The organism is Paraburkholderia elongata, from assembly GCF_013177735.1.
GTDB lineage: Bacteria > Pseudomonadota > Gammaproteobacteria > Burkholderiales > Burkholderiaceae > Paraburkholderia > Paraburkholderia elongata.
This window is the reverse complement of the sequence record NZ_WOEZ01000042.1, coordinates 1-53,898: the sequence shown is the minus strand read 5'-3', so window position 1 is coordinate 53,898 and position 53,898 is coordinate 1. Positions and strand designations below refer to the sequence as shown.

Annotated in this window: 45 protein-coding genes, 1 tRNA gene and 1 pseudogene; 21 read left to right on the top strand and 26 right to left on the bottom strand. The window is 62.1% G+C overall.

Annotation, left to right across the window (positions count from 1 at the left end; translation table 11 throughout):
* Together GNZ13_RS08485 and GNZ13_RS08480 are read right to left on the bottom strand one after the other, a co-directional pair.
* Nucleotides 1–1,118 (bottom strand): efflux RND transporter periplasmic adaptor subunit (locus tag GNZ13_RS08485; RefSeq protein ID WP_172162263.1); only part of this gene is annotated, 1,118 nt, incomplete at its 3' end.
* Between the two features lie 85 nt (nt 1,119–1,203).
* Nucleotides 1,204–4,386: an efflux RND transporter permease subunit gene (locus tag GNZ13_RS08480; RefSeq protein ID WP_172162262.1), complete on the bottom strand. Its 3,183-nt coding sequence runs from the start codon at nt 4,384–4,386 to the stop codon at nt 1,204–1,206.
* 415 nt (nt 4,387–4,801) lie between these two features.
* Between GNZ13_RS08480 and GNZ13_RS08475 the strand changes: the two genes are divergently transcribed.
* Together GNZ13_RS08475 and GNZ13_RS08470 are read left to right on the top strand one after the other, a co-directional pair.
* Nucleotides 4,802–5,014: a hypothetical protein gene (locus GNZ13_RS08475; protein ID WP_035554043.1), complete on the top strand. Its 213-nt coding sequence runs from the start codon at nt 4,802–4,804 to the stop codon at nt 5,012–5,014.
* Between the two features lie 99 nt (nt 5,015–5,113).
* Nucleotides 5,114–6,142 carry a serine/threonine protein kinase gene (locus GNZ13_RS08470; protein WP_172162260.1) on the top strand — a complete coding sequence of 343 codons (1,029 nt, stop codon included), beginning with the start codon at nt 5,114–5,116 and terminating at the stop codon, nt 6,140–6,142.
* A gap of 104 nt (nt 6,143–6,246) precedes the next feature.
* Here the strand turns inward: GNZ13_RS08470 and GNZ13_RS08465 are convergent, their stop codons facing one another.
* Nucleotides 6,247–8,148, bottom strand: coding sequence for a DUF3857 domain-containing transglutaminase family protein (locus GNZ13_RS08465; protein WP_172162258.1), 1,902 nt, complete (start codon nt 8,146–8,148; stop codon nt 6,247–6,249).
* 338 nt (nt 8,149–8,486) lie between these two features.
* On the opposite strand from GNZ13_RS08465, the gene GNZ13_RS08460 reads away from it, so the two are divergent.
* Nucleotides 8,487–9,227 (top strand): PepSY-associated TM helix domain-containing protein, encoded by a 741-nt coding sequence (locus GNZ13_RS08460; RefSeq protein WP_172162256.1) that lies wholly within the window; start codon nt 8,487–8,489, stop codon nt 9,225–9,227.
* Between the two features lie 748 nt (nt 9,228–9,975).
* On the opposite strand, the gene GNZ13_RS08455 is transcribed toward GNZ13_RS08460, so the two are convergent.
* The 13 genes from GNZ13_RS08455 to GNZ13_RS08395 form a co-directional block, all read right to left on the bottom strand.
* Nucleotides 9,976–10,998, bottom strand: coding sequence for an XdhC family protein (locus GNZ13_RS08455; RefSeq protein ID WP_172162254.1), 1,023 nt, complete (start codon nt 10,996–10,998; stop codon nt 9,976–9,978).
* A complete protein-coding gene (locus GNZ13_RS08450; RefSeq protein WP_172162252.1) occupies nt 10,971–11,567 on the bottom strand; it encodes a CoxG family protein in 597 nt (198 codons plus the stop codon). The genes GNZ13_RS08455 and GNZ13_RS08450 overlap by 28 nt, the downstream gene beginning before the upstream one ends.
* Nucleotides 11,558–12,820, bottom strand: coding sequence for a vWA domain-containing protein (locus tag GNZ13_RS08445; RefSeq protein ID WP_172162250.1), 1,263 nt, complete (start codon nt 12,818–12,820; stop codon nt 11,558–11,560). Before GNZ13_RS08445 ends, GNZ13_RS08450 begins: the two co-directional genes overlap by 10 nt.
* A 5-nt stretch (nt 12,821–12,825) precedes the next feature.
* Nucleotides 12,826–13,713 (bottom strand): AAA family ATPase, encoded by an 888-nt coding sequence (locus tag GNZ13_RS08440; protein ID WP_172162248.1) that lies wholly within the window; start codon nt 13,711–13,713, stop codon nt 12,826–12,828.
* A 162-nt stretch (nt 13,714–13,875) separates the two neighbouring features.
* Nucleotides 13,876–14,673 carry an FAD binding domain-containing protein gene (locus GNZ13_RS08435; RefSeq protein ID WP_172162246.1) on the bottom strand — a complete coding sequence of 266 codons (798 nt, stop codon included), beginning with the start codon at nt 14,671–14,673 and terminating at the stop codon, nt 13,876–13,878.
* Between the two features lie 22 nt (nt 14,674–14,695).
* Entirely contained in the window at nt 14,696–17,077 is a 2,382-nt protein-coding gene (locus GNZ13_RS08430; RefSeq protein WP_172162244.1) for a xanthine dehydrogenase family protein molybdopterin-binding subunit, read from the bottom strand.
* A 10-nt stretch (nt 17,078–17,087) separates the two neighbouring features.
* Nucleotides 17,088–17,606, bottom strand: coding sequence for a (2Fe-2S)-binding protein (locus GNZ13_RS08425; protein ID WP_172162242.1), 519 nt, complete (start codon nt 17,604–17,606; stop codon nt 17,088–17,090).
* Between the two features lie 986 nt (nt 17,607–18,592).
* Entirely contained in the window at nt 18,593–19,984 is a 1,392-nt protein-coding gene (locus GNZ13_RS08420) for an amino acid permease (protein ID WP_172162240.1), read from the bottom strand.
* 283 nt (nt 19,985–20,267) lie between these two features.
* Nucleotides 20,268–20,924, bottom strand: a complete 657-nt coding sequence (gene rqpR / locus GNZ13_RS08415) for a response regulator transcription factor RqpR (protein WP_172162238.1) — start codon at nt 20,922–20,924, stop codon at nt 20,268–20,270.
* Nucleotides 20,925–20,934: 10 nt separating this feature from the next.
* Nucleotides 20,935–21,771: a sensor histidine kinase gene (locus GNZ13_RS08410; RefSeq protein ID WP_172162236.1), complete on the bottom strand. Its 837-nt coding sequence runs from the start codon at nt 21,769–21,771 to the stop codon at nt 20,935–20,937.
* Between the two features lie 432 nt (nt 21,772–22,203).
* Nucleotides 22,204–22,974: a ferredoxin--NADP reductase gene (locus tag GNZ13_RS08405; protein ID WP_153134273.1), complete on the bottom strand. Its 771-nt coding sequence runs from the start codon at nt 22,972–22,974 to the stop codon at nt 22,204–22,206.
* Nucleotides 22,975–23,451: 477 nt separating this feature from the next.
* Nucleotides 23,452–24,249, bottom strand: coding sequence for an endonuclease/exonuclease/phosphatase family protein (locus GNZ13_RS08400; protein WP_172162234.1), 798 nt, complete (start codon nt 24,247–24,249; stop codon nt 23,452–23,454).
* Nucleotides 24,250–24,332: 83 nt separating this feature from the next.
* Nucleotides 24,333–24,836, bottom strand: a complete 504-nt coding sequence (locus GNZ13_RS08395) for a hypothetical protein (RefSeq protein WP_172162233.1) — start codon at nt 24,834–24,836, stop codon at nt 24,333–24,335.
* A gap of 293 nt (nt 24,837–25,129) precedes the next feature.
* On the opposite strand from GNZ13_RS08395, the gene GNZ13_RS08390 reads away from it, so the two are divergent.
* Together GNZ13_RS08390 and GNZ13_RS08385 are read left to right on the top strand one after the other, a co-directional pair.
* On the top strand, nt 25,130–26,107 hold the full coding sequence (locus GNZ13_RS08390; protein ID WP_172162231.1) for an AAA family ATPase: 978 nt from the start codon (nt 25,130–25,132) through the stop codon (nt 26,105–26,107).
* 439 nt (nt 26,108–26,546) lie between these two features.
* Complete coding sequence (locus GNZ13_RS08385) at nt 26,547–27,653, top strand: NAD(P)/FAD-dependent oxidoreductase (protein WP_172162229.1); 1,107 nt, start codon at nt 26,547–26,549, stop codon at nt 27,651–27,653.
* Between the two features lie 30 nt (nt 27,654–27,683).
* On the opposite strand, the gene GNZ13_RS08380 is transcribed toward GNZ13_RS08385, so the two are convergent.
* Entirely contained in the window at nt 27,684–27,854 is a 171-nt protein-coding gene (locus GNZ13_RS08380; RefSeq protein WP_172162227.1) for a hypothetical protein, read from the bottom strand.
* Between GNZ13_RS08380 and GNZ13_RS08375 the strand changes: the two genes are divergently transcribed.
* Nucleotides 27,853–28,164 (top strand): high-potential iron-sulfur protein, encoded by a 312-nt coding sequence (locus GNZ13_RS08375; RefSeq protein WP_172162225.1) that lies wholly within the window; start codon nt 27,853–27,855, stop codon nt 28,162–28,164. The genes GNZ13_RS08380 and GNZ13_RS08375 overlap by 2 nt on opposite strands.
* Before the next feature lie 193 nt (nt 28,165–28,357).
* On the opposite strand, the gene GNZ13_RS08370 is transcribed toward GNZ13_RS08375, so the two are convergent.
* Both GNZ13_RS08370 and GNZ13_RS08365 read right to left on the bottom strand, forming a co-directional pair.
* Nucleotides 28,358–29,917 (bottom strand): amidase, encoded by a 1,560-nt coding sequence (locus GNZ13_RS08370; protein ID WP_216674759.1) that lies wholly within the window; start codon nt 29,915–29,917, stop codon nt 28,358–28,360.
* Nucleotides 29,918–30,032: 115 nt separating this feature from the next.
* A complete protein-coding gene (locus tag GNZ13_RS08365) occupies nt 30,033–30,731 on the bottom strand; it encodes a dienelactone hydrolase family protein (RefSeq protein WP_172162223.1) in 699 nt (232 codons plus the stop codon).
* A 273-nt stretch (nt 30,732–31,004) separates the two neighbouring features.
* Between GNZ13_RS08365 and GNZ13_RS08360 the strand changes: the two genes are divergently transcribed.
* The 3 genes from GNZ13_RS08360 to GNZ13_RS08350 all read left to right on the top strand — a co-directional run bounded on the left by GNZ13_RS08360 (nt 31,005) and on the right by GNZ13_RS08350 (nt 34,857).
* Nucleotides 31,005–32,108: an NAD(P)H-dependent flavin oxidoreductase gene (locus tag GNZ13_RS08360; protein ID WP_172162221.1), complete on the top strand. Its 1,104-nt coding sequence runs from the start codon at nt 31,005–31,007 to the stop codon at nt 32,106–32,108.
* Between the two features lie 445 nt (nt 32,109–32,553).
* Complete coding sequence (locus GNZ13_RS08355; RefSeq protein WP_172162219.1) at nt 32,554–33,699, top strand: branched-chain amino acid ABC transporter substrate-binding protein; 1,146 nt, start codon at nt 32,554–32,556, stop codon at nt 33,697–33,699.
* A gap of 141 nt (nt 33,700–33,840) precedes the next feature.
* Nucleotides 33,841–34,857: a cupin-like domain-containing protein gene (locus tag GNZ13_RS08350; RefSeq protein WP_172162217.1), complete on the top strand. Its 1,017-nt coding sequence runs from the start codon at nt 33,841–33,843 to the stop codon at nt 34,855–34,857.
* Nucleotides 34,858–34,950: 93 nt separating this feature from the next.
* On the opposite strand, the gene GNZ13_RS08345 is transcribed toward GNZ13_RS08350, so the two are convergent.
* Together GNZ13_RS08345 and GNZ13_RS08340 are read right to left on the bottom strand one after the other, a co-directional pair.
* A complete protein-coding gene (locus GNZ13_RS08345; protein ID WP_172162215.1) occupies nt 34,951–36,636 on the bottom strand; it encodes a collagen-like triple helix repeat-containing protein in 1,686 nt (561 codons plus the stop codon).
* 257 nt (nt 36,637–36,893) lie between these two features.
* Nucleotides 36,894–38,105: an MFS transporter gene (locus tag GNZ13_RS08340; RefSeq protein ID WP_172162213.1), complete on the bottom strand. Its 1,212-nt coding sequence runs from the start codon at nt 38,103–38,105 to the stop codon at nt 36,894–36,896.
* 123 nt (nt 38,106–38,228) lie between these two features.
* Here GNZ13_RS08340 and GNZ13_RS08335 point away from each other — a divergent pair, with 123 nt between their 5' ends.
* From GNZ13_RS08335 to GNZ13_RS08325, 3 genes are all read left to right on the top strand, one after another.
* A complete protein-coding gene (locus GNZ13_RS08335; protein ID WP_172162211.1) occupies nt 38,229–38,891 on the top strand; it encodes a HugZ family pyridoxamine 5'-phosphate oxidase in 663 nt (220 codons plus the stop codon).
* Nucleotides 38,892–39,286: 395 nt separating this feature from the next.
* Nucleotides 39,287–39,589 (top strand): H-NS histone family protein, encoded by a 303-nt coding sequence (locus GNZ13_RS08330; RefSeq protein WP_054037926.1) that lies wholly within the window; start codon nt 39,287–39,289, stop codon nt 39,587–39,589.
* Between the two features lie 257 nt (nt 39,590–39,846).
* Nucleotides 39,847–41,091 (top strand): cation diffusion facilitator family transporter, encoded by a 1,245-nt coding sequence (locus tag GNZ13_RS08325; RefSeq protein WP_172162209.1) that lies wholly within the window; start codon nt 39,847–39,849, stop codon nt 41,089–41,091.
* Nucleotides 41,092–41,146: 55 nt separating this feature from the next.
* Here GNZ13_RS08325 and GNZ13_RS08320 read toward each other — a convergent pair whose 3' ends face one another.
* The 3 genes from GNZ13_RS08320 to GNZ13_RS08310 all read right to left on the bottom strand — a co-directional run bounded on the left by GNZ13_RS08320 (nt 41,147) and on the right by GNZ13_RS08310 (nt 42,966).
* The gene (locus GNZ13_RS08320) at nt 41,147–41,605 is read right to left on the bottom strand and encodes an Lrp/AsnC family transcriptional regulator (protein ID WP_012431468.1); all 459 of its coding nucleotides are present in this window, start codon (nt 41,603–41,605) and stop codon (nt 41,147–41,149) included.
* Between the two features lie 90 nt (nt 41,606–41,695).
* Nucleotides 41,696–42,325: a 3'-5' exonuclease family protein gene (locus tag GNZ13_RS08315; protein WP_172162207.1), complete on the bottom strand. Its 630-nt coding sequence runs from the start codon at nt 42,323–42,325 to the stop codon at nt 41,696–41,698.
* A complete protein-coding gene (locus GNZ13_RS08310) occupies nt 42,322–42,966 on the bottom strand; it encodes an MBL fold metallo-hydrolase (protein WP_172162205.1) in 645 nt (214 codons plus the stop codon). Before GNZ13_RS08310 ends, GNZ13_RS08315 begins: the two co-directional genes overlap by 4 nt.
* A gap of 638 nt (nt 42,967–43,604) precedes the next feature.
* Here GNZ13_RS08310 and GNZ13_RS08305 point away from each other — a divergent pair.
* Nucleotides 43,605–44,210, top strand: a complete 606-nt coding sequence (locus GNZ13_RS08305; RefSeq protein ID WP_407945614.1) for a septal ring lytic transglycosylase RlpA family protein — start codon at nt 43,605–43,607, stop codon at nt 44,208–44,210.
* Nucleotides 44,211–44,416: 206 nt separating this feature from the next.
* Here GNZ13_RS08305 and rsmI read toward each other — a convergent pair whose 3' ends face one another.
* Nucleotides 44,417–45,295: a 16S rRNA (cytidine(1402)-2'-O)-methyltransferase gene (rsmI, locus tag GNZ13_RS08300; protein WP_172162203.1), complete on the bottom strand. Its 879-nt coding sequence runs from the start codon at nt 45,293–45,295 to the stop codon at nt 44,417–44,419.
* Here rsmI and GNZ13_RS08295 point away from each other — a divergent pair.
* From GNZ13_RS08295 to GNZ13_RS08260, 8 genes and pseudogenes are all read left to right on the top strand, one after another.
* Nucleotides 45,294–45,737: pseudogene (locus tag GNZ13_RS08295) on the top strand (YraN family protein). The gene rsmI and the pseudogene GNZ13_RS08295 sit on opposite strands and share 2 nt — an antisense overlap.
* A 228-nt stretch (nt 45,738–45,965) precedes the next feature.
* Nucleotides 45,966–46,553, top strand: a complete 588-nt coding sequence (locus tag GNZ13_RS08290) for a phosphoheptose isomerase (protein ID WP_172162201.1) — start codon at nt 45,966–45,968, stop codon at nt 46,551–46,553.
* A 26-nt stretch (nt 46,554–46,579) separates the two neighbouring features.
* Entirely contained in the window at nt 46,580–47,371 is a 792-nt protein-coding gene (locus GNZ13_RS08285; protein WP_172162199.1) for a BON domain-containing protein, read from the top strand.
* Complete coding sequence (locus GNZ13_RS08280) at nt 47,368–47,718, top strand: c-type cytochrome (protein WP_172162197.1); 351 nt, start codon at nt 47,368–47,370, stop codon at nt 47,716–47,718. The genes GNZ13_RS08285 and GNZ13_RS08280 overlap by 4 nt, the downstream gene beginning before the upstream one ends.
* Before the next feature lie 75 nt (nt 47,719–47,793).
* Nucleotides 47,794–47,869 (top strand) — tRNA-Ala (locus GNZ13_RS08275).
* 164 nt (nt 47,870–48,033) lie between these two features.
* Nucleotides 48,034–49,275, top strand: a complete 1,242-nt coding sequence (locus tag GNZ13_RS08270; protein WP_172162196.1) for a tyrosine-type recombinase/integrase — start codon at nt 48,034–48,036, stop codon at nt 49,273–49,275.
* 141 nt (nt 49,276–49,416) lie between these two features.
* On the top strand, nt 49,417–50,754 hold the full coding sequence (locus GNZ13_RS08265; protein WP_216674757.1) for a tyrosine-type recombinase/integrase: 1,338 nt from the start codon (nt 49,417–49,419) through the stop codon (nt 50,752–50,754).
* A 136-nt stretch (nt 50,755–50,890) separates the two neighbouring features.
* Entirely contained in the window at nt 50,891–51,133 is a 243-nt protein-coding gene (locus GNZ13_RS08260) for a helix-turn-helix transcriptional regulator (RefSeq protein ID WP_172162195.1), read from the top strand.
* A gap of 193 nt (nt 51,134–51,326) precedes the next feature.
* Here GNZ13_RS08260 and GNZ13_RS08255 read toward each other — a convergent pair whose 3' ends face one another.
* Nucleotides 51,327–53,303, bottom strand: coding sequence for a site-specific integrase (locus GNZ13_RS08255; RefSeq protein WP_172162194.1), 1,977 nt, complete (start codon nt 53,301–53,303; stop codon nt 51,327–51,329).
* Nucleotides 53,304–53,898 lie beyond the last annotated feature (595 nt).

The following is a 53,898-nucleotide window of genomic DNA, read 5'->3' as shown; positions in this document are numbered from 1 at the left end:
ATCACCTGTTCATCGCCTTCCAAACCGGATGCGATTGCCACGCGCGTGCCGAAGTCCGTTCCGAGCGAAACCGGCAGCAGTTTCACTTTGTGCTGTGGATCGACGGTGGCCACTTTCACGCCGTCCGGCCGGAACAGCAGTGCGTTGCCAGGCAGCGTAAACAGCGCGGCGCCTGCGCCCAACGCGAAATGCACTTGCGCGTATGCACCCGGCAGCAGCTCGCCGTTGCGATTGTCAACATCGACTTCGACGAGCATGGTCCGTTGCTGCGGATCGACGGCGCCCGAGGTGCGCGCCACGGTCCCTGGATAGTGTTTGGAAGGTGTCTCGGTCAGCGTCAGAAATGCCGTCTGCTGCGCACGGACCTGCTGCGCATAGGCCTGCGGCACGTTCACATACACGCGCAATCTGTCGGCCTGCGCGATATGGAACAGCTCCTTCGCTGGTCCGCCGGAACTGCCTGCATCGATCAGCGCGCCCACATCGACATTGCGCGCCGTTACCGTGCCGTCGAACGGCGCGTAGACCTTCTGGAACGATTGGGTCTTCTCCAGGCGCGCCACGTTGAAGCGCGCGGCATCTAGCGTGCCTTTCTTCGCGAGCATGTCGCCGACCTTCTCGTCGGTTTCCTGCTTCGAGACCGATTTGCTTTTTAGCATCTCCGTCCAGCGGTCGGCGGTGCTTTTCGCGAGCGCATAGTTGGCGTCGGCATTCGCCAGATCGGCGCGGGCGGCACGCAGTTGATCGTCCACTTCGGGCGTGTCGATTTCCGCGAGCAACTGGCCGTTCTTGACGTGCGCGCCGATTTCCGCGTACCACTTCTTCAGATAGCCGTTGGTGCGTGCGTAAATCGGCGTGTCGAGAAACGCCTGCACGTTGCCGGGAAGCACGAGGTCGAGTCCCGCCGTCGACTTCTGCGGGCGTACGACTTCAACGCTCGTCTGGCGGGTGTGCTCGGCGTCGCGCTCGAGTGCCGCATGCGCGTCATGACGCGACCAGATGCCTTGCGCAGCGAGTACGAGGATCACGACGGCCACTGCCACGATCAACCAGCGCGCACGCTTGCTCTTCGCTGGATTGAGCGTGGCGTCGGATCCGTCTGGACGTTTTCCTTCCATCAACCTTCCCCTATCAGGATGCCTGGGCAGTCGAGGCTGCCTCTTGGTTCTTTCATGCTTCGTGTTGCGTGCGTCGCGCGAGTCGTCATGGCTTTTGCACCACATGCTCGGCCGCACGCTGACGCCGCGCTGCGAGCCGCCGGTAGATCATCGAAAACACAACAGGCACGAAGATCAGCGTCGCCAACGTGCCGACCGCCAAACCGCCGATCACCGCGCGCCCGAGCGGCGCATTCTGCTCGCCGCCTTCGCCGAGACCGATCGCCATCGGCACCATGCCGATCACCATCGCGAGTGCCGTCATCAGCACCGGACGGAAACGCGTGAAGCCAGCATCGATCGCCGCGCGCGTCGCGTCGCCGTGTTCGCGCAACTGCTCGCGTGCGAAGCTGATCACGAGAATCGAGTTCGCGGTGGCGATGCCGATACACATAATCGCGCCGGTCAGCGCCGGAATCGACAGTGTGGTGTGCGTGAGAAACAGCATCCACACGATGCCCGCGAGCGCGCCCGGCAGCGCCGTGATGATGATGAAGGGATCGAGCCACGACTGGAAATTCACCACGATCAGCAGATACACCAGCAGGATCGCGAACACGAGACCGGCGAAGAGACCCGAGAACGATTCGTTCATCGTTTGCACCTGGCCGCGCACTTCGATGGTCGAGGTTTTGGGCAGATCGGCCTTGGCGTCGTCGATGATCTTGCTGATGTCGTCGGATACGCCGCCGAGATCGCGGCCGTCGGCGGTGCCGAAAATATCGATGGTGGTCTGTGCGTTGTAGTGCGTGAGCACCGCGTTGCCCGCTTCGCGTTTCATCGTGGCGAGCGAACCGAGGATATTGCTGCGGCCGTTGGCATTCAGCGGAATGTTCGCGAGCGATTGCAACGAATCGATCGTGTATTGGGGCGCTTCCGTGATCACGTTGTAGCTGACGCCGTTGCGCGGATTGAGCCAGAACGTCGGCGTGGTCTGCTGGCTGCCGGACAGCGTAATCAGCAGATCGCTCGCGATGTCGCGTTGCGAGAAGCCAGCTTGCTGTGCGCGCGTGCGGTCCACGTCGATAAAGATGCGCGGCAAATCGGCGGGCTGCTGGACGCGTGCATCGGCAAGACCCGGCACCGTGCGCAGGCGATTCAGCAACTGCGCGGCGAAGGCGCGATTGCCGGCTACATCGCGCCCGACGATCTGAATGTTGATCGGCGAGGGCATGCCGAAGTTAAGTGTCTGACTGACGATATCCGCGGGCAGGAAGGCGAACTGCACGCCGGGGAATTCGTCGGTGAGCGTTCGGCGCAGCGTGCGCACGTAGCCCGCGCTCGGATGATGATCGGGATTCAGTGTGATGAGTACGTCCGAATCCGCGGTGCCGATCGTGCCGGTGTTGCTGTACGAGAGGTTAATGCCCGAGACCGGCAAACCGATATTGTCGATGACCGAGTGCAACTCGCCCGGCGGTATCAACTGACGAATTCGCGTGTCGACGCGATCGGTGACCACTGCGGTTTCTTCGACCCGCATGCCGGTTTTGGCACGCAGATGCAACGCGATGGTGCCCGCATCGACTTGCGGGAAAAAATCGCGGCCGAGAAACGGCATCAGCAGCGTCGACGCGCCACAGCAGACGAGAAACAGCGTCACGAACAGGCCGGGCCGTGTGACCCGCGCTTCGAGAAACTCGCGATAGCGCGCGCGAAAACGCACGAAGCCGCGCTCGAAGGAATAGTGCACGCGCATGAACGGATTGCGTGTTTGCTCGGGGGCGTGATGCAGGTCGGCCGGCTTGTGGTGATAGCGCAGCAGATACTTCGCGAGCGTCGGTACGAGCGTACGCGAGAAGAAGTAGGACGCCAGCATCGCGAACACCACGGCTTCGGCGAGCGGGATGAACAGATAGTGCGCGACGCCCGTCAGCAGAAACATCGGCACGAACACGATGCAGATGGCCAGAGTCGAGACCAGCGTCGGGATCGCGATCTGGTGCGCGCCGTCGAGAATCGCCTGCTCCAGCGTCTTGCCTTGTTCGAGTTGATGGCTGATGTTTTCGATTGCGACGGTCGCGTCGTCGACCAGGATACCGACCGCGAGCGCGAGCCCGCCCAACGTCATGATGTTGATGGTTTCGCCGAGCATCGACAGCGCAATGATCGAGGTGATCATCGACAGTGGAATCGACACGGCGATGATCAGCGTCGCGCGCCAGTTGCCGAGGAACAGCAGAATCATCAAGCCAGTCAGGCACGCGGCGATTAACGCCTCGCGCAGTACGCCCTGCACGGAGGCGCGCACGAATAGCGACTGATCGGCGACCGGATCGATATTTAGCGAAGCCGGCACGAGATTGCGCAGCGTGGGCATCATCTTCTTGATGCGGTCGACGATTTCGAGCGTGGACGTGTTGCCGCTTTTGTTGATGGTCAGCAAGGAGGCGCGCTGGCCGTTCACGCGCACGATGTTGGTCTGCGGCTGGAAGCCGTCGCGCACATGAGCCACGTCGCGGATATAGACGGTGCCGTTAGAGGTGGATTTGATCGGAATGTTATTGAGGCCGGCGAGCGAATCCGGGCTGGCGTTCAGTTCCACCGAATATTCCGTCGAACCGATTTTCGCGGTGCCCGAGGGCAGGATCAGATTCTGCGCGGTGACCGCGTTGACCACGTCCATCGGCGACAGATTGCGCTCCTGCAGCTTGCGCGAATCGATATCGACCATGATCTGCCGCTGCTTGCCGCCGTACGGTAACGGTGCAGAGGCGCCGGGCACGGTGGCGAGCTGCGTCTTCAGGAAGTTGTTGCCGAAGTCGTATAGCTCCTGCTCGGTGAGCGAAGCGGACGACAGCGCGAGGCGCAGGATCGGCACCGTCGAGGCGTTGTAGCGCAGGATGAACGGCGGGTTGATGCCAGGCGGCAGCGAGCGCAGTTGCGCCTGTGACAGCGCGGTGACTTCGGCGAGTGCTTCATCGATATTCGCATGTGGCTGGAAGAAGATTTTGACCACAGCGATGCCGTTCAGCGAGGTCGACTCGGTGTGCTCGATATCGTTGACCGCCACCGACAGCCCGCGCTCGTAGTTGAGCACGATGCGCTTTTCCATCTCGTCGGCGGGCAGGCCGTTGTACGACCAGATCACCGACAGCACCGGAATGTCGATATTTGGGAAAATGTCGGTCGGCGTGCGCAGGATCGTCAGCGGACCGACGATCAGCAAAAGCAGGGCCAGCACGACGAAGGTATAAGGGCGCCGCAGCGCCAGACGAACGATCCACATGGCTAGTGAGGTCGATGAAAGCCGGCGCCGCCGGCGCGGCACGCACGGCAGCCACGGCGCGTGCCGCGACGCAGGCCGGCGGGCGTGCTGGACGGATCAAGCGGGTCGTTCTGGCGGTGCATGATTTTGATATATCGCCCCGGCTGGGTTTATGATGGTCTCGTTACAACGCCTTACGCCCAGATCATCGGCCCGGCGCGCTGTAATGGGAATAGGGCGAAACGACGGGCGAACAGCCTCGAATTCGCGCTTTCCATGGCCCCGCAAATCGGGAACAATGACTCGAACCTCTCACGCGTCTTACGCGCAGCAGATTGGGTGCGTACGCAACGTTATTGGCGAAGCGGCGCTTTTATCATCACCTTGACCGGCGAGGAAACCATAAAGCCGGCTATAGGAGAAACGGGGAAACATCATGCAAATCGGTTCCATTGTCCGATCGGTGCATATCGCCGTGCCGCAAGGCGCGCGCGGGATCGTCATGCGCATTCTCGGCGACATGGCGATGGTGGCCTGGTATGCCGGCGAGCCCGGCACATCGGAGCATCTGAACACTGAACCCTTTTTCCTTGAAGATCTGATCGATACGGGCGAGCAGGTTCGCCCGTCGAGCGCGCAGGTGCATTGACGCTGGTTTGAGTCCGATTCATATCGTTGCAGGTGGCAGTCAACCGCAAGGTGAGCCGACGCCCTCGTCATTGACGGCGGCGCGGCGCACAATGCGGACATGAACGACGACAATTTCGACCCACAGGACGACGCCGATAGCGCCGTGCCTTTCGCCCGGCTCAAGCCGGAAATCGTGCTCGACGCGCTCGACAGCGTGCTCAGCAGCGTCGGTGTGTACACCGACGGTCGCATGCTGCCGCTCAACAGCTATGAGAACCGCGTGTACCAGGTGGGCGTCGAAGACGGCCCGCCCGTAGTCGCCAAGTTCTACCGTCCCGAGCGCTGGTCCGACGCCGCGATTCTCGAAGAACACGCCTTTGTCGCCGATCTCGCCGCGCGCGAGATTCCGGCCGTGCCCGCGCGTGTTTTCGAAGGCAGCACGCTGCATACCTTCGACGGTTTCCGTTTCTCGATCTTCGAACGCCGCGGCGGCCGCGCGCCCGATCTGGACCGGCGCGACACGCTCGAATGGCTGGGGCGTTTTATCGGCCGCATCCATGCAGTGGGGCAGACCCAGAACTACACCGAACGTCCGACGCTCGACATCAATACGTTCGGCTACGAGCCGCGCGACTTCCTGCTGTCACACCGCTTCGTGCCTGACGACGTGCGGCCCGCGTGGGCAGCCGTGGTGAATCTCGCGCTTGAAGGCGTCGAACGCGCATTCGAGCGTGCCGGCGATATTCGCATGCTGCGAATGCACGGCGATTGTCATCCCAGCAATGTGTTGTGGACCGACGCGGGCCCGCATTTCGTCGACTTCGACGATAGCCGCATGGGTCCGGCAGTACAGGATTTGTGGCTGTTGCTGCCGGGCGAGCGCGCCGAGGCTTCGCGTGCGCTGGCGGATCTGCTCGCCGGTTATGAAGACTTCTGCGACTTCGAGCCGCGCGAACTGTATCTCGTCGAAGCATTGCGCACGTTGCGGCTGATTCACTATCAGGCGTGGCTCGCGCGCCGCTGGGACGACCCGGCGTTTCCGGCGGCGTTTCCGTGGTTCAACACGCAGCGCTATTGGGAAGACCGCATCCTCGAACTGCGCGAGCAACTCGGCGCGATGCAGGAAGGGCCGCTCTGGCCGGTTTGAGCGTTTGCGCTTTCACGCATTTGCCGGTCGGTCGCCGCAGGTGATGCCGCGGCAGCACATGGGGCGTTGGCTCCAAGGCGCCGCCACGGCACGTCGACGATGTCTCACGGCGCCTGCGAGGCCATGTTCGACGATTCCACCAGCGTCGATTTGACGATCACTTCGGCGCGCACGTCGCGCCCAATCGCTTCGATCGCGGGACGCATCTGCACGAAGTCGTCGGGTGTGCAGACATCGCTGTCGAAATGGGTGGCGCCGTCGCGCGTCATCGTCACCACGTTGCTGAGCGGATCGAACGTGTATTGCGACTGAAAATCGACGAAGCGGTCCTGGGTTCGTTTCGCTTCCGGCATCTCGAGCACGTGGAAATTCGCGGGCAATTCAATGCGCGCGCGTTCATGCAAGGCCAGGTTGTGGCAGACGAACGGTTGTGTGCGCTGCCGTTCGCCGAGCCAATAGCGGGTGTCCGCTTCGAAGCCGCCCGCCAGACTTGTCAGCGCCGGAATCGATGCCGCTGCGCCCGGCACCACGAGACTTTCGAGCGTGCCTTTCATCGTGATCGTCAACGGGCCGTCGGCCACGCTGAGGTCACTGGTGGTCAGCGTGGCGGTGCCGCGCAAGTTGGCGCTGCGCAACTCCGCCTGGATCGAGTCCTCACGTTGCGCGGGCGTCTGCGTGCGCAACATCGCGCGGCCCTGTTCGGCTGTGGCGCCCGATGCTTCCAGCCGATACGTGAAGCTCGCCGAGCCATCCGGTTCGACCTTGATCGACAAGTTGGTGCTGCGTGTCGTCAACTCGGTGGCCGGCGTTTGCGCGACCACCCCTTGATTCACGAGGACGGTAGGCCGGTTCATATCGGACGACGGCAGAAAACCGAATTCGACATTCGACGCCGTCGAGTCGGCGTATTGCTGCAAATCCGACAGCCAGGTGATGGCGTGATTGATGACACCGTAGCCCGGCACGCTGGGCAGCGTATAGATCGAACCGCTACTGATCAAGGCCGGCTCATTGCGAATGCCGACCGCGTCGAGGAGCGCGCCATATAGCGCCACGTGATCCTTGCAGTCGCCGTAGCGGTTCGCGAGGATCGCGTTTGCGCTGTGCGGCACCACCGAGCCGCGCCCGACATAGATCGCCACATAGCGGACGTTGCGGCGCACCCAGTCGTACAACGTCTTGGCTTTGTCGCGCGGGGTGTGGTCACGCGCGGTGAGGTTTTGCGCGAGACGCGTGACGGCGGCGTCGCGTGCGCTCCCGTCGGCGGTGGAAGCCCTGTAGCTGGCGGCGAAAGCGGCGTAGTCCGGAAAGGTCGAGACCATCAGCCGGTCGCCATACGATACGTATGCGATCGAGCCGCGCTCGAGCCGGCTGAAATGCGCCTTGTCGTAACGATATTCGTAGCGTGTGCGGCCGTCGCGCGTGACCGGTTGCAGCGTGGTGAAGCCGCGTGCATCGGCATAAAGCGGCTTGTCGGCGGGCAGGTCGTAGATCAGGTGGAAGTTGCGGGTCGGCGCGAGATCGGGCGGCGTGAAGTCGCTGAACTCGCCCGGCACGATCGGCTGCTTTTGCGTCTTGCGATAGGTGAGATGCACGCGCGCGCCTGGTTCGACGGCGGGGAACACGATTACTTTTTCCTGAATGTCCTGGAACATCGGCGCGTCGAACGAGCGGGCTTCCTGCACGTCGCGCATCTGCTCGGGCTGCACGTCGTGACGCACGCCGTCGGCGGTGGTCGTATACGCCTCGATGATCTGCACGTCCGCCATATTGCGGTTGAACCAGACGTATTGCTGCGCCACCCGCGCGACGCCTGCTTCGTTGTTCACGTGCAGCGTCATCGAATCGAGCTTCGAGAAGGAGCCGTCGGCGTTGACGGTGAAGGTCTGCGTTTCGCCTTCGTTGGTATAGGGATCGTCCAGTTTGGCCGCGATGCTCGCGCTCGCCGCGTGGGTGCACGCAAGCCAGCCGAGAGAAGCAAAACAGACCAAAGAGGCGAGGCGCATGGCGGGCAGGTATCCGGAACGGCAACGTTGACGGGGTCGCCAGCTAGAGTCGGATTGCGCCGCCAGGATGTCAAGCGGATACCGCGCTTTGCGATTGAGCAAATGGTCTAATTGTGTAATGATATCCATTCTCAATTGAAAGGCATCGCCAGCTTTCTGTCACATTTCTTCTCCTCTGTGACTGCCAGCCAGCCTCTCAGCCGGACCGCCTGGACCGCAAGCCGGGTTTGTCCGGCCCTTCTTTTCGAACTTTCCTTTGCCGGTGGTGTGAGCGAGCGCCGTGTCGTCGCTCGTCGTCCGTCGGCGAGGGTTTAACTTGCTGCGCCTGGAGCCTGGATGTGAACGCGCCTGATTCGATCGATATGAAACCTGCTGCTGGTGGCGGCACGCAATACACCGCTCATACGCCGGAGCGTGGCCATCATCTGATGGACGACGCCGAGCAGGCGGCGCGGCGCCAGCGTTCGCGGCGGGCGAATTTCATCAAGTGGTTGCGCAAGGTGCACGGCTGGGTCGGCCTGTGGGGGGCGGTGTTGGGGCTGATGTTCGGCGTGACCGGCTTTTTGCTGAATCATCGGGGCGGACCGTTGAAGGTGTCGTCCGGTGAGCCGCAGGTCGAGGAGATGCAGATTCCTGTGCCGCAAGGGCAGCTGAAGTCGCCGATGGAGATGGCGAAATGGCTCAAGGGTGAGTTGAAGATTGACGGCAAGCCGGGGCGGGTGAAGCGCGAGCCCGCGCATCCGGTGGCATGGGGGGATCGCAGCGCGATGCAGCCGGAGTTCTGGCAGGTCGGGATTTTTGGGCCTGGTCAGAATGTGCAGGCGGAGTATTGGGTTGGGAATGGGTTTGTTGCGGTGAAACGTACGCAGAACTCGTTTCTTACGACGATGAATAATTTGCATCGCGGCGTGGGGTTGAGTGTTGGGTGGGTTTTGTTGATCGATACGATCGCTGGGGGGATGGTGTTGTTGTCTTTGACTGGCGTTCTGCTTTGGACTGAGTTGAATAAGCGGCGTGTTGTTGGTGTAGTGCTGGTTGGGGGCTCCGTTGTCGCCGCTGTGGTTTGTGGATTGATGTAGTTGGTTTTTTTGCCTTCGCGGCGCTTGTTGTCTGTATGCCTATGGCGTTGGGCTCTTCTTGATTTTTTTGCCTGCGCGGCGCTTTTTTCTGTGCGCTTACGGCGCTGGCCTTTCCTTGATTTCTTATTGGTTTATTAGCGTCGCCCCTGTGCGGGGCAGGCACTTACTTTCTTTGCCGCCGCAAAGAAAGTAAGCAAAGAAAGCGGCTTCACACCGCTAATTCTTAAGCGGGTCCCCTGGCTTGGAGGCTTGGAGGGGGTAGTGGAGCATCTGGAATCGGTGTCTTCGCACATTCGACGCGAGTGACAAGGCAGTCATACTTCCGGCGGCGCTGCGCGCGCCGAAGAGCACTTCATAAAATGTATTAGCCTGGACTTGATCTGACAGGTAGTCGGAGAGTGAAGTAGCGAAGCCGATGGCTCCCGCCACGCCCAAACGAAGCCCCAGGGTTCCCATGCAGACCCATCCGCGACGCACGCAGTGCGAAGTGGGAGCTGATGAGCGCTTTGTCACTCACGCCGAATGTGCGAGGGCACGGATTCCAGATGCACCACTATCCCCTCCAAGCCAGGGGACCCGCTTAAGAGTTGGCGGTTGGAGCCGCTTTCTCTTGCTTCTCTTTGCGGCGGCAAAGAGAAGTAAGTGCCCGCCCCGCACAGGGGCGACGCTAATAAACCAATAACAAATCAAGGAAAGGCCAACGCCGTAGGCAAACAGACAAAAAGCGCCGCGCAGGCAAAAAAGGCGACTAAACACTACAAGCAGTGCCCCCAGAAGCGGCAATCTCCCGCGCGGCCTTAGCGCCCTCAACCTGCAACAAAGTCGGCAACGAAACCCCATTCTTAGCCGCAGTAACCTCAGCAAGAATAGAAACAGCAATTTCAGGCGGCGTCCGGCTGCCAATATAAATCCCAACCGGCCCATGCAGCCGGGCCAACTCAGCATCGTTCAGATCGAACTCCTTCAACCGCTCGCGCCGCGCCTGATTATTCCTTCTCGACCCCAAAGCACCCACATAAAACGCCGGCGTCTTCAATGCCTCCATCAAAGCCAGATCATCCAGCTTGGGATCATGCGTCAGCGCAATCACCGCGCAGCGTTCATCGAGCTTCATCTCGATCACCGTATCGTCCGGCATCGTCCGCACAATCTTCGTGCCGGGAATGCTCCACTCCTCGGTGTACTCCTCGCGCGGATCGCACACGGTGACCTGATAGTCGAGCCCGACTGCGATGTTGCACAGATAGCGCGACAACTGCCCCGCACCGATCACCAGCATCCGGTACCGCGGGCCGTGAATCGTCAGCAGACGCTCGCCGTCGAAATGCACGCCGTCCGTCGCCTGCGCCGCATCGAGCCGTACCGCGCCCGTTACCATGTCGACTTCGCGTGCCACCAGACGGCCGTCCTCTACCGCATGGCACAGCTCGGCAATCCCGCTCTGCTGTGTCAAAGGCTCCAGCACCAGCTGGATCGTGCCGCCGCATGGCAGGCCGAAGCGATGCGCTTCTTCCGCCGTGATGCCGTACTTCACCGCCTCCGGGCGGGTCTGCTCAATACCCCGTTGCCGCACGCGGTCGATCAGGTCGTCTTCAATGCAGCCGCCCGATACCGAACCCACCACGAGTCCGTCGTCACGCACCGCGAGCATCGCGCCCTCGGGACGCGGCGACGAGCCCCACGTCTTCACCACCGTCACCAGTAGCGCGCGATGTCCCTCATCCAGCCAACGTGCGCTGGACTTCAGAACTTCGAGATCCACGCTTTCCATGATTTCTTCCTTTTTGTTCCGTCACCGCCGGACTCAGCGTCCGCGGCCTCATTCGATTCCGTATTTTGCGCCGCCGCTTCACTTGTTGCAGTGACCCCGTCATCCGGGGGCGTTGCGCCGTCCGTGTCGCCGCCGACCTGTGCGCCGAAGCGCTTGAAAAATTCGCCCGCGATTTTACGCGCCGCGCCGTCGACCAGCCGGGAACCGATCTGAGCGAGCTTGCCACCGACCTGTGCCGTCGCCGTATACGTGAGCTTCGTCGCGTCGTCGCCTTCAGGTTCGAGCGTGACGTGCGCATTGCCCTTGCCGAAGCCTGCCGCGCCACCCTGGCCTTCGAAAACGATGGTGTACGTGTTCGGCGCCTCGATGTCGGTCAGCTGCATTCGTCCTTTGAAGCGTGCTTTCACCGGACCGACTGACGCGCTCATCACCACCGCGTACGCATTTTCGCCATCCGGGTCGATGCTCTCGCAGCCGGGAATGCAGGCGCGCAGGATTCCAGTATCGTTCAGCGCATCCCAGGCGCGCTGCTGGGAAACCGGCAGCGTATGGGTTTCACTCAATTCCATGGCGTTGCTCCTGCGGTTGTTGTGGCGGATACGGCGAAACGAGGCAGACGAGGCGCGCGCGTGAGTTGCGCGAGATCGCGGCCGAACGCCGCCAGACTGTCTAGATTATGAACGGGACGATGCGCGTCGACATACGGCAGGATCGCCTGCACGCCGCGCGCTTTCGGTGAAAAACCGCTGAAACGCAGCAGCGGATTGAGCCACACGATACGGTGTGCGAAGCGGCGCAAGCGGGCCATTTCGGTGTCGAGCACGTCGATTGCCTCGTGATCGAGGCCGTCGGTGACGAGCAGCACGGTAGCTCTTCCAGTCAGCACGCGGCGTGCCCAGCGTCGGTTGAATTCGGCGAGCGCCGCGCCGATCCGTGTGCCGCCCGACCAGTCGACCACCTGATCGGCGAGCGTCGCGATCGCCACGTCGGGATCGCGCTCGCGCAGCGCGCGCGTCGCATTGGTCAGACGCGTGCCGAACAGGAACACTTGAAGGCGCTCTCGCGATTGCAGTAGCGCGTGGCAGAAGTACAGCACCGCGCGCGAATAGTTGCTCATCGAGCCGGAGATATCGAGCAGCAAGACCAGCGGCGGTTTGCGTTCCACCACCGCGCGATATTTCCACACCGTCCAGTCGCCACCCGCGCGCACCGCGTGCCGGGCACTCGCGCGCAAGTCCGCGTGCGTGCCGTGCGAGGCGGCCTTCAGGCGGCGCGTCGGTTCGGTGGCGAGCGGCAGACGCTGGCCGCGGATCAGATGACGCAAGGTGCGCCATTCGTCAGCGGAAAGCGTGTCGAAATCGCGATGACGCAGCCGCTCTTCAGCACTGAAGGTGACGTGCGCGTGCAGGTCGTGCTGCTCGGTTTCCTGCGGCGCTTTGCGGTGCGGCGAGGGCGGTGTGCGCACGGCAAGGGCGTCGGCGAGACGGTTGTTGCGTTTGGGTGGCGGCAGGCCATCGCGGACTTTCGGCAGCAGCAGCGCGCGCAGCTTGCCTTCCCAATCCGGGTCGCGCCAGAAAAGATCGAAGGCGGCATTGAAGAGGTCGCGTTCGTCCGGCGCGCAGACCAATAGCGTGGCGAGCGCGGCGCGTACATCGTCGCGCCGGCCGAGGTCGATCCAGTGCAACGCGGCGAGTGCATCGACGGCTTGCGCCGGCGACATCGGCAAGCCCGCGCCGCGCAGAACGCGCACAAAGTGCACGACGTTGCGGGCTAATGTGGGCGTATCGATCGGCGCGGTCGACGTGTCGGCGGAGACGGTCATCGCCGTTATCCCGGCGTCGCGAGACATTGCGTGATCTGCGCGGCATCGACGCGCGCCAGATCGTCCTGATACTTGAGCAGCACACCCAGGGTGTTTTGCACCGATTGCGGGTCGAGCTCCGTCACCGACAGCGCTTCCAACGCGCGGCACCAGTCGATCGTTTCGGCGATGCCGGGCGCCTTGAACAGATCCATACCGCGCAGCCGATGCACGAAATCGACGGCACGCCGTTGCAATTCCGCCGACGTCTGTGGCGCACGCGCAGCGACGATTTCCAGTTCACGATCGCGCTCGGGATAGCCGATCCATTGATACAGGCAACGGCGCTTCAGTGCGTCGTGTACTTCGCGCGTCCGGTTCGACGTCATCACGACGAGCGGCCGCTGCGCCGCGCGCACCGTGCCGTATTCGGGAATCGATACCTGGAAGTCCGAAAGCAGTTCCAGCAGGAAGGCCTCGAACGGTTCGTCGGCTCGGTCGATCTCGTCGATCAGCAGCACGCGCCGCGCGCCCGGATGATTTTCGTCGGGCATCAGCGCTTGCAGCAGCGGACGCTTCAGCAGGAATTCGCTGCGATATAGCGTGTCGTTGCCGGGGCGCTCGCCGGCGGCTTCGGCCAGACGCAGCGCCATGATCTGACGTGGGTAGTCCCATTCGTAGAGCGCGCTGGCGGTGTCGAGTCCTTCGTAGCATTGCAGCCGCAGCATCGAGGTGCCGAGCATCCCCGCCGCGGCTTTGGCGAGTTCGGTCTTGCCGACACCTGGCTCGCCTTCGACGAACAACGGCCGCTCCATGCGCAGCGCGAGATACAACGCGGTCGCGAGTTCGCGGCTGGCGAAGTAGTCCTGGGCTGCGAGTTGCGCGAGAGTGTCGTCGATTGAAGCAGGCTGCATGGTGTTCCTGAATCTGCACGGTGAAACGGGTGACGCGCAGGGCGGCGCGACGGGTAAGAAGATCATGACCGCAGCCGCAACAGTGACGGACAGCGCGGGCCGGGAATGCGGCTAACGCGCCATGCCGAGGCACGTCACGTCAGCCGCCAACCACAAGGATCGCTAACCGTTCGCCTTCGTCACCGATCGCGCGGCCAGCACCGGAATCAGATGCGCGCGATATTCAGCGCTCGCGTGCATGTCGGTGTTCAGGTCGTCGTCGGATACGGTCACCGCTCGCGCAGCCTCGGGCGTGAAATTCGCCGATAGCGCGCTTTCCAGTTCCGGCGCGCGAAATACCGAAGACGCCGCACCTGTCACCGCGACGCGCACGCCGCTCGCGAACTTCGCGACGAACACGCCGACCAGCGCAAAGTGCGAAGCCGGATTCTCGAATTTCACGTAGGCCGCGCGTTCGGGCACCGGAAACTCGACGGCCACGATCAACTCGTCGGACGCCAACGCGGTCTCATACATGCCGACGAAGAAATCGCTCGACGAAATCCGTCGCCGATCCGTGACGATGGTCGCGTCGAGTGCCATCGCCGCAGCCGGATAGCAGGCGGCCGGATCGTTGTTCGCGAGCGAGCCGCCGATGGTGCCTAGCGCGCGCACCTGGCGATCGCCGATGTGTCCGGCGAGGTCCGCGAGCGCCGGCAGCACGCGCCGAAGCTCGGCGTGGTCGGCGACGTCCGCGTGACAGACAGCGGCGCCGACTGTCACCTTGCCGGCATCGACGGTGATCGATTTAAGCGCCGGAATCCGCGTCACGTCGATCAGTTGCGAGGGCTGCGCGAGCCGCAGGCGCATGGTCGGCAACAGGCTTTGCCCGCCGGCAAGAAACTTCGCTTCGCTGTCGGCGGTCATGGCTGCGACGGCCGCTTTCGGATCCGTCGCGCGTTGATACTCGAATGAATACATGTCGAATGCTCCGCTCAGGATCTCAGTGGGGTTGTTTGGCAGCGTGGATCGCGGACCACACGCGATGCGGCGTCGCCGGCATTTGCAGGTCGGTCACGCCGAGCGGCGCAAGCGCGTCGAGGATCGCGTTGATGACCGCCGGTGGCGAGCCGATTGCGCCCGCCTCGCCGCAGCCTTTCACGCCGAGCGGATTGTGCGTGCACGGCGTGCCCTTCACGGTTTCGACGGTGAAGTTCGGCAGATCGGACGCATGCGGCATCGCGTAATCCATGTAGGAGCCGGACAACAACTGACCGCTCTCGTCGTCGTACACGCAGCGCTCCAGCATGGCCTGGCCGATACCCTGAGCGAGCCCGCCGTGCACCTGGCCTTCGACGATCATCGGATTGATCACGTTGCCGAAATCGTCGACCGCGGTGAACTGCTGGATGCGGCTCACGCCAGTCTCCGGATCGACCTCGATCTCGCAGACGTACGAACCCGCCGGGTACGTGAAGTTGCTCGGATCGTAGAACGCGCATTCATCAAGACCCGGTTCGAGCACGTCGAGCGGATAGTTGTGCGGCACGTAGGCGGCGAGCGAGATATCGGCGAACGCTTTGGTCCGATCGGTGCCCGCGACGCGGAACACGCCATCTTTGAACTCGATGTCTTCCGCTGCGGCTTCCAACAGATGCGCGGCGATTTTCTTTGCCTTCGCTTCGATCTTGTCGAGCGCCTTCATGATCGCTGAGCCGCCGACCGCGATCGAGCGCGAGCCGTACGTGCCCATGCCGAACGGAATGCGGCCGGTGTCGCCGTGAACGATCTCGACGCTTTCCAGCGCAATGCCGAGCCGGTCCGCGACCACTTGCGCGAAGGTGGTCTCATGCCCCTGGCCGTGACTGTGCGAGCCGGTGAACACGGTGACCGAACCCGTCGGATGCACACGAATCTGGCCGACTTCGAAGAGCCCGGCTCGTGCGCCCAATGCACCGGCGATGTTCGACGGCGCCAGACCACAGGCTTCGATGTAGCACGAGTAGCCGAGGCCACGCAGCTTGCCGTTCTTTTCGGATTCCTGCCTGCGCGCGGCGAACCCTTTCACGTCCGCGAGTTCGAGCGCGCGGTTCAGGGTGGTGTCGTAGTCGCCGGTATCGTAGGTGAGGCCGACTGGCGTCGCATACGGAAACGTGCGGATGAAGTTGCGACGGCGGATTTCGGCCGGATCGAGCTTCATCTCACGTGCTGCGGTTTCGACCAGACGCTCGACGACATAGGTCGCTTCCGGGCGGCCTGCGCCCCGGTAAGCGTCGACCGGGACGGTGTTGGTGAAGACCGCTTTCACCTCGGCATAGATGGCGGGCGTCGCGTACTGGCCGGCGAGCAGCGTCGCGTACAGGATGGTCGGCACGCTCGACGCGAAGGTCGACAGATACGCGCCCATGTTGGCGATCGTATGAATGCGCATCGCGAGGAACTTGCCGTCGGCGTCCATTGCCAGTTCGGCTTTGGTCACGTGATCGCGGCCGTGCGCGTCGGACACGAACGCTTCCGAGCGCTCCGCTGTCCATTTGATCGGACGGCGAATTTTCTTCGATGCCCACGTCAGCGCGACATCTTCGGCGTACAGGAAAATCTTCGACCCGAAGCCGCCGCCGACATCCGGTGCGATGACGCGCAGTTTCGATTCCGGCAGCGACAGCACGAAAGCGGCCATCAGCAGGCGTTCCACGTGCGGATTCTGATTCGCGACGTAGAGCGTGTAGCTGTCGTCCTGCGCCGAGTAGCTTGCGTTGACCGCGCGCGGTTCGATTGCATTCGGAATCAGGCGGTTATTGACGATGTCGAGCGTGGTGACGTGCGCGGCTTTGGCGAAGGCGGCGTCGGTCGCGGCTTTGTCGCCGTGGCCCCAGTTGTAGCAGACGTTGTCCGGCACTTCGTCGTGAACCGCAGCCTGGCCCGGATCGGCCGCATGCGCGGTGTCGACCACGGCCGGCAGCACGTCGTATTCGACCTCGATCAGTTCGGCGGCGTCTTTCGCGGCCTTGATCGAATCGGCGATGACGAGCGCGACCTGATCGCCGACGTGGCGCGCTTTCGTGTGCGCGATGATCGGATGCGGCGGCTCGTTCATCGGCTTGCCGTCGGTGCTGTGGATCAGCCATCCGCACGGCAATCCGCCGACGTTGTCCGCGGCCATGTCCGCGCCGGTGAAGATCGCGACAACGCCGGGCGACTGTTTGGCCGCGGTGGTGTCGACACGGTCGATTCTTGCGTGCGCGTACGGCGAGCGCAGGAACACCGCGTAGGTTTGTTGCGGCAGGACGATGTCGTCGGTGTACTGACCGTTGCCGGTGAGGAACCGATAGTCTTCCTTACGTTCGACGGAGGCGCCGATGAGGTGGGTGTCGGGTGCGTTCATCGTCGTCTCCTCAGGCGGTGGCTGGCGCAGTGGCCGCAGTGTTGGCGTTGGCTGTGCCGGCGGACTTCATGCCTTCGGCGCCTTCGAGCACTGCTTTGACGATGTTGTGATATCCCGTACAGCGGCAGAGATTGCCGTCGAGTTGGGCGCGCACGTCGTCGCCGGTGAGATTGGGCTGACGCTCGACGAGCGCGACCGCGCTCATCACCATGCCGGGCGTACAGAAACCGCACTGCAGGCCGTGGCAGTGTTTGAAGGCGGCTTGCATTGGGTGGAGGGTTCCGTCTTTGGCGAGTCCTTCGATGGTGGTGATGTTCGCGCCTTCGGCCTGGACTGCGAGGATGTTGCAGGATTTGATTGCACGGCCGTTCAGGTGGACAGTGCATGCGCCGCACTGGGCGGTGTCGCAGCCGACGTGCGTTCCCGTGAGGCGAAGTTGATCGCGAAGGAACTGGACAAGCAGGGTGTTAGGGTCGATTGAGGCGCTGATGGGCGCGCCGTTCACCGTCAGACTGATGCTGATCGCCATGAAGTTGTCTCCTTATGGGGTGAAACCGGACCTTTGTTTTTCCTGCCTTCGGCTGCCTGTTCGTGGGGTCCGATGAGGGGGATGCTGTTTTGTTGCTTTTTGCGGTTGTTTTTTTATGGGTCTGCCGAAAAGTAAAGCACAAATTGCCTGGCGGCGCTATTGGGTTGTGTGCCTGCTCGGCGTGTTTGTCTGTTTGCCTGCGGCGGTGGGCTTTCCTTGATCTGGCTTCTTGGCCTTTCCTTGAATTCTTATTGGTTTATTAGCGTCGCCCCTGTGCGGGGCAGGCACTTACTTTCTTTGCCGCCGCAAAGAAAGTAAGCAAAGAAAGCGGCTTCACACCGCTAATTCTTAAGCGGGTCCCCTGGCTTGGAGGAGGTAGTGGTGCATCTGGAATCCGAGCCGTCGCACATTCGGCGTTAGTGACAAAGCGCTCATCAACTCCCACTCCGCACTGCGTGCGTCGCGGATGGGTCTGTCAGGGAAACCCGGGGCTTCGTTTGGCGCGGTGGGAGCCATCGGCTTTGCCTCGGCGAGGCGCTCCCGCTCTCATTGGCGAACCCCCACTTCGAATGAAATGTCGATGCGTCGCACTCGCTGCGCGGCCGCCGCAGTTGCGCCCGCTGCGGCGATGCAATGACGAGTCAGGGAACTGGGCAAACCGCGGGAGCGAAAGCGTAGCGGGTGGTTTTATGAAGGACTGTTCGGCGCGCGCAGCGCCGCCGGAAGTATGACTGCCTTGTCACCAAGGCCGAATGTGCGAGGGCACAGATTCCAGATGCTCCACTGCCCCCTCCAAGCCAGGGGACCCGCTTAAGAATTAGCGGTTGGAGCCGCTTTCTCTTGCTTACTCTTTGCGGCGGCAAAGAGAAGTAAGTGCCCGCCCCGCACAGGGGCGACGCTAATAAACCAATACCAAATCAAGGAAAGGCCAACGCCGTAGGCAAACAGACATACAGCGCCGCGCAGGCAAAAACCCTCCCAAATTTTCATTTGGCCAACTTGGAATGCCGCCGCGAATAGCCAAAATAAATAACCATCCCAATGAGCAACCAAACCACAAACGCCACCCAGGTCACAGCCTGAAGATTAACCATCAAAAACAGACAAGAGGCGACAGCTAACACCGGCACAACCGGCACACCAGGGCACCGAAACGCCCGCGGCAACTCGGGATGCGTCTTCCGCAAAACAAGAACCGCAATCGACACCATCGAAAACGCGGCCAACGTGCCGATATTGATCAGCTCAGCCAGCACATTCAATGGCACCAGCGCGCCAATCAACCCGAAGAAAATCCCCACGAGCCACGTCGTAAAGAACGGCGTAGCAAACTTCGGATGCACACGAGAAAGCCGGGCAGGCAACAAACCATCCCGCGACATCGCGAAAATCACGCGCGTCTGCCCATAAGCCATCACCAGAATCACCGTCAACATGCCCAGCACGGCGCCGAGGTCGATAAAACCCGCGACCCACTTCTGACCCGCCACCTGCAACGCATACGACACCGGATGCGAAATGTTCGCGAACTGCGCCGACGGCACGATACCGGTGACCACAGCCGCCACCGCGACGTACAGCACCGCGCACACGCCCAGCGACGCAATGATCCCGATCGGCAGATCGCGCTTAGGATCCTTCACCTCTTCCGCAGCGGAAGACACCGAATCGAAGCCGATGAACGCGAAGAACATCACCGCCGCCGCGCCGAACACGCCGTTCCAGCCGTTCGGCATGAACGGATGCCAGTTCGCGGGCGTCACGTGGAAAACGCCCACGCCGATCACCAGCAGCACCACGACCACCTTGATCGCCACCATGATGTTGTTGATCCGCGCGGATTCACGCACGCCAAGCGACAACAGCGCCGTGATCGCCATCATCACGAGGAAGGCGGGCAGGTTGAACCAGGTCTCGTGCCCCGGCAAGGCGCCCGGCGCCGCCGTCAGCGCAACCGGCAAGCTCACGCCGAAGCCCGACAGCAGCGATTGCAGATAGCCCGACCAGCCGACCGATACCGCTGACGTTGCCAGCCCATACTCGAGCATCAAGTCCCAGCCGATGATCCACGCGGCCAGTTCGCCGAGCGTCGCGTACGAATACGTGTAGATGGATCCCGCAACCGGAATCGTCGACGCGAACTCGGCATAGGCGAGCGCGGCGAACCCGCAGGCAATCGCGGCGATGAGGAACGAGACCATCAGCGCCGGGCCGGCCTGAACGGCGCCCGTGCCGGTCAGCACGAAAATGCCGGTGCCGATAATGGCGCCGACGCCGAGGAAAGTCAGATCGAGCGCGCCGAGCGCTTTCTTCAAGCCGGCGTTCTGAGCGCTCGCGGCGAGCATGTGCTCGACGCTCTTTTTGCGAAACAGGGACATTGGCGGTGGGTCTCCAGTAGTGCACGCATCTTGCGCGCCGAATGTCGGGGAAACCCGCGATTTTAACGGAAGCGCGCTTCTGCACCATTTTGGGACGGTGTTTTTGCCGGCCGTGCGGCGGGCGAAAAATGCCTGGGGAAGGGCCTTGGTCGCGGCATTTGTCTGAGGATAGCGCGCAGTGAAAAGGCTTTCACTCGCCGCACGCTCAATCGGGTGGGAATCGCTCTCTTGCCATCCGGTCCGTGGCGATCGCCTGCCATGCAGCGATCGCGGAAGGAGAACGTCAGCCGGCCATCGCCGGATTCAGATCCACGAGACGGTTGCTCATCACATAGAAGGTCAGCTCGGCGTTATTGCGCAGCTTCATTTTCTCGAGCAGCCGGGTGCGGTATACGCTGACCGTCTTCACCGATAGCGATAGCGTCGTGGCGATATCCGTCAGCCGCTTGCCGGACGCGAGCATGCACAGCGTCTGGTATTCGCGGTCCGAGAGCTTTTCGTGCGGCAATTGTTCGCCGTCGAAGGAGACGTAGTCCGCCAGCGCTTCGGCCATGGCCGGGCTGACGTATTTGCGGCCCGCCGCGACCTGCTGGATCGCCCCGATCATCTGCGCGGCGTCGACCGTCTTCGACAGGTAGCCGGCGGCGCCGGCCTTCAGCGCGCGCACGGCGTACTGGTCTTCACGGTACATCGAGAACATCAGCACGGACACGCGCGGCGCTTTGCGCTTCAGACGCTTGAGCACTTCGACGCCGTTCATGTCGGGCAGCGAAATGTCGAGCAGCACCACGTCGTAGCTGTGTTGGGCGACGGCCTCGAGCGCTTCGGCGCCGCTTTGCGCCTCAGTGACTTCACGCGCCACGCCTCGGTCGAGCAGCAACTGGCGGACGCCTTGGCGAACCACAGCGTGGTCGTCGGCGAGCAGGATACGCAGGCTCATGATGGCGTGCTCACGATTGCAGCACGCGACGCTCGGCGCCCAGCGCGCTCGTCAGCATCGCATCCCACGCAAAGCGTGCATGCACGAGCGTGCCGCGCGACACTTTGCCGCTGTCGTCGCGGCATGATCCGAGCCGTCGGGCGCTGACGCGCAGGGTGCCGTCGAAGGCTGCGCAGCGAGCCTGCATGCCGCTCAGGCCGAAATGGCCGTGACGGCTGCGGGCGTTGCGCGTCACGCCGATGCCGTCGTCGCTGACGATCAGCGTAAGGTGACGGCGGCCAGTTTCGATCCGCACGTCGGCGGATTCGGCTTGCGCGTGCTTGGCAATATTGTTCAGTGCTTCCTGGGCGACCCGGAACACGGCCAGCGCGGCGTCGGCGGGCAGGCGCGTGAGCCGCACGTCGGCAGCGCAGACGAAACTCGTGCGCAGGTTCGTACGTGCGGTGAAGTCGCGGGTCCATTGTGCCAGCGCCCCGACAATGCCCGCCTCGAGCGACGGCGCATGCAGTTCCGCGACGGCCTGGCGGCTGGCGGTGTACACGGCGTCGAGCGAACGATTCGCGACGGCGAGCGCTGCGGCGCACTGCGGCGGCGCATCGGCGGGCAGCCAGGTTTCGACGCCGGCAAGGGCGAAACGCGTCGCGGTCAGCTCGGCGCCCACGCCGTCGTGCAGCTCGCGCGCCACATGGCGGTAGGCAGCTTCTTGCGCCTGAACGAGCTCAGCCGACAGTTTGCGGACGCGGGTGCGCAGCAGCGCGAGTTCGCGCTCAGCAGCGGATTGCGGCGCGGCGTGGGCAAGTGAAGGCGGAATATGGGCGCTAAACGGGACGACAGTCGACGTATCCATGACTTTCCCTCTCAGGAAGCGGTGTGGACGGCGAAGCGGGTGCGCATCGGCGGCGCGAAGACAAAAGAACACATGCGAGTCTCTGGCCTCCTGTGATGTCCTTGACGCGTTGTGCGCGACAGACAAATTGCTACGGCGCAGCGTAACGAAATTTACATTCAGTAACATGCAGGTCGTGCCATGGCAGGCATATAAACCGACCGATCGTGCGCCGCGATGATATCTCAAAAAAAGAAAAAATGCAGGCGTACCAAGGGTTAGCGCGTACATTTCACGCAATGGTTGATGTTCGGCAACGCCCGTTCTGTAGGAATAATACCGACGCTAAATGTTAAAGCGATGGCGCCGATTTGTAACCGAGCAACAAAAAAGGAGCCCGAAGGCTCCTTTCTGCTGTGTACGCGGCGTGAGCCGCTAATTCTGAGTGTCCGCTTAACCCACGAACGCCTTTTCGACCACGTAGTGACCCGGCGCGTTGTTGCTGCCTTCCTGGAAGCCCAAGTCGTCGAGCAGCTTGCGCGTGTCGCGCAGCATGTGCGGGCTGCCGCACAGCATCACGCGGTCGTCTTCGAGCGAGAAGCCCGGCACGCCGAGGTCGGCGAACAGCTTTTCGGTTTCGATTAGTTCGGTGATGCGGCCGCGGTTCTGGAACGCTTCGCGCGTCACCGTCGGGTAGTACAGCAGCTTTTCCTGCACCAGCTCGCCCAGATGCTCGTGCGCCGGCAGGTGGTCCGTGATGTATTCCTTGTACGCCAGTTCGTCGACGAAACGGCAGGTGTGCGTCAGGACCACGCGCTCGTAGCGGTCGTAAATGTCCGGATCTTTGATGATCGACATGAACGGCGCGAGACCCGTGCCGGTGGACAGCAGCCACAGCGTCTTGCCCGGCAACAGGTTGTCGGCCATCAGCGTGCCGACCGGCTTCTTGCCGATCAGGACTTCGTCGCCGACCTTCAGGTGCTGCAAGCGCGACGTGAGCGGGCCGTCCTGCACCTTGATGCTCAGGAATTCGAGGTGCTCTTCGTAGTTCGCACTCGCGAGGCTGTAGGCGCGGATCAGCGGCTTGCCTTCGACTTCGAGGCCCACCATCGTGAACTGGCCGTTTTCGAAACGGAACGACGGATCGCGCGTGCAGGTGAAGCTGAAAAGCGTATCGGTCCAGTGATGGACGCTCAGGACGGTTTGTGAATTCAGGTTGCTCATGGCTTCTTGGATAGTGCGAAAACAAAGGCGGCCAGTCGTTTTAGCCGGCCGGCACGGCAAGGGCGATGCTGCGCTAACCCGAGATCGGGAATCACGCGCAATCCGCTATTTTACCGCGCCCGCTGCCGAAGGGCTGCGGCGCGGCGGTTGAGCGTGGTGAAGCGGGTTACCGGACTTGGAAGCGTCGGCGCCGACGATGGTTACGATCGGCGCCGCGAAGTACGTTGGCGTGGCTGCAGCCGCGCTTCAGCAAGGGTACGGCGATGGGCGAAAACCGCGCAGGGTGGCTGCCATCGGCTGTCCGGCATGCGCCGGATAGGCGCGCCGCGCGGACAACATTTTCAGGATGATACCGAAACCCGCCGTGCGCCGCAGCATTGACCCTGCTGATAAAACTGGCAAAAGCAGCGGGAATCCGCGCGAAAGGGGAAATGTCGGGCCGCTGAGGCGAGATGCGTGCCGCCCCTTCAACTTGGCTCACCCCACCCGCAACCGTGCCATATATGGCAAATGATCCGACAGCCACGCAGTTTCCTGCGTCGGCTGGATCCATTCGACCGGCTCCATGCCGCGCACGAACATCTTGTCGAGCGCCAGCGCCGGCGAGAAGGCCGGGAACGTGCGGGCGGATTCACCGAGCAGCGTGGCCACTTCCTGCAAGCCGTGTTCGGCGAAGAGCGGTACTGAGTCGTTGCGCCAGTCGTTGAAGTCGCCAGCCAGAACGAGCGGGCCCTCTGGCGCTTCCTTCGCGATCCAGTGCGCGATCCAGTTCATCTGCCGCAAACGCGCGGAGCGCGTGAGTGCGAGGTGCGCGCACAGCAGCGTGACTGAATGACCGCCGAAGGTCGCTCGCGCTACCAGCAGTCCGCGCTTTTCGAAGCGATGCGCGGAGATATCCCAGCGCCCGCCGAGATCGAGCGGATGCGGTGACAGAATCGCATTGCCATGCCGCCACGACGGCTTGAACACGTTCGGCCCAAGTGCGATTTCGAGCTCGGCCGCGCGTGCGATCTCGGTGGCCTGGCAATGCCAGACGTCGCTCAACGGATCGGCGAGCGGCGCGCCGAAACTACTGGCCAGGATCGGCGAAGGCATGCGCCGCGCCATCGCTTCCTGTAAAAAATACGCGTCCGCGTGGGTCGACTGAACCCAGCGCTGCATCGCCTGCCAGGCATGAAAGCCGAGGGGTGTGCGGCCCTTATGCAGATTCCAGCTCACCGCAATGAAATCCTTGGGCGCTACGCTCTCGCGGATCAATTCTTCTGGGTTTCGCATGCCGCGTTGTCCACGTGTTCTGTTGGGGCTTCGGTTATTCGCGTGAGTTCGCTTGAGGTTGCTGTGATTCGCGCTGGGTTGCCTTAGCTCGGGCTATTCGCTAGGCTCGCACGCACGCGATAGACCAGGTTCGGATTCTTGTCGACGATCGTCCAACTGGTCCACTGGCCGGCCGGCACTTTCAGACCGGGATGGCTCGCACTCACCTGACGCGGTTGCGGCGGCAGCTTGCAGCCGGTATCGGTTTGTTGCGGGGCGTCTTCCTCGAACGTTTCCTGGGCTTCGATCGACAGCGTGACCGCGTTTGCATCAGCCTGCAGCGGCGAGACCGTCAGAGTGCGCGCCAGATCGATGCTGCCACCGGGCTGGTCTTTACAGCCGACGTTATGCTGCACCACCTTGTGATGCGTGTCCGTCCGCGCCTGGCCGACGGTGGTGGTGCCGTCGAACGAATCGATCTGCTGGCCGTCGCGCATGACCTGCAACTGCCATTGCACGACCTGCTGGGTCGACCCTTGTGCGTTCGCAAGCAGCGAGGTGCCGAACAGCACGGCGGCCAGCGCAGCGACGATACTGGTTTTCCACATAAAAAAAGTCTCCGGTCACTGCATCCGGCAGAGTAGTCAGAGGGCCATCTTACGCCTGATGGGCTGAACGCTTTTCTGACACTTCAAACGGGGCCGGGTTCTGCAACACACCATTTCAGGTGGGCGGGGAATCCCCCAAGGGGACTTCCTCCGGGGCGTCACCGAAACAAGCCGTTGTTAGCAGCAGAGCCGCACGACTGCTGGCTTGCACACGAATATGGCGTCGCTACACTGGACTTGAAACGGCGCCCACCAGGTGCCGCAGCAGCAGGACCAGTCAGACGGGGTGAGTCATGACAACAGCAATGGTCAAACAGGAACTCGCCGTGGCGTCTTTCAGTCGGGTGTACGACCTCGATCAGGTCGAGGCCGCGCTGAACGATCTCGGCGAAGGCGCGAACGAGGCACTGCGCGCCACTTACGAAAAGATGCTGAAAACCGGCAATCTGCGCTTCTGCGTCAAGCCGAACCGGATGCCGTCGATCGACGATCTGATCGAGGCGCTGCCCAACTTTTCAGAGCCGCTCGACGATATCCGCAAGCAGGTCGCCTTGTGTCTCGAGACCGAAGACCGGCTCGAACTGATGCCGATCTTGCTGCTCGGCGACCCGGGCATCGGCAAGACGCACTTTGCCAAGCAGTTGGCGCGCCTGCTCGGCACCGCCTACCAATACGTGGCGATGAGTTCGCTGACGGCGGGGTGGATTTTGTCGGGTGCGTCGTCGCAGTGGAAGAATGCGAAGCCGGGCAAGGTGTTCGATGCGCTCGTGAACGGCAGCTACGCGAACCCCGTGATCGTGGTCGACGAAATCGACAAGGCCACCGGCGATTCGCAATACGATCCGCTCGGCGCGCTTTACGCGCTGCTCGAGCACGACACGGCGCAGACTTTCATCGACGAATTCGCCGAGATTCCGATCAATGCCGGCCACGTGATCTGGATCGCGACGGCGAACGACGAGCGCTCGATCCCGGAGCCGATTCTGAACCGGATGAACGTGTACGAGATTCCGCCGCCGGATCATGACGGCGCACGCCGTATCGCTCAATCGATCTACGACGAGATTCGCTCGGCGCATAACTGGGGTCTGCGCTTTCCCGAAACGCTCGGCGACGCCGCGCTCGATGCGCTGAAGCTGGCATCGCCCCGCGAAATGCGGCGCGCGATTCTCAATGGCTTCGGCGCGGCGCGCATCGGCGGGCGCGATCGGATCGAAGCCGGCGACATCCGGCTGGATTATGGAAATCGCCGGAAACCAATCGGTTTTTGAGGTTTTTTGCCCTGTTTTTTGCCTGAAAGCGGCCTTCGGGCGGCTTTCTTATGGCCCCCAATCGGGTATCCATATTAAAAATATGATTAATGCTTCGGCAATTGTTGCTAATTGTGAGGTGCGATTGCATGTCATTACGTGACACCACGCGACACCACCCGGCGTCCCGCCCGCATGAAGAGTTGAGCGCGGCGACCGTCGACGGCGTACACTAATCTTGTCCGGCCCATACGTTTTGGACGTGCTCAAGACCCAATGCCCGCAGTCGTCCGCTGCGGGCATTTCTGTCTGTGCAGCGTCGTACAATTTTGCAAAGCGGTTGCGTAAGGCCAGATGCGTTCGACAGCGAGCGGTGTGCGGTCCTCGATAGCCGCACTCTGTCTTCATGATTATCGGGTGAACGAGGCAGCGCGCGGCGAGGTTAGCCGCGTCAAGGGACATGGATCAAATCGAATGTGTAGTGATCGGCGCGGGCGTGATCGGTCTCGCGGTGGCGCGCGCGCTGGCGGCGCGCGGGCGCGAGGTGATCGTGCTGGAAGCGGCCGAAGCGATCGGCGTGGGCACCAGTTCGCGCAATAGCGAAGTGATTCACGCGGGGATCTACTATCCGCGCGGCTCGCTGAAAGCGGGGCTCTGTGTGCGTGGCCGCGAAATGCTCTACGACTACTGCGTCGAGCACAACGTGCCGCATTCACGTTGCGGCAAACTGCTGGTGGCCACCTCGCGCAACCAGATTCCTCAGCTCGAAAGCATCATGGCGAAGGGCCGCGAAAATGGCGTACTCGATCTGATGCGGATTACCGGTGACCAGGCGCAAGCGCTCGAACCGGCGCTCGAATGTGTCGAGGCGGTGTTCTCGCCGCAGACGGGCATCGTCGATAGTCACCAGTTCATGCTGGCGCTTCAGGGCGACGCTGAACGCGATGGGGCAGTATGCGCGTTCCATGCGCCGGTCGAAGAGGTCGAGGCAAGCAACGGCCGCTTCGTCATCCGGGTGGGCGGCGGCGCGCCGACCACGATCAGCGCCGCATGCCTCATCAACAGCGCCGGCTTGTACGCGAATTCGCTGGCGCGCAAGATCCGCGGACTCGACGCGCGCCACGTGCCGCCGCTCTACCTCGCGCGCGGCAATTACTTCAGCATCTCGGGGCGCGCACCGTTCAGCCGCCTGATCTATCCAATGCCGAACGAAGCAGGCCTCGGCGTGCATCTGACGATCGATCTCGGCGGCCAGGCGCGTTTCGGTCCCGACGTCGAATGGGTCGATGCGATCAATTACGACGTCGATCCGCATCGCGCGGAGTCTTTTTACGCGGCGATTCGCGCGTACTGGCCGGCGCTTCCCGACGATGCCTTGCAGCCCGCTTATGCGGGGATTCGTCCGAAGCTTTCCGGCCCAGGCGAGCCCGCCGCCGACTTCGTGATTCAAGGTCCGGCCGCCCATGGCGTGCGCGGGCTCGTCAATCTGTTCGGTATCGAGTCACCGGGATTGACGGCCTCGCTGGCGATTGCGCAGCGAGTCTGCGAATTGAGCGGCCGCGCCTAATCGTCGCACCCCGGGTTTTCACCCGGGCTCTTACGCCAGGCGATCAACCAGCGTGCCGCGCTCGATATTCGAGCGCGGCGTCGTACCAATTCGCTTATCTCTATCATTTGAGCTGTCACGCGCGACGGCTTCATTGCTATCCTTGGGGACCGCTGTCATCAGAACGGCGATCAGTTCAATATAAATGGAGTGAGTCCCCATGAAATCTTCCCGTCGTACGTTTTTGATCACCAGCATTGGTGTGGCATCCACCTTCGCGCTATCGCGCCAGGCTTTTGCCGACGCACCGAAAGTTGCCGAGACCGATCCGACCGCACAAGCGCTCGGCTACAAAGCTGATGCGAGCAAAGTCGACAAGGCCAAGTTCGCGAAATACGCAGCGGGCCAGGACTGCGGCAACTGCAGCTTCTATCAGGGCAAGCCGACCGACGCCTACGCGGGCTGCCCGATGTTTGCGGGCAAGCAGGTCGCGAGCACGGGTTGGTGCAGCGCATATAACAAGAAGGCCTGATTTCGTTCGCACCGCGCACACGCTCAGTGGCACGGCAAATGCGCTGCAACATGACAGCGCCGGACTGCGGTCCGATCATCGAGGCGTCTGCCGCCCTGCGCGACAGACGCCTTTTGCTGCTCAGCTATCTGCCGACTTTGCGGTCAAGCAACTGAAGCCGCCCGCCTGAGTCGATACGCCGGGCACCGTTTGTCTAGCTACGCGCCTGTATCAACGGCGGCCGCTTGTCGAACCATGGCCGCGCCGCTTCGAGTTGCGCCGCCAGCCGCAACAGCGTTGCTTCACCGCCGTTACGCGTGGCGAACTGCACGCCGATAGGCAGCCCGCGCGCGTTCCAGTAAAGCGGCACCGACATCGCCGGTTGTCCGCTCAGATTGAACAACGCCGTGCATCCTGCCCATGCGAACCCCTTGTTCGACGCTTCGGTCAGCACCTTCTTCATCAGGGCTTCGAGCGGCATTGCCGTGACGGCGCGCATCTGCATGCGCTCCGCGGAGGTGGGGAGCATTTCGCCGATCTTGATCGGCGCGTCGGCGAGCGTCGCGCACAGCAGCACGTCGTAGCGGTTCAGCAAATCGGCGAGGCGTTCTGTGACGCGGCGCTGTTCTTCCAGTGCGCTGGGCAGGCCGTGCTCGCCGAGTTTGCGGCCGATGTGCGCCATCGTCCATGTCGAGATTTCGAATTCGTCGCGCAGCGGTTTGCGGCCGGTGATGCGATCGGCGTTCAGCACCATTTCTTCCGCCGTCACCGACCAGATCATCAGGAACGCATGGCGGATTGCCGCGAAATCGATGCCGAGCGACACCGGTTCGATGTTATGGCCTAGCGAACTGGCGAGTTGCGCGGCGTCTTCGAGCGCGGCGCGCGAGTCGGCGGAGAGCGAGAAGGCCAGCATCGGATCAGTGACGTAGGCAATGTTCAGCGGCTTGCATGGCTCGCGGCTTGCACCAAGGAAAGTGCCCGGCGCGCCGAGCGGTCTGTCTGCGTTGCCCGCCAGCAGATCGAGCAGCAACGCGCTGTCGCGCACGCTGCGCGATACCGCGTGATCGATGCCGAGCTCACCGACCGCGGGAGTCGGCGTCGGGCGCGGCACACGTCCGCGCGAAGGCTTGAGGCCGAACAGTCCGCAACACGATGCGGGAATGCGGATCGAGCCCCCGCCATCCGATGCATGCGCAAGCGGCACAATGCCCGCGGCGACCGCCGCGCCCGCACCGCCGCTTGAACCGCCAGGCGTATGGTCGAGATTCCACGGATTGCGGCACGCGCCGAACAATTCGGGCTCCGTATAAGGCATCTGGCCGAGTTCGGAGGTGCTCGTCTTGGCGAAGATATTGAGGCCGGCCGCTTTCGCAAGCGCGACGACCGGTGCGTCCTCGGTAGGAATGAAGTGGCGATAGTGACGGCTGCCCATCGCCATGCGCAACCCGGCGACCGCTGCGCCCAGATCCTTGATCAGATAGGGCACGCCCGCGAGCGCCGCTTGCGCGCTTCCCCCATCCGTAGGGTTCGCGCCATTCGCTCTGCTCGCATCATCGCGCGAGGCACGCTGACGCGCTGCGTCGTAGTCCTTCAGGACGATCGCATTGATCGCGGGATTGACGGCCTCGGTGCGAGAGATCGCAATGTCCAGCAACTCGCGCGCGCTTGCTTTGCGGCTTCGAACCAGTTCGGCGAGGCCGATGGCGTCATGGGCGAGATAGTCTGATTGCACGACAGAGGGGCCCTCGCTCTCGAGTGTTGGAATCTGCATGTTGCATCGGCGCCGACGAACCGCTGCGCTGGACGTCCCGTCGCCCCCGGTTCATGGAAGCACAATGAAGAGGACGGCGCGCGCGTTGCGCGCCGTCTTTGAGAGCGTAACCGAGTTACAGGCGTTCGCCGAGGAAAGTCAGCGTGCGGCCATGCGCGAGCGCTGCGGCGTGCTGGTTATACGACGCGCGGTCCGAGCAGTTGAAGCCGTGATCGGCGTTCGGATAGATGTTGAATTCCGCATCGGTGCGGCCGGCGAAACGTTCCTGAATCTGGCCGACTGCCGACAGCGGAATATGCGCGTCGAGTTCGCCGTAGTGGAATTGCATCGGAACTTTGATCTTCGCGGCCTGATCGAGTTTGTTCTGGATGCCGCCGCCATAGTACGCAACTGCGCCGTCGAGCGTGCCTTGCGCGGCTGCCAGATACGCGAGCTGACCGCCGAAGCAGAAGCCGATCGCTGCAATCTTGCCGGTCACTTCCGGCATCGCGCGCAGCGCTGCGGCGGCTGCGCCGATGTCGGCCACCGCCTGGTCGACGTTGGTTTTCTGCATCAGCTCGATGCCTTTCTCGCGATCCGCGCCGTCATACGTCAATTCGACGCGCGGCTGCACGCGCCAGAAGACGTCCGGTGCGAGCGCGATGTAGCCGTCTTGCGCGTACTGATCCGCGATCGAGCGGATATGGCTGTTCACGCCGAAGATTTCCTGAATGATGATGACGGCCGGTCCCTTGCCGCCTTTGGGCAGCGCCAGATAGCCGCCGAAACTGTCGTTGCCGGCGGGGATGTCGATCCAGCGGGAAGTCGTGCTCATGGTGCTCTCCATTTACCCGTGCGTCGAAGCGCGGTGTCGGTCTGAATGAATGCCAGAGGCCTGAATGCCTTAAGCGGGCGGTCAGTTTGCCATCAAAAGAAACGCCTTGCAGCGAGGCCTCGCGCGGCCTGACAACGCCCGCCGCGCGGTGACAATCTCGTAAGGCGATTGAAACATTCTCGATAATTCATTTCTCCGCGCGCGCACGGCTCGGTACAGTCCAGAGTCCTGGCTCGCCGATGCTGCGAGCGTGTTGCGCAGAGGGAATCGATCATGAATGAAGGCAGTTTTGTGACGCCGTTTGCGGCGCGTTTCGAGTTACGGGTGCCGGTCGTGCAGGCGCCGATGGCCGGCGGCGCGACGACGCCTGCGATGGTCGCCGCGGTATCGAACGCCGGCGGTCTCGGTTTCCTCGCGGCGGCGGCATTGTCGCCCGAGAAGATCGCGAGCGAAGTCGCGGCGATTCGCGCGCTCACGGATCGCCCCTTCGGCGTGAATCTGTTTGTACTGGAGCCGGCCGCGCCGGATGAAGCCGCCGTGCGCCACGCGCTCGAAGCAATCGATCCATTGCGCGCGGACCTCAGTTTGCCGCCGGGTCGGCCGCTCGAACGCTATGCACCGGATTTTCGCGCGCAACTGGAAATGCTGATCGAATTGCGCGTGCCGGTGGCGAGCTTCACGTTCGGACTGCTTCGCGCCGAAGATGTCGCCCGTCTGCATGCCAACGGCCTATATGTAATAGGCACCGCGACGCATGTTGCCGAAGGTGTCGCCTGGCGCGACGCGGGCGCAGACGCCATCGCCGCGCAAGGCGCGGAGGCGGGCGCGCATCGCGGTACTTTCATCGGCGCATTCGAGGAGGCGCTCGTCGGCACGATGGCGCTTGTGCCGCAACTCGTCGATGCGACCGGCCTGCCGGTGCTGGCCGCCGGCGGCATCATGGACGGACGCGGCATCGTCGCCGCGCTCGCGCTCGGCGCGCAAGCCGCAGTGATGGGCACCGCGTTCCTCACCTGTCTGGAGAGTGCGATACCGCAGGCATGGAAAACCCGTGTACGCTCGATGTCCGATACATCGACCTCGGTGACGCGCGTGATCACCGGTCGCCATGCGCGTGGCATACGCAATCCGTTGATGCAGCGTTTGAGCGAATCGGCGCATAAGGTCGCACCCTATCCGGTGCAAAACGCTTTGACTCAGGAACTGCGGCAAACCGCGAGCCGCGCGGATAACGGCGACTATCTGTCTCTATGGTCCGGCCAGGGCGCGCCGCTTGGCCGCAAGCGTCGGGAAGGCCTCGGTGCGGCGGAACTAGTCGGGCAACTCGAGCAGGAATGGCATGCGGCGACAGCACGGATCGCCGCGCTCAAACGTTGATTCAGCATGATTGATTCAGCCTGGCTCAGGCGCCTCTCGCAGCAACCTGCGAGGCGTCTTTTTTACGCACAAAGCCTATTCGAAACATTAACGGTTTAACACGCTAAAAGCTTTAGGCCGTGCTGTTAGACGAAAGGCTCACCTGGCGGAAACCCGCATGGGCTGGTGCTTTCCAGCCTGTCTTTTCAGCCGGAATCGGCGCCTGTTGGATAAACGCTATTAGTGTTCATCCCACTTCCTCAAAAAAGTCCCACAATTTAATTTGATGGCCTACACTTGCGCGCAAGTACGGTTTGCCGTCTGCCACAAACAGTCCGGTGAACGTGCTGGCCAAGTGCATGAACGATGCAACCGGCGTGGTCGTCCACGGGACTGAGCGACACGTGTAGGGAAGCGGGGGCACAGGGCGATTACGTTGTTTTTGGGACCGAAACTGGAGACTTACATGAACATCAAGATTCAAAAGCTTTTGCCGATCAGCGCTGCGGCCATGTTGTTTGCGTCGTTGGCAACGGGCGCGGTGGCGGACGAGGTCGTCAAGATCGGCCACGTTGCACCGTTGACCGGCGGTATCGCTCACCTGGGTAAAGACAACGAAAACGGCGCGCGCCTGGCAGTTGAAGAAATCAACGCCAAGGGCCTGTCGATCGGCGGCCAGAAAATCACGCTGCAACTCGACGCACAAGACGACGCAGCTGACCCGCGTACGGCTACGCAAGTCGCGCAGAAGCTGGTTGACGATAAGGTCGTCGCAGTGGTCGGCCACTTGAACTCGGGCACCTCGATCCCGGCTTCGAAGATCTATAGCGATGCTGGCATCGTGCAGATCTCGCCGTCGGCAACGAACCCGGCGTACACGCAACAGGGCTTCAAGACGACTTACCGCGTCGTGGCGACCGATGCGCAACAAGGTCCGGCACTGGCTAACTACGCATCCAAGACCATGAAGATGAAGAGCGTCGCAATCGTCGACGACTCGACCGCTTATGGCCAGGGTCTCGCCAACGAATTCGAGAAGACCGCCAAGTCGCTCGGCATGAACGTGATGTCGCATGATGCGACCAACGACAAGGCTGTCGACTTCCGCGCAATTCTGACGAAGATCAAGGGCGAAAACCCGGACGCGATCATGTACGGCGGCATGGACGCCACCGGTGGCCCGTTCGCCAAGCAAGCCAAGCAACTCGGCCTGCGCGCGCGCGTGCTGGCAGGCGACGGCGTGTGTACCGACAAGCTGGCGGACCTGGCTGGCGACGCAACCGACAACATCGTCTGCTCGGAAGCCGGTATGGCGCTCGAAAAGATGGCTGGCGGCGCAGCGTTCCTCGCCAAGTATCAGAAGCGTTTCGGTCAGCCGATCCAGATCTACGCTCCGTTCACGTATGACGCTGTGTACATCGTCGTCGACGCTATGAAGCGTGCTAACTCGACCGATCCGGCGAAGATCCTGGCAGCCATGCCGACCACCGACTACAAGGGTGTGATCGGTGAAACCACGTTCGACTCGAAGGGCGACCTTCAACACGGCGTGATCTCGCTGTACAACTACAAGGCGGGCAAGAAGACGCTGCTCGACGTAGTGAAGATGTAAAGACCGCATGACCGAAGACAGCTTTGTTTGTCTTCGATCAAGCAGTTAAAAGGCACGCGCGCCGCATGGCTCGCGTGCCTTTTCTTTTGGGGATCTGCGTGCGAGGCTAGCGGGTTTGAGAACATTGTTTGGGAGAGTGCCGTGACCACTGTGATCCGCTCGATCGACAACGGCTGGCGCCGCTGGATTACCGAGAATCTGCTGCTCGACGCACCACCGCCCGCCGTGCACGGTGCGCTGGTCGGGCATGGTTTCGACCCGGCCGAAGCCGCTCGCGAAATCGAGGCAGCGCTCGCGAGTCCTTACTTTGAGGGTGCCGCGCGCTTGCGCAATCGTTTGCGCAAGCGCGAATGGATATTGTCTGTGTACGGCACGCTCAATCGGATGCGCGCTGGAAGCGGTGTGATCGAAAGGCGCGAGCATTTATCGCGTGACGAGTTCTTTGAGCAGTACTACTTTCAGAACCGGCCGGTCATCATCACCGGCGCTTTCGATTTCTGGCCGGCGCGCACGCAGTGGAGTTTCGACTACTTTCGCGAGCGTTGCGGGGATTGCGAAGTCGAAGTGCAGTTCGGCCGCGAGTCGGATGCGAATTATGAAATCAATCAGCCGAAGCTCAAGCGCATGATGCGCTTTGCCGATTATGTCGATCTCGTCGAACGCAGCGGCCAGACTAACGATTTCTACATGACCGCCAATAACACCTCGCACAATCGCGCGGCGCTCGCGGCGTTATGGTCCGATGTGCCGGTTATCGGCGAATATCTCGATGCCGGATCGTCCGATACCGGCTTTTTCTGGATGGGGCCGGCTGGAACGAAGACACCGTTTCACCATGATCTGACCAATAACTTCATGGCGCAGGTGATCGGCCGCAAACAGATCAAGCTAGTTCCGTTGTCCGATACGCCGCATATGGTGAACATGCTGCATTGTTATTCGCAGGTGGACGGCAGTGCGATCGACTACGAGCGTTTCCCGTCGATGCGCAATGCGCATTTGATGGAATGCACCCTCGAACCCGGCGAATTGCTGTTTCTGCCGATCGGCTGGTGGCATTACGTGGAAGGACTTGATGCATCGGTGACGATGACGTTCACCAATTTTCTGCAACGTAACGACTTCTCGCGCGATTACGTGACATATCACGAGCTGTGACAAAAAAACGGCGAGCCGGTTGACCCGGCTCGCCGCCCCCCTTCGGCGCTTGTTTTTTGTCGCGCCGTTATTTGCTGTCGTTATTCGTATTCGTCACTTCTTCGTCGTCAGACCGCCCAGACCGCCGAGCAAGCCGCCGCCCGTGGTGCCGCCCGCCGAACTCGCCGTGCCGGTCAATGTGCCGGTGACGGTGTTCAGTAGACCTGTGATCGGCGCAAGCGGGTTGCTGGTGCCGCCGGTGCCACCGCTGCCACTTGTGCCGCCCGAACCCTTAGCCGACCCGAGCGCGCCTGTCAGCGACGACACCGCCGCCGTCACCGGAGCAAGCGGGTTGCCGCCGCCGCTACCCGTCGCGCCGCTCAATGCGCCAGTGACCGAGTTCACCACACCGGTCAGCGGTGCAAGCGGGCTGCCCGAGCTGCCGGAGACGCCACCGAGACTGCCAGTCACCGTATTGAGGACGCTGGTCAGCGGTGCAAGCGGGCTGCTGCCCGAACTGCCGCCGACGCCACCGAGGCTGCCAGTCACCGTATTGAGGACGCTGGTCAGCGGTGCAAGCGGGCTGCTGCCCGAACTGCCGCCGACGCCACCGAGGCTGCCAGTCACCGTGCTGAGGACGCTGGTCAGCGGCGCAAGCGGGCTGCCCGAGCCGCTGCCGCCGGTCAGGCCGCCGCTCAAGGTGCCGGGCAACGCGGTGAGAATGCTGGTCAACGGCGCCAGCGGATTGCCGCCCAGCGGATTATCCCCAGTACCGCCGCTGCCGCCCGGATTCAGAATGCCGGTGAGGCCGCCGAGCGGGTTGCCGTTGCTCGAGCCGCCCGCGGTCAGCAAGCTGCCGGCGGACGTGACGGTGTCGCCGAGCTTGGTCACGACATTGCCGAGGTTCTGGCCGATCGGGTTGTTGGTCGCGCTGCTGACCTGGTTGCCCGCGGTGTCGAGGCCATGACCGATGGTCGACAGCAAACCGTTCAGCGGTGAACCGAGACCGGTCGTATCGCCGACGGTTTGGGTCGTTTGCGCGAGCGTGGTGGTGATCGGCGTGATCGCGGTGCTGACGGTTGGCGTGACTTGCTGGATCGGGCCGTCCGTCAGCTGCGAGCCCAGTTGCGTGCCGAGGCCGCTGACCGCATTACCGACCGTCGAGACCGTGCTGCCGAGCGGCGTGGTCAGCGGACTGAGCGGCGCGGTGGGGCCGCTACCGAGACTCGTCACGAGCTGACCCGCGCTGTTGACGGCCTGGCCTGCGTCATAAACCAGGCCGCTGCTCGCCAGCGTCGTGCCGAGCGGGTCGGTGGAATTGCCGAGCTGGCCGAGGCCGTTCGCCGCGCCCGTGCCGAGCGCGGTGACGCCGGCGCCGAGATTCGAGACGACGTTGCCGAGCGCGGTCGTGGTGGCCGGGTTCGCGCCGGGGATCGGCGTCAGGCCGATCTGGCTGCCGACTGCGGAGACGGTCTGGCCTGCCGCGCCGACTACACTGCTGGTGTTCTGGACGACGACGCCGATCGGATTGGCGCTGCTTGGCGTGGGCGTGGGTGTCGGTGTTGGGGTAGGTGTCGGCGTCGGAGTAGGCGTCGGCGTGGGTGTCGGAGTAGGCGTGGGTGTCGGCGTAGGTGTAGGCGTTCCGCCTCCGCTTCCCGAGCCGGAACCCGAGCCGCTTCCGGAACCACTACCCGATCCGCTTGCGACGCCCGGCCTGACCAACGTGCTCCCGCATCCGGTCAGTAAGATCATCGACGTCACGCACATGGCGATCGCCGACAGTTTGAAATTGCGATTCATGGTCTGCTCCCCCGTAATTTGGAAATTGCTGGGGAGCTAACTGCAAGGCCTATGCCATTTGTGTTTGCATAACCGACGCGCGGAATAAGTTCATACAAATCAACGAGTTGATGGCATTCGCGTGAGGCGGTGAAAGCGCCGGTGCCGCCGATGTCGTGGGGAACACATCAACGTGCAGATCTCGCGTAACGTAACGTAAGGTCGCGCGTTTTCGTATGGTGCGACGTCCGCGGATGCAGCAGCAGTGCGCGTCTGCGTCAGATCTTCAAACGCCGCAGCACCTTCGGACCCGCGATCGCGATGAGCGCCGAGCACACGGCCACCACGGACAATCCGATCGGCAAACTGGTCACCTGCGTCACCGCGCCGATGATCACCGGCCCGAGCAGCAGCCCGAAGTACGCCAGCCCGGCGACATGCGCGAGTCCCTCGGCCGCGTGAATGCCTTTGACGCTTGCCGCTGCCGCGAACAGCACGGGCATCATGTTCGCGAGCCCGAGACCCATCAGCGTGAAGCCGATCAGCGCGGCGACCGGATTCGGCACCAGCAGTGCGCCGACCATCCCCGCGCAGGCAAGCGACGCGCTCGCCATTACCAGTTGCGGTGCGCCGAAGCGGGCACGCACGACATCGCCAGCGAAACGCGCCGCTGCCATCCCGCCCGAAAACGCCGCGTAGGCCGCGCTCGCGAGAGCCGGCGTGGACAGCACGACGTCACGCATGTACACGGTGGCCCAGTCGTACATCGCGCCTTCGGCGATCAACGCGACCAGTGCCATCGCGCCGAGCGCCCACAAAGCCGGCGATCGCCAGCGGTTGGCGCGTGGCGTGGCGGCGTCGGGATGATCCGCGTGCGGCACGTGTGGCAGGACGGAAGGGCAGGCCGCGATCAGCACCAGCGCGCTGACGGCCGCAGCGAGCGCGAGATGCACAACCGGCGCCATGCCGCGCGCCAACAAGGCACCGCCCACCGCCGCGCCGAACATGCCGCCGATACTAAACATGCCGTGCAGCGACGACATGATCGGCTTGCCGAGTGTCTTCTCGACAGCGCTGGCTTCCGCGTTCATCGCGACGTCGAGCGTGGCCATGCCTGCGCCGAAGGCGGCCAGCACGATCAGCAACATCCAGTAAGCCGGCACGATCAGGATCAGCGCCGCGCACGCCGTCATCACGAGACCGCCTGTCAGACAGGCGCGGCGTGTGCCGACCCGCGCAATCCATGAAGCATTCGCCGCCATTGCGCCGATCGAGCCGCCGGCCACGGCTAGCAACGCGAACGAGAGCATCGCCGCATTCAGATGGAAGCGGTCGCGCACGGTCGGCACATGCACCCCCCACGACGCGTACGTCATGCCGGCGATGAAGAACACCGCCATCGTGGCGATCCGGGCGCGTTGCCGTGCGGTGTCGGAGAGATCGCGATGAGCAGCGGGGAGGGTGGCGAATTCGGAGGAGCGGTCGGACACTGAAATCTCGTGGAGGGGACGCGTAAGAAAGCGCGTTGAAAGCGAATTTCCGATTCTAACGAAGCGCGCTGTCTTATGCTTGAAGCGGATCGATCCAACGCTTATCCATCGAGGACCGCGCACTTGAACATTCCCGCTCACGCTCCGCTGCATCTACTGCATATGGCCGCCATCGGCACGCTCGCGACCCACGCGCGTCAGCCGGAAGGTTTTCCTTATCCTTCGGTGCTGCCGTTCGCACCGGACCCGCAGCACCGCCCGACGATCCTCGTGAGCCGGCTCGCTGAGCATACGCACAACCTTCACGCCGACCCGCGCGCCGGCTTTCTGGTTGTCGACGCCCCCGACGGCGACGTGCTGAACGGCCAGCGCGTCACCTTGCTCGGCACGTTCGAACCGGTCGACTCAACCCCCGAAGTCGTGCAGCGCTATCTGCGCTATCACGCAGACGCGGAACGGTACCTGGTTCTCGGCGATTTCACGTTCTGGGTGATGAGGCTTGAACGGCTGCGCTACATCGGCGGCTTCGGCGCGATGGGCTGGCTCGGCGGCGCCGAACTCGATCCCCTGCCGCCACTCGGCTTCGACGAAGAAAACGCGCTCATCGAGCACTTCGCCAGTCATGCCTCGAGTGCCAGGGGACTTCAACTGCTCGGCGTCGATCGATATGGCGCCGATCTGAAGCTAGGCGGTGCGCGCACCCGTTTCGCCTTCGACGATGCCAAACGCAATATCGAAACCTTGCGTGCCGCGCTCGAAGATTGCATCCAGCGCCACGCTAATTAAGTTTTGATTGCTGTTTCGGGAAAACACTCATGCCGCAATAACCATGCGGCGCATGTGTCTCAATATGTTCCGATGTTTCATGTTGAAGCTTTCATGGCGTGAAATGTTGGTGCGATTTTTTTATCTTAAATTTCATTTTTTGATAGTTAATCCAATAATTGCTGATATGTAGCGGCGCTTTTCAGCAAAATGCGAAAATTATCTAATTGAAAGGGTCTGCGTAACATCGCGTTCGAGAGAAATTTTTTGAAACGAATTGAGATTAATTTTACGACGGCGCTTTTGTAGTCTTTCTATTTTGTGTTAATCTCGCCATCAAATTCCGAGGCATGATCACTTCAAAGGGCAAGCTGGCTTAAGACTGGCAGTCATTTATCCAAACCATAAGGGAACCTATGTCTTCCTACAAGGAACTACTCGCTCAGCGCGAGAAGCTCGAAAAGCAGATCGAAGAAGCAAAGTCGCGCGAATACGCAGAAGTGTTGAATGAGATCAAGCAGAAAATGGCCGATTACGGCATTTCGCTGACAGAACTTGGCGGTGGCCGTGGTGCCAAGGCAGCTAAAGCCGGTCGTCCGCGTGCGGGCGTCGCGCCGAAGTATCGTGACCCGGATAGCGGCAGTACGTGGTCGGGCCGTGGCAAGCCGCCGCGCTGGATCGCAGGTCTGGATCGCGAGAAGTTTCTGATCCAGAAGTAATACTAATACGGTCAATCAGCGGCGCCTGTATCCCCCGCTGTTGCCAGAAGAAACCGCGCACCGTCAAGGGCGCGGTTTTTTTATTGCCGCAGCGAATTGCAGTGCCGCTTTGCCGCACGCGTTCCATGAAACTGGAACGCGAATGCTTTTCGTTTAGATAAGCAACTGATTTAAAAGGATTTTTTGTGGTCTCTTCAGCGCATGTCGAGATGCGCCGGGTAGAATGCAGGCATTGAACTTTTTACGTCGTTTCAGAGATGCCTTCCACCTCCGCCGTCCAGTCCGCCGAAAAACATCGCGTCGCGCGCAAAAGTACCTTTGTCAGTATTGCGCTCAATACGGTGGTGATGGCGCTGCAAATCGTCATCGGGGTGTTTGCCCATTCGCAGGCGCTGGTCGCCGACGGTATCCATTCGTTAGCCGATCTGATTTCCGATTTTGTCGTGCTAATCGCTAATCGGCACAGTGGTGCCAAGCCTGACGCGGATCACAATTACGGACACAGTCGTTACGAAACGGTTGCGTCTCTGTTTTTGGGTGGGCTGCTGATTGCGGTGGGCGTCGGTATGTTGTGGCGTGCCGGGACGCGGCTCGCCGATTTGCAAAGCATCCCTGCCGTGCATATGAGCGCGCTCGCGGTCGCGGTGCTGGTGCTGATTTCCAAAGAGAGCCTGTTTCGCTACATGCTGCGCGAAGCACAACGCGTGCGTTCAGCGATGTTGATTGCGAACGCATGGCACGCCCGCTCGGACGCTGCTTCGTCCTTGGTGGTCGCGATCGGCATTGTTGGTAGCCTCGCAGGCGTGCGCCTGCTTGATCCGATCGCCGCAGCGATTGTCGGCTTTATGGTGGCGCGCATGGGCTGGACGTTCGGTTGGGACGCGCTGCAAGATCTTTCCGACCGCGCGCTCGACGAAGCCGCCTCCGCCGACGTGCGCGCGCTGTTGCTCGCGACGCCCGGCGTGCGCGACGTGCACGAAATGCGCACCCGCAAGATGGGTGACTTCGCTCTGGTCGATGCGCACATTCTGGTCGACCCGCTGATCTCGGTATCGGAAGGGCACTACATCGCCGAATCGGCGCGCTTGCGTGTGCTGGCCGACAACCGCGTGCTCGACGCGCTGATCCACGTTGATCCGGAGAATGACGCGGTTGCGCGCCCGCCTGTCAATCTGCCAACCCGGGAGCGGGTCGTTGCCGTTGTCAACGCGGCGTTCGCCGCGGGTGGCGTGAAGGCTGCGTCGATCAATATGCACTACTTGAGCACGGGGCTCGATGTCGAAGTGGTTTTGCCGGCGGCGGGTTCGCGCGCTGCCCAAAGCGATGCGTCGTGTCTTGCTGGTGTCGATCTGGACGCGCTCAGGCGCAGCCTGGGCGCACGCAAGCTGGACGTGCTGCAAGGGTTGGACACACTGCTGGCCGAAAGCGGCCTCTCGACGGAAGCAGGGTCCGGCGAGGCCACCGCCCGCGCCAAGGCTGCGGAACCGCATAGCGCCACCTGACCGACGTCACCCGAGTCGAAGCCGCTCGGGACGCGCGAGCCGCCGCTTCACCGTCTCACAGCGGCAATTGCGTATCGAATTTGATTTCGCGGAGCACGACGCTCGTGCGCACCTGTGCGACGGCGGGAATCTTGAAGATGCGTTCGTGCAGAAAGCTGTCGTACGCCTTGATATCCGGCGCGACGATCTTAAGGATGTAGTCGGATTCGCCGGTCGTGCTGTAGCACTCGGTGACCTCCGGGCAAGTGGCGATTTCCCGCTCGAACTGTTCGACCCCGCCCTCGGTGTGGCGCGTGAGATGGATATGTGCGAGCGCGCAGACGTGCAGGCCCAGCTTTTCGCGATCCAGCAATGCCGTGTAGCGCTGGATCACCCCCGATTGCTCCATATCCTTGATACGGCGCCAGCATGGGGTGCTCGACAGGCCCACCTGGTCAGAAATTTCTTGCACGGACCGGCGTGCGTCGAGCTGCAGCAGGCGCAGGATTTTTTGAGAGAACGTATCGAGTGTCAACTGCGCCTCCGTTGGCGTCGCCTTATCAACGCATGGTAGAGGGCTCGAAAACGAAACGCAATGCAAAACGGCTTCGGCGAGGGAGATTACCTAATTTGCCGGTTCCTCAGCGGCGTTTTGTCCTGAGTCGTCCCCATCTTGACCGGCCGCCAGCGTGGCCGCCTGGACCGCGCGCAGATCCTTGAGCATGTTGCAGAAGAGCGCGCCCTGCTCGATCGCGTCGTCCAGCGCGACGTGCGTGTGCGGATGCTCGTCGAACCAGTGCTTCGGGAAGCGTGGCTTGATGTTCTTGCGGTACGGCAGGCCGGTCAGTGCAAAGGCCAGCGTCTTGATGTCGAGCGCCGACCACGAAAACGGGCAGCGGCCGACAAACCGCATCATGTACCAGAACATATAGGTGAAGTCGAAACCGGCCGGCATCGCCACGAACACCGGCTTGCCCGGCAACGCCTCGACCCATTCGACATAGGCCGTGAGCGCGGCCTGCGGATCCTGCAAATCCTTGCGGCAGGCCTCCCATGCTTCCGGCTGCGTCTTCCACCACGCTTCCTGCACCGGATGCGGCTTGGCGCCGTCGAGCAAGTCGAGATTCGCTGAGAAGGTGGCGATCAGTTGCTTGTCTTCCGTGTACGCGGCCGAGGCGAAACTGAGCATCGAATGCGGACCGGGAATCGGGCCGTCCGCTTCGACATCGGTGCTCACGTAGATTTCGCTGCTCATGCTTTGACTCCGTCGGCCACATACGGATTGGTGCGGCGCTCGGCGCCGAATGTGGAGGTGGGACCGTGGCCCGGAACGAAGGTGACGTCGTCGCCGAGCGGCCAAAGTTTTTCGCGGATCGAGCGCACCAGGTCGGCGTGATTGCCGCGCGGAAAATCCGTGCGGCCGATCGAGCCGGCGAACAGCACGTCGCCCACCAGCGCGAGCCGATGCGCGCGGCTGAAGAACACCACGTGGCCCGGTGTGTGGCCGGGGCAGTGATAGACCTCGAGGGTTTCGTCGCCGAATTGCACGGTCTCGCTGTCTTGCAGCCAACGGTCAGGTTCGAACGCCTCGGCAGCAGGAAAGCCGAAGCGCGTGCTTTGATCCGGCAGCTTGTCGAGCCAGAAGCTTTCGTCGGGATGCGGGCCTTCGATCGGCACGCCGTAATGCGTGGCGAGCGTCTTGGCGCCGGCACAGTGATCGATGTGGCCGTGCGTGAGGAACACTTTTTCGACCGTCACGTTCTGGCGCGCGATTTCACCCTGGATGACATCCAGGTCGCCGCCCGGATCGACGACGGCCGCGCGTCCGGTTGCCTCGCAAACGAGCAGCGAGCTGTTCTGCTGGAACGGCGTGACGGGGATCAAGGTGACTTTCATGGGTGATGACGCCGCTGGAAAAACGTTGATTGTACCGGCGTCTCGTCGACGCACGTCGAGGGCGCTGAGGCCCCGCTGCAGCGGGCTTTCGGCTGCCCATTTTTGCAGCAGGAGTGAAAATTCATCAAGGTTTTCAGTCAGTTGCCATCCCAATATTTTCTTTTGGGTATAATGGCCTCCATGCACAAGGGATTGTGCATGCCACAAGGTGATGCGTCCCCATCAAAAATGGGTACGCGGATTGCCACTCAAGTATGGGCTGCCGCAGTTGTCGGCGGCCATCAAGTATCGATGCTTTCGATGCACACGTCTTACCCAGCCAGGCGCCGCGCGCCTGCAACGGACTTAACTGTCGTGACGCTGGGTGGGGCCTACGCCGCTGTTCCTGTGCGCTGAGTTCCGCGCGCAAGAACGTGTTTGCCACGTTCGATGGCGGCATGTGGGGTCTGGTCAGGCTGCCGGGGACAGGTTGCGCCAGACGTGAAAATTAACCGTGCGGTAGCGGCTGGGGTAGCCGCATCCGGGCTTTGACGTACTGCGCTTTTCTGCGCGGCGCTTTGTCGTCCGTTGCCGCCGGAGTCGCAGGCAACACGCTCAACTTTCGCGTGATGCGGCTCGACAATTTGATTGCACGTCTTATGAAAACTCGGTTATCCCGTAGTCTGGGGACTCTTTTTGCCTTTTTTGTGCTGGCCGGCTGTGCCACGCCTCCGGGCGCGAGCAACACCTCCGCAAACGGTGGGCCGCTGAGCACGAAGAACGCGCAGGCAGGCTCCTTCGGCCCACAATCTTTTGTTGGTAGCGCGCCGGCCTCCGACGCAGCCGCCAAAGGCACGCCGCTAGCCGATGCGCAGCCGCTTACTGACGATAGTTCCAGCATTTCGGACTTTCATCAGACCGGTCGCGCCTCGTGGTATGGGCGTGGCTTCCATGGCCGCCGCACCGCCAACGGCGAACGTTTCGATATGCATGCGCTGACTGCGGCACATCGTACGTTGCCGCTCGGCGCGTATGTTCGCGTGACCAATCCGGCCACCTCGCGCTCGGTTGTCGTGCGTATCAACGACCGTGGCCCGTATGCGCGTGGCCGGGTGATCGACCTGTCGATGGCCGCCGCAACCGCGCTCGACATGCGCCATGCCGGTACCGCGCGCGTACAGATCGAAGGTTTGTCGCGACAGGAAGCACGCGCTGCGCGTAATGAAATGCTGGCGTCGAACTCGGATCCGAGCGCAGAGAAGTAATGTAGTGGCCGCGGGCGCTCCTCTGACGCGCTCGTGACGCCGGGCAACATGGCGCTAACTCGTGCCGTTGTTCGCCGAAAGACAAAGGGCCGCGCGGCCCTTTTCTTTTACTCGTCAACCGTAGCTGGACGCAGCCGCCCGTTCCTTGCGGTCTTGGCTCGCGCTGCAAGCCTGATCCGCTGTCGAACGTCCCTTCCTCGTCCGCTTTATTCCTCGTCTTTCTTCAGCGCCAAAGCGCGCGTGTAGAGCGCGTTGCGTGACGCGCCAGTAATGGTCGCCGCAACTTTTGCCGCGCTGCTCACCGTCAACTCTTCCAGCAGGATGCCCAGCAACGCGTCGTGATCGTGTTCGCCTGCGGCTTCCGGCTGCGCGCCTTCCACCACCAGTACGAACTCACCGCGTTGCCGGTTCGGATCGGCGGCGAGCCACGTTGGCCCTTCGGCCAGGGTGCCGCGGTGCAGCGCTTCATGTAACTTCGTCAATTCCCGTGCGATCAGCAGCTTGCGCTCGCCGCCGAATGCGTCGGCCAAGGCCTGCACCGTTTCGACGATCCGGTGCGGCGCTTCGTAGAACACCATCGCGTGCGGATGGCTCGCGAGCGGTTGCAGTGCCGCGGCGCGTGCTTTTGCCTTCGGCGGCAGGAAGCCGAGGAACGAGAACGTCGCGACCCAGTCGCCGGCCGCGCTCAACGCAGTGGCGAGCGCGCTTGCGCCGGGCAGCGGAATCACCGGGAAGCCGGCTTCGCGCACCGCGTCGACGAGTTTCGCGCCGGGGTCCGAGATGCCGGGCGTGCCCGCATCGGACACGTAGGCCACGCGTTCGCCCGCTTGCAGATGTTCGATCAGGCGCAGCGCCGCGGCCCGCTCGTTGTGCTGATGAACGGCGACGAGCGGTTTCGAGATGCCGTAGCGCGCGAGCAATTGGCCTGTATTGCGGGTGTCTTCGGCGGCGATGCGATCCACCAGTCCGAGCACATACAACGCGCGCAGCGTGATGTCGGCGATGTTGCCGATGGGCGTGGCCACCACATACAGCGCGGCGGCAGGGTACTGCTGCCCTTGCGCGAGTTCGGAGAGAGGAGTCATGAGGCAGAAGACGCAGACAGACAGAACGAGGCCGCCATTGTGCCACCCAATCCAGCCACACAACTTTTCGAGACCAACCGGGTCCAAACTCGTCGGCGCAGCTTTCGAGGCGCGTGCGATGGAGTTTTTGCAGCGGCAGCGTTTGCGTTTCGTCGCGCGCAATGTGCTGTGCCGGGGCGGTGAGATCGATCTGGTGATGCGTGACCGTGACGGCGCGCTGGTGTTCGTCGAAGTTCGCGCGCGGGCGCAGCAGCGTTACGGCGGCGCGGCAGCGAGCATCGGGTGGCAATAGAAGCAGCGCATCGTGCGTGCTGCGCGGCATTATCTGGCAACCCGCAGCAGACGTTCGAATGATGAGCCCGCGTGCCGTTTCGACGTGATTGCGTTCGAAGCGGGCCGGCTCGTGTGGCTGCGCGATGCATTTCGCGCCGACGAAGTCTGACGCAGCGCGCGGAGAACGCACGTGAGTGCGATAAACTTGCGCTCGCGTGCGGGTCTTGTGGACGACGCCGGCATGCAGGAAGCAGCGAGGAAGCAGCGCATTTCGCTTTGTTTTTGCGCATACGCACTGCATTGCCGGCATGGTTCAACAGAGCGGTACGACTTCGCAATACGACTTCACAACACGGCCGCGCATTGCGGTCCATTCGCGGTAGAAAATAGAGACTCGATGTCAGTCGAACGCATTCAACAACACTTCCGCGACAGCGCGGCAGTCAAACTCGAAGCCCTCGAAACCCTGTCGATGCCAATCGCCGCTGCGATCGACACGATGTTCGCTGCGCTTGCCAACGGCAGCCGCATTCTTGCGTGCGGCAACGGCGGCTCGGCGGCCGACGCGCAACATTTCGCCGCCGAACTGATCGGCCGCTTCGAGCGCGAGCGCCCGGGCTTGCCGGCGATCGCGCTGAGCACCGACACGTCCGTGCTCACCGCCATCGCCAACGACTACTCATTCGAACAGATTTTTTCGAAGCAGGTATGGGCCCTTGGCCAGCCGGGCGATGTGCTGCTGGCTATTACCACGTCCGGCAATTCCGCCAATGTGCTGGCCGCGATCGAGGCCGCGCACGAGCGCGAAATGATCGTGGTCGCGCTGACCGGCAAGGGCGGCGGCCGTATGCAGGAAGTACTGAGCGACACCGATATCCACATTTGCGTGCCGTCCGATCGCACGGCGCGTATTCAGGAAGTGCATTTGCTGACCATCCATTGTCTGTGCGACGGCATCGATGCCATGTTGCTGGGCGAAGACTGAGACTGATTCCGAAGGAGAGCTAGTTGATGAGCGTATTCCGCGTCAAGAAGACACTGGTGAGAACCGTGCTGGTGGTCGGGTTCGCGGCGGGACTGTCCGCGACATTGCAGGGTTGCTTTCTGGCCGTTGCCGGCGCGGCGGGCGGCAGCGCGCTGGTGGCGACCGACCGGCGTACGCTCGGCGCGCAGACCGAGGATCGCGAGTTGCAGGTGAAGGCACTGTCGCAGATCAGCCAGAATTTGCCGGACAACGCGCACGTCAATGTGACGGTGTTCAACCGCCGCGTGCTGCTGACCGGCGAAGTGGCGGGCGACGTGTCGAAGCAACGGGCCGAGACCATCGTGCGTGGCTTGAACAACGTCAACACGATCGTCAACGAACTGGCGATCATGCCGGCGAGCTCGTTCTCGTCGCGCACCAATGATACGTACCTGGAAACGCGCGTGAAGACCGCACTGATCGCCGAGAAGAACATCTCGGCGAACGACTTCAAGGTCGTGGCCGAGCGCGGCTCGGTGTATCTGATGGGGCTTGTCACCATGGACGAAGGCAATCGCGGCGCCGACGTCGCGAGCCGCGTGCCGGGTGTGACGCAGGTCGTGAAGGTGTTCCAGTACATTCAGCCGCAGGAAGCGGTGGCCGCCGCTGCGGCGGCGAGCACACCGGCAGTCGCTTCGCAGCCGGACGCGAGCGCGCCGACCGTCGGTGCGATTCCCGATTCATCGGTGAGTTCGCGTCCGCTCGATCAGCAAGCGCCGGCCCCGGTCAGCAATTCGAACTCAGTGCATCCGGGTAATCCGAAGGCGACGACGCCATGAAGCGGGGCGTTGCTTTCGTTGCCGCGATGTTGACGGTTAGCGCGTGGATGGGGGTTTTTGCCTCTTCAGCGCGTGCGGCCGATGCGCCGCGTGGTCAGATCGTTGCGAACTCGAATGCCTGCATGGGGTGTCACGCGGTGGACCGCAAGCTGGTCGGCCCGTCGTTCCTGCAGATCGCTGCAAAGTACAAGGGCGATGCGCAAGCGCCGGCAAAATTGGCGCGCAAGGTGAAGGATGGCGGCTCCGGCGTATGGGGCATGATTCCAATGCCTGCGCACCAATCGATGAGCGATGCGGACATTCGCACGGTCGTGGATTGGGTGCTGGCTGGCGCGCCGTCCAGGTGACGTTTTGCCGCTCGTTTTGCCACCCCGGGGGCTTGGCAAAACGGAAAATGCTTGTGCTAGAATTGTTTGCACGTTGGGGGGGTAGCTCAGCTGGGAGAGCGTCGCGTTCGCAATGCGAAGGTCGGGAGTTCGATCCTCCTCCTCTCCACCAAATTCCAACTTGGAAGCTCCAGTAAATGGCCGGGAAGCCCTTATATGACAAGGCTCTCCGGCCATTTTCATGTCCAGCGTCGTCCAACGCCATCTATTGAAATCTAGGGGCTTTCGGGGCACGCTGAGGGGCATCGGGCCCTTTGCCCGCTGCTGGATGCCCCCATGCCCCTCACCGACCTCGCCGTCAGGAATGCCAAGCCGACCGGGAAGACCCACCGCCTCTGGGACGGCGGCGGGCTGTACCTGGAGATTACGCCTGCCGGGTCGAAGCTGTGGCGCCTGAAGTACCGGTACGACGGAAAAGAGAAGCGACTGTCGTTCGGGAAGTATCCGGACGTTGGCCTGAAGGACGCACGAGCGAAGCGTGATGACGCGCGCAAGCTGCTCGCGGACGACATCGACCCGAGCGCCCACAAGAAAGCAGTCAAGGCCGCGAGGATAGAGCGGGCGGCCAACACTTTTGAGGCGGTCGCCCGCGAGTGGTTCGAACGGATGATGGCGGACAACGCAAAGTCGCACAAGGACAAGGTCATCGCCCGGCTCGAGAACGATATCTTCCCCTGGCTCGGCAAGCGGCCGATAGCGGAAATTACCGCGCGTGAGGTCCTGGCTTGTCTCCGGCGAATCGAGGAACGCGGCGCGCGTGATACGGCGCATCGGGCGATGCAGAACTGCTCGGCAGTGTTTCGCTATGCGGTGACCATCGGCACGGCTGAAACGAATCCCGCTGCCCACCTGAAGGGAGCCCTGCCGCCAGCCAGGCCGGGGCATTTTGCTGCTGTGACGGAGCCGGAGCAGGTCGGCCCGCTGTTGCGCAAGATGGAGGAGGTCAACGCCACCTTTCCGGTCAAGTGTGCACTCAGGCTCGCCCCCTATGTGTTTTGCCGGCCTGTCGAGCTGCGCACGATGCGATGGGACGAGGTCCATCTCGACGCCGCGGAATGGCGCTACGTGGTCGGCAAGACCCAGACGCCCCATCTCGTGCCGCTGGCATCGCAGGCCGTCGCTATCCTGCGCGAGCTGCAGCCTCTGACTGGGCGTTGGGCGTACGTCTTCCCCGGCAGGGACGACAAGAAGCAGCCGATGTCGGGTAACACGGTGAATGTCGCTTTAAGACGCGCGGGCATCAGCACCCGCGACGAGCAGACCGGCCACGGTTTCAGGGCGATGGCCCGTACCATCCTGCATGAAAGACTCGGTGTCAGGCCGGAGGTCATCGAGCATCAACTGGCGCACAGCGTGCCTGACCCGTTGGGCACCGCCTATAACCGAACAAGATTTCTGGATGACCGGAGGAAAATGATGCAGCTATGGGCGGACTATTTGGACCGCCTGCGTGATGGTGGCGAAAAGGATGCGGAACTTGTGTCGAAATCGCTTGACAGCGCGGGTGAAGGCCGGTAATACTGCGCCGGTCGTCATTGGACGGCGGCTGCCGGCAAGCCCTACACCGGCAGACCAAAGGAAAAATTTCAGGCAGTATCTCCACGACCCGACTCGTGGATTGAGGACATATCTCCAGGGTAATTGTTTGGAGATAGTCTCATGCATTCCCAGCATGACTCTCTTTCGCGCCTTCCAGAAGGACCGGCGCGCGCTGCTGTTCCCTCCCTTGCAACCCAGGCTGGCCGTCGTGTCTCCGTGCCGCTCACGGACGTCGCCGTCAAGAACTCGAAGCCGTGCGACAAGCGCTATCGGATATACGACACCGGTGGTCTGTATCTCGAAGTTATGCCTATCGGCTCGAAGCTCTGGCGCTGGAAGTACCACTTCGACGGCAAGGAGAAGCGGCTGTCGTTCGGCAAGTATCCGGACGTTGGCCTGAAGGACGCACGGGCGAAGCGCGACGACGCACGCAAGCTCAAGGCATCAGGGATTGACCCGGGCGAACACAAGAAGGCAGTTAAGGCCGCGCGGCTGGAGCGGGCGACCAACACCTTTGAGGCGGTCGCCCGCGAGTGGTTCGAGCGGATGATGTCGGACAAGGCCGAATCCCACAAAGACAAGGTCATCGCCCGGCTCGGGAATGACATCTTTCCGTGGCTCGGCAAGAGACCGATATCGGAAATCACTGCGCCTGAGGTGCTGGCGTGCCTCCGGCGAGTCGAAGACCGCGGAGCCCGCGATACCGCGCACCGGGTGTTGCAAAACTGCTCCGCAGTGTTCCGCTACGCTGTTGCTGTCGGTAAGGCTCAAGGAAATCCGGTCTCCCATCTGAAAGGGGTTTTGCGGCCCGCCAAGCTGGGTCACTTTGCCGCCGTCACCGAGCCGGATAAGGTGGGCCCGTTGCTGCGCAAGATGGCTTTGGCGCGCACTACCTTTCCGGTCAAGTGCGCGCTCCGGCTCGCTCCATACGTGTTTTGCCGGCCGGTCGAGCTGCGCACGATGCGGTGGGATGAGGTCCATCTCGACGCGGCGGAATGGCGCTACGTGGTTCCCAAAACACGAACCCCGCATATTGTTCCCCTGGCGTCGCAGGCGGTCGCCATCCTGCGCGAGCTGCAGCCAGTGACGGGACGATGGGAATACGTCTTTCCCGGCAGGCGCGACAAAACGGCGCCGATGTCGGAGGCCACGCTCAACCGGGCCTTGCAGCGGGTGGGAATTGACACCCAGCACGAGCATACCGGCCATGGCTTCCGGGCGATGGCCCGGACCATCCTGCACGAAAGGCTTCGCATCAAGCCAGAAGTCATCGAACATCAGTTGGCCCACCGCGTGCCTGACGCGTTGGGCATCGCCTATAACCGCACAAGGTTTCTGGATGACCGGCGGCACATGATGCAGCGGTGGGCGGACTATTTGGACCGCCTGCGCGACGGGGACAAGGATGAGGCGCCAGTGTCGTCCGAACCGCCAGTCGGTTTGCGTGAAGGCAGGTAATCCCCGTCCGTCGCAATTGGCAACGTCTGCCGGCAAGCCCGACCCGGCAGCTTATAGGAATATTTTGGCAGTATCTCCGCGCTGCATTTGCGGATTGAGGACATATCTGGAAGGGCGTTTTCTTGGAGATAGTCTCATGCAAACCCAGCATGACGCTCTTTTGCGCCTGCCTGAAGTGTTGGCGCTTATTCCAGTTTCCCGTGCTACCTGGTATGCCGGCGTTAAAAGCGGCCGCTATCCGCAAGCCGTTTCTCTAGGCCCGCGCTGCGTTGCCTGGAAGGCCAGCGATATTCAAAGGCTTGTCAGTCAGGGGGTGCCGCTTGCTGCCAAGGAGTGCACCGGCAACGCTGGTTCGGAGGATAGGCGAGTCGCAGCTTGAAGCACTCTCACGGGCTTTGAGTTTTCTCAAAGCCCGTGAGAAACGAGTCAATGCTTGCCCCGCCCTCGGGGGTTGTTCGCTAAATCTACGGGCGTCGCGTTCCATCATGGAACAAGACGCCCGTAGGTTGCCGCACCCAATATATTTTCAGAATTGCCGCGCCACTTTCATGCAGAAACGGGCGCAAAATCCCTTAGCGCAACCGGGCGATGTGCTCTTCGTAGCGTGCGAAGGAGTCGTCTCGTCGTAGGTGAGCGTAGTTGGCGAGCACGGTCGTTAAAGTATCGTTCAGAAGCTCGGCGACGGTCAGGAAGTCCCCCGGATTGTTGCGTAACCAATCCGTAGCGACAAGGTGACGAATCGCATGCGGTCCGAACCCTGGCGAGCCAGGAATGTATCGCCGCGTAAGGTTCAGCACCGCGTGTGTTAGCCCCTCCCAGATTTCGCCGTTTCTGTCTCCGACGAGCAGATAGGGGCTGCTTTTTCCTGCCAGCAATGTGTCCCGGTACTCCTCGATGTATTCGTCCAGTCTCGGCTTCACCCAGTCAGCAACCTTTACGTTGTAGGCACGGGATTGCTGGCTGTTGCCGTTCTTCAGGTGCAACGGTTGCAACATGATGCGCCATCCCTGGGAGGGGGTTCCCCGAACAGTTCCGTGCCCGTTCGGAAGCCATGTTAATGAGACGAGCGTCCGTACGCGCATTGGGTTGGACAGCAATAGCGCGAGTAAGAACGCGTTTCGCTTGTGCCTCGCTTCGGTGATACTCCCGGGTGGAGCTGCCGCTGCGTCGGCATCGATGCGTTCAATGGCTTCGAGAAGCGGCTTAAGAGGGCTCGCCAACGCCAGAAGGTCCGAAATCGGCTCCTCGGGACTACGGCTGATGCCGGTCGCACTACGGATGTAGTCGCGCAGGAATTTGTGGCTGTTCCCACACATTTTTCGCCACGCGTCATCGCTTGCTGGGCGAAGTTCTTCAGGAAGACGTTCGCGAAAGACGGTGGCCAGTTGCCACAAATACCCAGTCTGAGGGCGGAGCAAGTTCGCTACGGTTCGCGCAAACACTCTGTGACCGTTATGGCGAATGCCCCCAGACTGGTCGCTCATCCACTGGAGATAACACTCAAGCACGCGCGGATGTGTACACAACGCCAGTGTCTGGGAAGGAGCTTCGTTCCACTGAATTCCTCCGCTTTCGGGGGGGAGGTTACATATGACGCCAAGGAAGGAACGCATGCGGCCGATAATCATATCCGCGGTGGGACAAATCATCGAGCCGCGTTTGGCCAGCTCGCTAAGCGACCTGGACATTGTCGTTGGAATAAGTCGCCAGCGCCCACGAGGTTGACGCTCAAGCGTGGGGAAGTCGCTGACCTTGTAGTCAAAAAGTGCGCGCCATTCCCTTAGAAAGGATTCGCTAAGCGCGGACTCCGGAATGACCAAGCTGTCTTGCCGGCGTTCGGCCATTCGCAGTCGGTGAGATGGTACGACTATCGAGACAGCATTTTCTGAATCGGGCTTTCGAACGCAGCGTACGAGCGTGTCGCGTTCGAGCTCGAGTTGCACCTCGAGGCGTCTTAACGCTGGGAGGGTGTCATCGCGCGGGGTGGCTCCCTTAAGCCATAGACTCAACGTAGTCGGGTTGACGCCCGCTTGTTTGGCCAATGTCTTGGGGGCGATACCCGAATCTGCTACGTATTGGCGCAGTTCGGCAGCAAAGCTGCTCAACGTGCCTGCCGACGAGTTCTGGGGAGGTAGAACTTGGCGGTAGAGTCGTTGAATTGCTTTAAGTTGCAGGGCGCGGTCACGAAGCGTTCGCGACGCGAGTTTAACGCTGTCAAGATATGCACGAAGGTTCGTATCAAACTGACTTGTTAGTTCGATGCCAACGTTTGATTCTAGAGTTTTGCCGCAGAACGCGAGATACCCGTTTAGGGTGCTCAAGTAGTTGCGATATTGCTGGAGTGCGGACGGAACTGGACTGCTGTCCAGTGAGAAGTGTTGCTTCAGCTTGGCTACGAGGTCGGAATAGGGTACTGCCATGAGGAGCTCCGGTGGGTTGGAGCCCGCAAAGACGCTGGAGAACTGAGTGACCTCAATGACGTTATTTGCCGTAACGGCGTAATAACGTGGGATGTCCAAGTATTTGAAACCAAAGTAATTTACTTTCATTTGTTTCCTCACAGCTTCGGAGGCTGGAGGACTGAGCAGCGTTATCGCGAGCGGTTACTCCCGCGTATAGCTCGGCGCTGGGGTCATGATTCGCGCAATTCACTGTTCTCATTTTGATGCGCGTAGACACTGGAAGGGGAGCGCCATCACGCAAGTCGTTCGTTGGTGGCAGCGCGCTTGGCAGATAGTGCCAAGTAGAGCCTATTCACTGTCCGCGTGTGGCCGCCTCGATGGGCTTGCTCCTGGTCTCGCTTTTCCTAACGAATGCCCGGCAATTGGCATGTGAGCAAGCGGGTACGTAAACGACTGCATAGCCGTCAGCCTGTTGCCTCGTTGGCGGGCACGGCCGGTCATCGTCGATTCCCGAAAGCAGGCAAGCTGGCTTCTGGAGAAAAGCATTCTTCAACGCCTGCGCGACGCACCCCGCGGCGACGCATTGCACATTCTGTTTGACGCATCAAAGTGAAGCGAGCAACTCGAAGGCTTTTTCGCTCTACGCGACAAAACCCCTAGTTCTTTCGCTGCTATTCCGGACCGCAGTCGGGGCCGGGGGGTATCGTCCTCCCACGGACGGGTCGGGGCTGGGGCGCATCAC

Excerpts from the sequence above, each read along its gene's own strand:
- GNZ13_RS08480 (WP_172162262.1), bottom strand. The coding sequence starts at position 4,386 with ATGTGGATCGTTCGTCTGGCGCTGCGGCGCCCTTATACCTTCGTCGTG.
- GNZ13_RS08475 (WP_035554043.1), top strand. The coding sequence starts at position 4,802 with ATGCAAATCGGTTCCATTGTCCGATCGGTGCATATCGCCGTGCCGCAA.
- GNZ13_RS08470 (WP_172162260.1), top strand. The coding sequence starts at position 5,114 with ATGAACGACGACAATTTCGACCCACAGGACGACGCCGATAGCGCCGTG.
- GNZ13_RS08465 (WP_172162258.1), bottom strand. The coding sequence starts at position 8,148 with ATGCGCCTCGCCTCTTTGGTCTGTTTTGCTTCTCTCGGCTGGCTTGCG.
- GNZ13_RS08455 (WP_172162254.1), bottom strand. The coding sequence starts at position 10,998 with ATGGAAAGCGTGGATCTCGAAGTTCTGAAGTCCAGCGCACGTTGGCTG.
- GNZ13_RS08450 (WP_172162252.1), bottom strand. The coding sequence starts at position 11,567 with ATGGAATTGAGTGAAACCCATACGCTGCCGGTTTCCCAGCAGCGCGCC.
- GNZ13_RS08445 (WP_172162250.1), bottom strand. The coding sequence starts at position 12,820 with ATGACCGTCTCCGCCGACACGTCGACCGCGCCGATCGATACGCCCACA.
- GNZ13_RS08440 (WP_172162248.1), bottom strand. The coding sequence starts at position 13,713 with ATGCAGCCTGCTTCAATCGACGACACTCTCGCGCAACTCGCAGCCCAG.
- GNZ13_RS08435 (WP_172162246.1), bottom strand. The coding sequence starts at position 14,673 with ATGTATTCATTCGAGTATCAACGCGCGACGGATCCGAAAGCGGCCGTC.
- GNZ13_RS08430 (WP_172162244.1), bottom strand. The coding sequence starts at position 17,077 with ATGAACGCACCCGACACCCACCTCATCGGCGCCTCCGTCGAACGTAAG.
- GNZ13_RS08425 (WP_172162242.1), bottom strand. The coding sequence starts at position 17,606 with ATGGCGATCAGCATCAGTCTGACGGTGAACGGCGCGCCCATCAGCGCC.
- GNZ13_RS08420 (WP_172162240.1), bottom strand. The coding sequence starts at position 19,984 with ATGTCCCTGTTTCGCAAAAAGAGCGTCGAGCACATGCTCGCCGCGAGC.
- rqpR (WP_172162238.1), bottom strand. The coding sequence starts at position 20,924 with ATGAGCCTGCGTATCCTGCTCGCCGACGACCACGCTGTGGTTCGCCAA.
- GNZ13_RS08410 (WP_172162236.1), bottom strand. The coding sequence starts at position 21,771 with ATGGATACGTCGACTGTCGTCCCGTTTAGCGCCCATATTCCGCCTTCA.
- GNZ13_RS08405 (WP_153134273.1), bottom strand. The coding sequence starts at position 22,974 with ATGAGCAACCTGAATTCACAAACCGTCCTGAGCGTCCATCACTGGACC.
- GNZ13_RS08400 (WP_172162234.1), bottom strand. The coding sequence starts at position 24,249 with ATGCGAAACCCAGAAGAATTGATCCGCGAGAGCGTAGCGCCCAAGGAT.
- GNZ13_RS08395 (WP_172162233.1), bottom strand. The coding sequence starts at position 24,836 with ATGTGGAAAACCAGTATCGTCGCTGCGCTGGCCGCCGTGCTGTTCGGC.
- GNZ13_RS08390 (WP_172162231.1), top strand. The coding sequence starts at position 25,130 with ATGACAACAGCAATGGTCAAACAGGAACTCGCCGTGGCGTCTTTCAGT.
- GNZ13_RS08385 (WP_172162229.1), top strand. The coding sequence starts at position 26,547 with ATGGATCAAATCGAATGTGTAGTGATCGGCGCGGGCGTGATCGGTCTC.
- GNZ13_RS08375 (WP_172162225.1), top strand. The coding sequence starts at position 27,853 with ATGAAATCTTCCCGTCGTACGTTTTTGATCACCAGCATTGGTGTGGCA.
- GNZ13_RS08380 (WP_172162227.1), bottom strand. The coding sequence starts at position 27,854 with ATGGGGACTCACTCCATTTATATTGAACTGATCGCCGTTCTGATGACA.
- GNZ13_RS08370 (WP_216674759.1), bottom strand. The coding sequence starts at position 29,917 with ATGCAGATTCCAACACTCGAGAGCGAGGGCCCCTCTGTCGTGCAATCA.
- GNZ13_RS08365 (WP_172162223.1), bottom strand. The coding sequence starts at position 30,731 with ATGAGCACGACTTCCCGCTGGATCGACATCCCCGCCGGCAACGACAGT.
- GNZ13_RS08360 (WP_172162221.1), top strand. The coding sequence starts at position 31,005 with ATGAATGAAGGCAGTTTTGTGACGCCGTTTGCGGCGCGTTTCGAGTTA.
- GNZ13_RS08355 (WP_172162219.1), top strand. The coding sequence starts at position 32,554 with ATGAACATCAAGATTCAAAAGCTTTTGCCGATCAGCGCTGCGGCCATG.
- GNZ13_RS08345 (WP_172162215.1), bottom strand. The coding sequence starts at position 36,636 with ATGAATCGCAATTTCAAACTGTCGGCGATCGCCATGTGCGTGACGTCG.
- GNZ13_RS08330 (WP_054037926.1), top strand. The coding sequence starts at position 39,287 with ATGTCTTCCTACAAGGAACTACTCGCTCAGCGCGAGAAGCTCGAAAAG.
- GNZ13_RS08325 (WP_172162209.1), top strand. The coding sequence starts at position 39,847 with ATGCCTTCCACCTCCGCCGTCCAGTCCGCCGAAAAACATCGCGTCGCG.
- GNZ13_RS08315 (WP_172162207.1), bottom strand. The coding sequence starts at position 42,325 with ATGAGCAGCGAAATCTACGTGAGCACCGATGTCGAAGCGGACGGCCCG.
- GNZ13_RS08310 (WP_172162205.1), bottom strand. The coding sequence starts at position 42,966 with ATGAAAGTCACCTTGATCCCCGTCACGCCGTTCCAGCAGAACAGCTCG.
- GNZ13_RS08305 (WP_407945614.1), top strand. The coding sequence starts at position 43,605 with ATGAAAACTCGGTTATCCCGTAGTCTGGGGACTCTTTTTGCCTTTTTT.
- rsmI (WP_172162203.1), bottom strand. The coding sequence starts at position 45,295 with ATGACTCCTCTCTCCGAACTCGCGCAAGGGCAGCAGTACCCTGCCGCC.
- GNZ13_RS08290 (WP_172162201.1), top strand. The coding sequence starts at position 45,966 with ATGTCAGTCGAACGCATTCAACAACACTTCCGCGACAGCGCGGCAGTC.
- GNZ13_RS08285 (WP_172162199.1), top strand. The coding sequence starts at position 46,580 with ATGAGCGTATTCCGCGTCAAGAAGACACTGGTGAGAACCGTGCTGGTG.
- GNZ13_RS08280 (WP_172162197.1), top strand. The coding sequence starts at position 47,368 with ATGAAGCGGGGCGTTGCTTTCGTTGCCGCGATGTTGACGGTTAGCGCG.
- GNZ13_RS08270 (WP_172162196.1), top strand. The coding sequence starts at position 48,034 with ATGCCCCTCACCGACCTCGCCGTCAGGAATGCCAAGCCGACCGGGAAG.
- GNZ13_RS08265 (WP_216674757.1), top strand. The coding sequence starts at position 49,417 with ATGCATTCCCAGCATGACTCTCTTTCGCGCCTTCCAGAAGGACCGGCG.
- GNZ13_RS08260 (WP_172162195.1), top strand. The coding sequence starts at position 50,891 with ATGCAAACCCAGCATGACGCTCTTTTGCGCCTGCCTGAAGTGTTGGCG.
- GNZ13_RS08255 (WP_172162194.1), bottom strand. The coding sequence starts at position 53,303 with ATGAAAGTAAATTACTTTGGTTTCAAATACTTGGACATCCCACGTTAT.